General features: G+C 62.7%; 61 protein-coding genes (1 of these 61 cut by a window edge). 32 read left to right on the top strand and 29 right to left on the bottom strand.

Features of this window, described 5'->3' with window-relative positions:
- From BP737_RS07690 to BP737_RS07700, 3 genes are all read left to right on the top strand, one after another.
- The coding region (locus BP737_RS07690) for a hypothetical protein (RefSeq protein ID WP_342686090.1) at positions 1–512 on the top strand (512 nt) is incomplete at its 5' end.
- 184 nt (positions 513–696) lie between these two features.
- On the top strand, positions 697–2,223 hold the full coding sequence (lysS, locus tag BP737_RS07695) for a lysine--tRNA ligase (protein ID WP_292404987.1): 1,527 nt from the start codon (positions 697–699) through the stop codon (positions 2,221–2,223).
- A 12-nt stretch (positions 2,224–2,235) separates the two neighbouring features.
- Positions 2,236–2,430, top strand: a complete 195-nt coding sequence (locus BP737_RS07700; RefSeq protein WP_292404990.1) for a YwbE family protein — start codon at positions 2,236–2,238, stop codon at positions 2,428–2,430.
- A gap of 13 nt (positions 2,431–2,443) precedes the next feature.
- Here BP737_RS07700 and BP737_RS07705 read toward each other — a convergent pair whose 3' ends face one another.
- The 5 genes from BP737_RS07705 to BP737_RS07725 form a co-directional block, all read right to left on the bottom strand.
- A complete protein-coding gene (locus tag BP737_RS07705; RefSeq protein ID WP_292404993.1) occupies positions 2,444–4,321 on the bottom strand; it encodes a sensor histidine kinase in 1,878 nt (625 codons plus the stop codon).
- Positions 4,322–4,512: 191 nt separating this feature from the next.
- Complete coding sequence (locus BP737_RS07710) at positions 4,513–6,351, bottom strand: sensor histidine kinase (protein WP_292404996.1); 1,839 nt, start codon at positions 6,349–6,351, stop codon at positions 4,513–4,515.
- A 50-nt stretch (positions 6,352–6,401) separates the two neighbouring features.
- A complete protein-coding gene (locus tag BP737_RS07715; RefSeq protein ID WP_292404999.1) occupies positions 6,402–8,300 on the bottom strand; it encodes a sensor histidine kinase in 1,899 nt (632 codons plus the stop codon).
- A gap of 463 nt (positions 8,301–8,763) precedes the next feature.
- On the bottom strand, positions 8,764–10,428 hold the full coding sequence (gene thsA / locus BP737_RS07720) for a thermosome subunit alpha (protein WP_292405001.1): 1,665 nt from the start codon (positions 10,426–10,428) through the stop codon (positions 8,764–8,766).
- Between the two features lie 57 nt (positions 10,429–10,485).
- Positions 10,486–11,406 (bottom strand): transcriptional regulator, encoded by a 921-nt coding sequence (locus BP737_RS07725; protein ID WP_292405005.1) that lies wholly within the window; start codon positions 11,404–11,406, stop codon positions 10,486–10,488.
- Between the two features lie 47 nt (positions 11,407–11,453).
- On the opposite strand from BP737_RS07725, the gene BP737_RS07730 reads away from it, so the two are divergent.
- The 5 genes from BP737_RS07730 to BP737_RS07750 all read left to right on the top strand — a co-directional run bounded on the left by BP737_RS07730 (position 11,454) and on the right by BP737_RS07750 (position 16,205).
- Entirely contained in the window at positions 11,454–12,707 is a 1,254-nt protein-coding gene (locus tag BP737_RS07730) for a tRNA(Ile)(2)-agmatinylcytidine synthase (protein WP_292405008.1), read from the top strand.
- 557 nt (positions 12,708–13,264) lie between these two features.
- Positions 13,265–14,200 (top strand): deoxyhypusine synthase, encoded by a 936-nt coding sequence (locus BP737_RS07735; RefSeq protein WP_292405010.1) that lies wholly within the window; start codon positions 13,265–13,267, stop codon positions 14,198–14,200.
- Entirely contained in the window at positions 14,197–14,832 is a 636-nt protein-coding gene (pyrF, locus tag BP737_RS07740; RefSeq protein WP_292405013.1) for an orotidine-5'-phosphate decarboxylase, read from the top strand. Before BP737_RS07735 ends, pyrF begins: the two co-directional genes overlap by 4 nt.
- A gap of 117 nt (positions 14,833–14,949) precedes the next feature.
- On the top strand, positions 14,950–15,312 hold the full coding sequence (gene nrdD / locus BP737_RS07745) for an anaerobic ribonucleoside-triphosphate reductase (protein WP_292405016.1): 363 nt from the start codon (positions 14,950–14,952) through the stop codon (positions 15,310–15,312).
- Positions 15,309–16,205 carry an adenosylcobinamide amidohydrolase gene (locus BP737_RS07750; protein ID WP_292405019.1) on the top strand — a complete coding sequence of 299 codons (897 nt, stop codon included), beginning with the start codon at positions 15,309–15,311 and terminating at the stop codon, positions 16,203–16,205. Before nrdD ends, BP737_RS07750 begins: the two co-directional genes overlap by 4 nt.
- A gap of 7 nt (positions 16,206–16,212) precedes the next feature.
- Here the strand turns inward: BP737_RS07750 and BP737_RS07755 are convergent, their stop codons facing one another.
- Complete coding sequence (locus BP737_RS07755) at positions 16,213–16,407, bottom strand: DUF1858 domain-containing protein (protein WP_292405021.1); 195 nt, start codon at positions 16,405–16,407, stop codon at positions 16,213–16,215.
- Positions 16,408–16,680: 273 nt separating this feature from the next.
- On the opposite strand from BP737_RS07755, the gene BP737_RS07760 reads away from it, so the two are divergent.
- The 4 genes from BP737_RS07760 to BP737_RS07775 all read left to right on the top strand — a co-directional run bounded on the left by BP737_RS07760 (position 16,681) and on the right by BP737_RS07775 (position 20,958).
- A complete protein-coding gene (locus BP737_RS07760) occupies positions 16,681–17,907 on the top strand; it encodes a nucleotide-binding protein (RefSeq protein WP_292405023.1) in 1,227 nt (408 codons plus the stop codon).
- The gene (locus BP737_RS07765; protein ID WP_292405026.1) at positions 17,904–18,470 is read left to right on the top strand and encodes an RPA family protein; all 567 of its coding nucleotides are present in this window, start codon (positions 17,904–17,906) and stop codon (positions 18,468–18,470) included. Before BP737_RS07760 ends, BP737_RS07765 begins: the two co-directional genes overlap by 4 nt.
- 39 nt (positions 18,471–18,509) lie before the next feature.
- Positions 18,510–19,817 carry an erythromycin esterase family protein gene (locus BP737_RS07770; RefSeq protein ID WP_292405030.1) on the top strand — a complete coding sequence of 436 codons (1,308 nt, stop codon included), beginning with the start codon at positions 18,510–18,512 and terminating at the stop codon, positions 19,815–19,817.
- A gap of 160 nt (positions 19,818–19,977) precedes the next feature.
- Positions 19,978–20,958 carry an arsenic resistance protein gene (locus BP737_RS07775; RefSeq protein ID WP_292405033.1) on the top strand — a complete coding sequence of 327 codons (981 nt, stop codon included), beginning with the start codon at positions 19,978–19,980 and terminating at the stop codon, positions 20,956–20,958.
- A gap of 28 nt (positions 20,959–20,986) precedes the next feature.
- Here BP737_RS07775 and BP737_RS07780 read toward each other — a convergent pair whose 3' ends face one another.
- The 3 genes from BP737_RS07780 to BP737_RS07790 all read right to left on the bottom strand — a co-directional run bounded on the left by BP737_RS07780 (position 20,987) and on the right by BP737_RS07790 (position 23,135).
- Entirely contained in the window at positions 20,987–21,625 is a 639-nt protein-coding gene (locus tag BP737_RS07780) for a recombinase family protein (protein ID WP_292405035.1), read from the bottom strand.
- 174 nt (positions 21,626–21,799) lie between these two features.
- Positions 21,800–22,474, bottom strand: a complete 675-nt coding sequence (ribB, locus tag BP737_RS07785; RefSeq protein ID WP_292405037.1) for a 3,4-dihydroxy-2-butanone-4-phosphate synthase — start codon at positions 22,472–22,474, stop codon at positions 21,800–21,802.
- On the bottom strand, positions 22,467–23,135 hold the full coding sequence (locus BP737_RS07790; RefSeq protein ID WP_292405038.1) for a DUF120 domain-containing protein: 669 nt from the start codon (positions 23,133–23,135) through the stop codon (positions 22,467–22,469). The genes ribB and BP737_RS07790 overlap by 8 nt, the downstream gene beginning before the upstream one ends.
- A 122-nt stretch (positions 23,136–23,257) precedes the next feature.
- Here BP737_RS07790 and BP737_RS07795 point away from each other — a divergent pair, with 122 nt between their 5' ends.
- The 4 genes from BP737_RS07795 to BP737_RS07810 are packed head-to-tail and all read left to right on the top strand — an operon-like array spanning position 23,258 to position 26,566.
- Positions 23,258–23,968, top strand: coding sequence for a helix-turn-helix domain-containing protein (locus BP737_RS07795; RefSeq protein WP_292405040.1), 711 nt, complete (start codon positions 23,258–23,260; stop codon positions 23,966–23,968).
- Positions 23,962–25,014: a hydroxymethylglutaryl-CoA synthase gene (locus BP737_RS07800; protein WP_292405042.1), complete on the top strand. Its 1,053-nt coding sequence runs from the start codon at positions 23,962–23,964 to the stop codon at positions 25,012–25,014. Before BP737_RS07795 ends, BP737_RS07800 begins: the two co-directional genes overlap by 7 nt.
- The gene (locus tag BP737_RS07805; protein ID WP_292405044.1) at positions 25,011–26,171 is read left to right on the top strand and encodes a thiolase domain-containing protein; all 1,161 of its coding nucleotides are present in this window, start codon (positions 25,011–25,013) and stop codon (positions 26,169–26,171) included. The genes BP737_RS07800 and BP737_RS07805 overlap by 4 nt, the downstream gene beginning before the upstream one ends.
- A gap of 2 nt (positions 26,172–26,173) precedes the next feature.
- Positions 26,174–26,566: a Zn-ribbon domain-containing OB-fold protein gene (locus BP737_RS07810; RefSeq protein WP_292405047.1), complete on the top strand. Its 393-nt coding sequence runs from the start codon at positions 26,174–26,176 to the stop codon at positions 26,564–26,566.
- Positions 26,567–26,843: 277 nt separating this feature from the next.
- Here BP737_RS07810 and BP737_RS07815 read toward each other — a convergent pair whose 3' ends face one another.
- Complete coding sequence (locus BP737_RS07815) at positions 26,844–27,782, bottom strand: class I SAM-dependent methyltransferase (RefSeq protein ID WP_292384182.1); 939 nt, start codon at positions 27,780–27,782, stop codon at positions 26,844–26,846.
- A gap of 43 nt (positions 27,783–27,825) precedes the next feature.
- Between BP737_RS07815 and hmgA the strand changes: the two genes are divergently transcribed.
- Entirely contained in the window at positions 27,826–29,034 is a 1,209-nt protein-coding gene (gene hmgA, locus BP737_RS07820; protein ID WP_292384180.1) for a hydroxymethylglutaryl-CoA reductase (NADPH), read from the top strand.
- A 10-nt stretch (positions 29,035–29,044) separates the two neighbouring features.
- On the opposite strand, the gene rimI is transcribed toward hmgA, so the two are convergent.
- Positions 29,045–29,509 carry a ribosomal protein S18-alanine N-acetyltransferase gene (gene rimI, locus BP737_RS07825; protein ID WP_342686091.1) on the bottom strand — a complete coding sequence of 155 codons (465 nt, stop codon included), beginning with the start codon at positions 29,507–29,509 and terminating at the stop codon, positions 29,045–29,047.
- A gap of 85 nt (positions 29,510–29,594) precedes the next feature.
- On the opposite strand from rimI, the gene BP737_RS07830 reads away from it, so the two are divergent.
- Complete coding sequence (locus BP737_RS07830) at positions 29,595–30,857, top strand: DUF1015 domain-containing protein (RefSeq protein WP_292405049.1); 1,263 nt, start codon at positions 29,595–29,597, stop codon at positions 30,855–30,857.
- Between the two features lie 99 nt (positions 30,858–30,956).
- On the opposite strand, the gene BP737_RS07835 is transcribed toward BP737_RS07830, so the two are convergent.
- Positions 30,957–31,598 (bottom strand): FmdE family protein, encoded by a 642-nt coding sequence (locus BP737_RS07835; RefSeq protein ID WP_292405052.1) that lies wholly within the window; start codon positions 31,596–31,598, stop codon positions 30,957–30,959.
- A 258-nt stretch (positions 31,599–31,856) separates the two neighbouring features.
- Here BP737_RS07835 and BP737_RS07840 point away from each other — a divergent pair, with 258 nt between their 5' ends.
- Genes BP737_RS07840 through BP737_RS07865 form a run of 6 tightly spaced genes read left to right on the top strand, consistent with a single transcriptional unit; the run spans position 31,857 to position 35,526 of the window.
- On the top strand, positions 31,857–32,420 hold the full coding sequence (locus tag BP737_RS07840; RefSeq protein ID WP_292405055.1) for a hypothetical protein: 564 nt from the start codon (positions 31,857–31,859) through the stop codon (positions 32,418–32,420).
- The gene (locus BP737_RS07845) at positions 32,417–33,460 is read left to right on the top strand and encodes a hypothetical protein (protein ID WP_292405058.1); all 1,044 of its coding nucleotides are present in this window, start codon (positions 32,417–32,419) and stop codon (positions 33,458–33,460) included. The genes BP737_RS07840 and BP737_RS07845 overlap by 4 nt, the downstream gene beginning before the upstream one ends.
- Positions 33,454–33,957 carry a DUF7288 family protein gene (locus BP737_RS07850; protein WP_292405060.1) on the top strand — a complete coding sequence of 168 codons (504 nt, stop codon included), beginning with the start codon at positions 33,454–33,456 and terminating at the stop codon, positions 33,955–33,957. Before BP737_RS07845 ends, BP737_RS07850 begins: the two co-directional genes overlap by 7 nt.
- Positions 33,945–34,325, top strand: coding sequence for a hypothetical protein (locus BP737_RS07855; RefSeq protein WP_292405063.1), 381 nt, complete (start codon positions 33,945–33,947; stop codon positions 34,323–34,325). The genes BP737_RS07850 and BP737_RS07855 overlap by 13 nt, the downstream gene beginning before the upstream one ends.
- Positions 34,306–34,758, top strand: a complete 453-nt coding sequence (locus BP737_RS07860; protein WP_292405066.1) for a hypothetical protein — start codon at positions 34,306–34,308, stop codon at positions 34,756–34,758. The genes BP737_RS07855 and BP737_RS07860 overlap by 20 nt, the downstream gene beginning before the upstream one ends.
- Positions 34,759–34,773: 15 nt before the next feature.
- Entirely contained in the window at positions 34,774–35,526 is a 753-nt protein-coding gene (locus tag BP737_RS07865; protein ID WP_292405067.1) for a DUF7289 family protein, read from the top strand.
- A gap of 73 nt (positions 35,527–35,599) precedes the next feature.
- On the opposite strand, the gene eif1A is transcribed toward BP737_RS07865, so the two are convergent.
- A complete protein-coding gene (gene eif1A / locus BP737_RS07870) occupies positions 35,600–35,971 on the bottom strand; it encodes a translation initiation factor eIF-1A (RefSeq protein WP_394339242.1) in 372 nt (123 codons plus the stop codon).
- Positions 35,972–36,140: 169 nt separating this feature from the next.
- On the opposite strand from eif1A, the gene BP737_RS07875 reads away from it, so the two are divergent.
- Complete coding sequence (locus tag BP737_RS07875) at positions 36,141–36,806, top strand: hypothetical protein (protein ID WP_292405068.1); 666 nt, start codon at positions 36,141–36,143, stop codon at positions 36,804–36,806.
- Positions 36,807–36,864: 58 nt separating this feature from the next.
- Positions 36,865–37,803: a metallophosphoesterase gene (locus BP737_RS07880; protein WP_292405071.1), complete on the top strand. Its 939-nt coding sequence runs from the start codon at positions 36,865–36,867 to the stop codon at positions 37,801–37,803.
- 6 nt (positions 37,804–37,809) lie between these two features.
- On the opposite strand, the gene BP737_RS07885 is transcribed toward BP737_RS07880, so the two are convergent.
- Positions 37,810–38,640: a restriction endonuclease gene (locus BP737_RS07885; RefSeq protein ID WP_292405074.1), complete on the bottom strand. Its 831-nt coding sequence runs from the start codon at positions 38,638–38,640 to the stop codon at positions 37,810–37,812.
- Positions 38,641–38,737: 97 nt separating this feature from the next.
- On the opposite strand from BP737_RS07885, the gene BP737_RS07890 reads away from it, so the two are divergent.
- Positions 38,738–39,673: a ketopantoate reductase family protein gene (locus tag BP737_RS07890; RefSeq protein WP_292405075.1), complete on the top strand. Its 936-nt coding sequence runs from the start codon at positions 38,738–38,740 to the stop codon at positions 39,671–39,673.
- Between the two features lie 6 nt (positions 39,674–39,679).
- Here the strand turns inward: BP737_RS07890 and BP737_RS07895 are convergent, their stop codons facing one another.
- From BP737_RS07895 to BP737_RS07905, 3 genes are read right to left on the bottom strand one after another with little or no spacing between them, the layout of a single operon-like run.
- Positions 39,680–39,859 carry a hypothetical protein gene (locus tag BP737_RS07895; RefSeq protein ID WP_292405077.1) on the bottom strand — a complete coding sequence of 60 codons (180 nt, stop codon included), beginning with the start codon at positions 39,857–39,859 and terminating at the stop codon, positions 39,680–39,682.
- Between the two features lie 54 nt (positions 39,860–39,913).
- Positions 39,914–40,189, bottom strand: coding sequence for a pro-sigmaK processing inhibitor BofA family protein (locus BP737_RS07900; protein ID WP_292405079.1), 276 nt, complete (start codon positions 40,187–40,189; stop codon positions 39,914–39,916).
- A gap of 34 nt (positions 40,190–40,223) precedes the next feature.
- Positions 40,224–41,435 (bottom strand): NAD(P)/FAD-dependent oxidoreductase, encoded by a 1,212-nt coding sequence (locus BP737_RS07905; RefSeq protein ID WP_342686092.1) that lies wholly within the window; start codon positions 41,433–41,435, stop codon positions 40,224–40,226.
- A gap of 110 nt (positions 41,436–41,545) precedes the next feature.
- On the opposite strand from BP737_RS07905, the gene BP737_RS07910 reads away from it, so the two are divergent.
- Together BP737_RS07910 and BP737_RS07915 are read left to right on the top strand one after the other, a co-directional pair.
- Positions 41,546–42,766 carry a DUF2341 domain-containing protein gene (locus BP737_RS07910; RefSeq protein ID WP_342686093.1) on the top strand — a complete coding sequence of 407 codons (1,221 nt, stop codon included), beginning with the start codon at positions 41,546–41,548 and terminating at the stop codon, positions 42,764–42,766.
- Positions 42,767–42,781: 15 nt separating this feature from the next.
- Positions 42,782–43,042 carry a hypothetical protein gene (locus BP737_RS07915; RefSeq protein WP_342686094.1) on the top strand — a complete coding sequence of 87 codons (261 nt, stop codon included), beginning with the start codon at positions 42,782–42,784 and terminating at the stop codon, positions 43,040–43,042.
- Here the strand turns inward: BP737_RS07915 and BP737_RS07920 are convergent.
- From BP737_RS07920 to BP737_RS07930, 3 genes are all read right to left on the bottom strand, one after another.
- A complete protein-coding gene (locus BP737_RS07920; protein WP_342686095.1) occupies positions 43,020–43,943 on the bottom strand; it encodes a prenyltransferase in 924 nt (307 codons plus the stop codon). The genes BP737_RS07915 and BP737_RS07920 overlap by 23 nt on opposite strands.
- 216 nt (positions 43,944–44,159) lie before the next feature.
- Positions 44,160–44,432, bottom strand: coding sequence for a DUF1294 domain-containing protein (locus BP737_RS07925; protein ID WP_342686096.1), 273 nt, complete (start codon positions 44,430–44,432; stop codon positions 44,160–44,162).
- Positions 44,433–44,437: 5 nt separating this feature from the next.
- Entirely contained in the window at positions 44,438–44,863 is a 426-nt protein-coding gene (locus BP737_RS07930) for a metal-dependent transcriptional regulator (protein ID WP_394339977.1), read from the bottom strand.
- A gap of 16 nt (positions 44,864–44,879) precedes the next feature.
- Here BP737_RS07930 and BP737_RS07935 point away from each other — a divergent pair, with 16 nt between their 5' ends.
- Positions 44,880–45,089 carry a hypothetical protein gene (locus BP737_RS07935; protein WP_342686098.1) on the top strand — a complete coding sequence of 70 codons (210 nt, stop codon included), beginning with the start codon at positions 44,880–44,882 and terminating at the stop codon, positions 45,087–45,089.
- 329 nt (positions 45,090–45,418) lie between these two features.
- Here BP737_RS07935 and BP737_RS07940 read toward each other — a convergent pair whose 3' ends face one another.
- From BP737_RS07940 to BP737_RS07960, 5 genes are all read right to left on the bottom strand, one after another.
- Positions 45,419–45,622: a hypothetical protein gene (locus BP737_RS07940; RefSeq protein ID WP_292406299.1), complete on the bottom strand. Its 204-nt coding sequence runs from the start codon at positions 45,620–45,622 to the stop codon at positions 45,419–45,421.
- A 504-nt stretch (positions 45,623–46,126) separates the two neighbouring features.
- Entirely contained in the window at positions 46,127–46,306 is a 180-nt protein-coding gene (locus BP737_RS07945) for a rubredoxin (RefSeq protein ID WP_292406302.1), read from the bottom strand.
- A 66-nt stretch (positions 46,307–46,372) separates the two neighbouring features.
- A complete protein-coding gene (locus tag BP737_RS07950; RefSeq protein WP_292406296.1) occupies positions 46,373–46,708 on the bottom strand; it encodes a cupredoxin domain-containing protein in 336 nt (111 codons plus the stop codon).
- 177 nt (positions 46,709–46,885) lie between these two features.
- Positions 46,886–48,805 (bottom strand): PQQ-dependent sugar dehydrogenase, encoded by a 1,920-nt coding sequence (locus BP737_RS07955; protein WP_292406293.1) that lies wholly within the window; start codon positions 48,803–48,805, stop codon positions 46,886–46,888.
- A 23-nt stretch (positions 48,806–48,828) separates the two neighbouring features.
- Entirely contained in the window at positions 48,829–50,844 is a 2,016-nt protein-coding gene (locus BP737_RS07960) for a DUF2298 domain-containing protein (protein ID WP_292406290.1), read from the bottom strand.
- A gap of 344 nt (positions 50,845–51,188) precedes the next feature.
- Between BP737_RS07960 and BP737_RS07965 the strand changes: the two genes are divergently transcribed.
- Positions 51,189–51,383, top strand: a complete 195-nt coding sequence (locus BP737_RS07965) for a CxxC-x17-CxxC domain-containing protein (RefSeq protein ID WP_054847721.1) — start codon at positions 51,189–51,191, stop codon at positions 51,381–51,383.
- A 72-nt stretch (positions 51,384–51,455) separates the two neighbouring features.
- On the opposite strand, the gene BP737_RS07970 is transcribed toward BP737_RS07965, so the two are convergent.
- The 4 genes from BP737_RS07970 to BP737_RS07985 form a co-directional block, all read right to left on the bottom strand.
- Complete coding sequence (locus tag BP737_RS07970) at positions 51,456–52,325, bottom strand: ATP-binding protein (protein ID WP_292406288.1); 870 nt, start codon at positions 52,323–52,325, stop codon at positions 51,456–51,458.
- Positions 52,322–53,173 (bottom strand): ATP-binding protein, encoded by an 852-nt coding sequence (locus BP737_RS07975; RefSeq protein WP_292406285.1) that lies wholly within the window; start codon positions 53,171–53,173, stop codon positions 52,322–52,324. Before BP737_RS07975 ends, BP737_RS07970 begins: the two co-directional genes overlap by 4 nt.
- Before the next feature lie 13 nt (positions 53,174–53,186).
- Complete coding sequence (locus BP737_RS07980; RefSeq protein WP_292406282.1) at positions 53,187–53,528, bottom strand: NifB/NifX family molybdenum-iron cluster-binding protein; 342 nt, start codon at positions 53,526–53,528, stop codon at positions 53,187–53,189.
- A 77-nt stretch (positions 53,529–53,605) separates the two neighbouring features.
- Complete coding sequence (locus BP737_RS07985; protein ID WP_292406279.1) at positions 53,606–53,965, bottom strand: NifB/NifX family molybdenum-iron cluster-binding protein; 360 nt, start codon at positions 53,963–53,965, stop codon at positions 53,606–53,608.
- A 170-nt stretch (positions 53,966–54,135) separates the two neighbouring features.
- On the opposite strand from BP737_RS07985, the gene BP737_RS07990 reads away from it, so the two are divergent.
- Positions 54,136–55,651, top strand: the 5' portion of a protein-coding gene (locus BP737_RS07990) for a Lon protease family protein (RefSeq protein ID WP_292406276.1). Its footprint extends 881 nt past the window's final position; the window shows 1,516 of its 2,397 coding nt (coding positions 1–1,516); its start codon is at positions 54,136–54,138; its stop codon lies beyond the right edge, outside the window.

The following is a 55,651-nucleotide window of genomic DNA, read 5'->3' on the forward strand; positions in this document are numbered from 1 at the left end:
GCACGGCGGACACCGGTATGCCGAAAAACGTCACCCCCACCCCGGTGATCCTCCACTATGAGCGGGGGGACGTCGCGATCCCGATCAACGCTTCCGAGCTCCCGGTAAGGGGTTTCGACGTCAACGTCACGGAGGTGATCGCGATCGTCCTCACCGACCGGCGGGCCGAGGTCCTGCTTGAAAACGGCTGGAACATCACCTCGGTCAGGACGGGCTTTGGTATGTACTCGGTCGACCCGGCCAGGACCTATGTCGACGTGGAGTTCCGGAGCGATGAAGAGTCGCCGTCGTTCTTCATCGAAGTGGACGAAGGGGAGAAGCAGACCGGCAAAGGGCGCTGCAACGTTCCGTTCTGGTGGGATGGACGAGGCCCCTATCCTGAGGACTACCACCAGAACCAGAACATGAGCACGAACCAGTATTATGTCTTTGATCACCGCAACGAGAGAGTGACGATGGTCTACAACGAAACGGCAATCATCTACCTCTACCCCTCATACGGGGTGGAGTGATACCATAGAAGGGTCGGGCGACTTGAACCCCGCCGCCGGACCCGGACTCAACCATTAATAGCACCGGAGGGGAACACTATATAGAATTTCCCGAGGAATATGCAGCCGGGCCTCGACGGAACGGCGGCGAACCCTGGATTGGGGCTCGATTAAAGGCTGCAGGACAAAAGGAGCGGTTTACACAATGAGCGATACGGATAATCTCTGTTTTGACGCAACAAAGATCGATAAACTGCAAGAATTGCGTGAGCACGGGGTGACGGCGTACCCCTATACGTTCGAACGCAAGGATACCGTCAGGGAGATCCGGGAGCGGTTCGCCGGGATCGGGCACGAGAAGAGCGCCGAAGAGGTCAGCACAGCGGGTCGCATCTACGTCGTCCGCCAGCACGGCAAGACGATCTTTGCGGACATGGGAGACTCGGACGGCAAGATCCAGCTCTACCTCCGGAAGAACGACCTCGGCGAGGAACAGTTCGACCTCTTCCGCCAGTACATCGACGCCGGGGACATCGTCGGCGTCGTCGGCCACGTCTTCCGGACGAAGATGGGGGAGATCACGATCTGGGTCGACCGGTTCGAGCTCCTCACGAAGTCGATCTGCCCCCTTCCCGAGAAGTTTCACGGGCTCAAGAACGTCGAGGCGCGCTACCGGCAGCGCTACCTCGATCTTATTATGAATGAGGATAGCCGCGAGACGTTCCGGACCCGGAGCAGGATCATATCGCTCCTGCGCCAGTTCCTCTTCGAACGGGACTACCTGGAGTTCGAGACCCCCACCCTGCAGCCGATCTACGGCGGCGCAAACGCCCGGCCGTTCACCACCCACCATCACGCCCTCGACCAGAAACTCTACCTCCGGATCGCGCCGGAACTCTACCTCAAGCGTCTTGTCGTCGGCGGCTTCGACAAAGTCTTTGAGATCGCGAAAAACTTCAGGAACGAGGACATCGACACCAACCACAACCCCGAGTTCTCGATGGTGGAGATCTACGAGGCCTACCGCGACTACAACGACATGATGGACCTCACCGAGGGCATCTTCTCCTACCTCGTAGAGGAGGTGCACGGGAAGATTACGTGCTCGTTTGCCGGGCACGACCTGGACTTCGCCCGTCCCTGGCGCCGGCTCACCATGGAGGAAGCGGTGCGGGAGTACGCCGGGATCGACATCCACGCTCACAGCGTCGAAGAACTCCGTGCGTTCGGTCTCGCGCACTGCGTCGAAGGCTCTGAGAGCGCCGCGACCCGGGGCGAATTCCTGGCGCTCTTCTTCGATCATTTCGGCGAGAAGCACCTTATCCAGCCGACGTTCGTCTACGACTTCCCGATCGAGAACTCGCCGCTTGCAAAGAAGCACCGGGAGAAAGAGGGGCTGACGGAGCGGTTCGAACTCTTCATCGCCGGGATGGAGATGGCGAACGGCTTCTCGGAGTTGAACGACCCCCTCGACCAGAAGGCCCGGCTCGAAGCGCAGGACGCCAAACGCCGCCGGGGCGACCTTGAAGCGCAGATGATCGACTACGACTTCATCAACGCGCTCGGCTACGGGATGCCCCCCACCGGCGGCGTCGGGATCGGCATCGACCGCCTGGTAATGCTTCTCACCGGCAAAGAATCCATCAAAGAAATCCTCCTCTTCCCCCAGATGAAGACCGCCTCCCCGGGCCAGAACGAGCCGGAACCCGGGCAGAACAACGGGGAAGAGTGACCGCTCACGGCAATGAACGGACAGAACCGGGCCGCCATTCATCCCGGTATGACGGTTGATATCGTGCTCAAACGCGACCAGCGGACCGGGAAACGCACCCGGGGCGTTGTCGCCGAGATCCTGACGAACTCCTCCTTTCACCCGCACGGGATCAAGGTGCGGCTCCAGGACGGGAGGGTCGGGCGGGTGCAGGAGATCGTCGGGTGAGGCACGCCGGCCCTCAATCGGCCTTCCGGAGCGTAAACCGGATCGCCGCGCCGCACCCCGGGCGGCCGGGAACCCGATCGTCCGCCCGGACCCTACCACCGTAACGTTCAACGAGCATCCGGCAGATGTAGAGCCCGAGGCCCCGACCACTCTTCTCGCCGCCCCCGCCGCTGAATCGATTGAAAAGGTCCGGTTTCATCGCGTCGGGGATGCCCGGACCGTTATCCTCGACCGAGACCTCGACCTCCGTCCCCCGCTCCTCGACCCGGACGGCGATCCGCCCCCGGGGTCCGGCAAACTTCTCCGCGTTGCCGATGAGGTTGGTGAAGATCTCACAGAGGAGGTCGTCCCCCATCACCCGGGCGTCCGTTCCTGCGTAGGTGATCCGCACATCCGGATAGTGCTCGATCTCCGCCCGGATAACGGGGTCGAGAGCGACCGGTTCAAGAACGGCGGCCTCTTCCCGGATCTGCCTGATGGTATTGACGTTCCGGATGATCTCGACGCTCTTTTCGAGGCTGTTGTGCACCTTCTCGATATAACTCCGGGGTTCCCCCTCGAGTTCCTCCATGAGGAGGTCCGTATAAAGACCGGCAGTGTTGGTGGCGTTCTTGATATCGTGTGTCATGATATCCAGATAGAGGTTTGCCTTCTCGGTCGAGTTCTGCAGTTCCGCCGTACGCGCGTCGACCTGCTCCTCCAGGTTCTCGCTGTACTCGCGGATCGTCTCTTCCGACTCCTTGAGCCTTTCAATTCCTGCTTTAAGGCCCGCAACCATCGTGTTGATGCTCCGTTCGAGTTGCATCACCTCGCGTGTCGCCGAGACCCGGATCGTATGGTCGAGGTCCCCCTGTGCAATAGCATCGACGTCGTCGACGATCTCCTCCAGGGGACGGGTGAGGCGGCGGGCCGCGAAGAAGATGATCCCGCTGCAAAAAACAATGGCAAGGACGGCAACGGCAGCACGGTAATAGAGCACCCGGTCAAGCTGACTCTGTATGAGGTCCATATTGTAGGTGAGTTCAACAACGACGCTCGGGTCCGATGGATAATCCGGGTCTTTCAGGTCGACGAAGAGGTAGCGGATCTGTCTCCCGTTCTCCCGGTCCTGCACCTCGTAATCTTTCCGGCCGGGGACGATTGTCCCGGTGACGAGGTCCCGTGTTTCGGGACCGGGAGGCTCGCCAGTCTCCCCAACAGCATTTCCGAAGATGTCATAAACACGGATCGATTCGAGGTATGGGTTTAAGGCAATATACTCCTGCATGCTCTCCTGTGAACGCAGCCGGTCCCGCTCCGCCGCGAACGCATCCGGCACGAACCCGAGTTCAAGGAGATAACGGTGATCCGGGGTGGGCATATAAGCGTACTTCCGGACCAGCCCGGTTGCGGGCTCATAGACCACACGGTCGGGAGAGAAGTCGTCCCCGAGGCGCATCCGGGTGATCTCGGCATGGAAGCCCGGAACATTCCTGAAATCGAGACCGCGGTCGGGGGAATAGGTGGTGTACTCGATCACCCCCGACTCGTTGATGACGTAGAGGTCCATCTCGCCCCTGAGTTGCCCTTTAAGTGCGGTCAGATCCATCCTCGACGGGTCCCTTCCCGCCCGCTCGTACTCCCGCAGAAAAAGTGAAAACCCATCCTGCAGCCTTTCGTTGAGGGAATCGTCAAAGAGTTTGAGACCGGTGTCTATGTCCGTAACCGATTCCCGAATGCTCTTTTCGGTGACGATCTGCAGGGTGTTGAGATCGGAGGTCATCCTCTCCTCGGCCTGAATATAGTCGTAAGCCGAGAGAAGGCTGATGGCGGGGATGACGATGAGGAGGATAGCTACGATAAGGGTGGATGTAAACGGCCGTTCGTCCCGATCGGGTCTGCGATCACTCATCATAAGCACGCGGTCATGCGAGAGAGGAGGGGACATGCGGCCGACCGACCGGCGGAGTTGCGCAAGGTCGGGCCGCTACCCCGGATTGTGTTCATCCCCATTAAATGGGGTACCCTGACAGAGGTCATTTAGGGAGATGTCACCCAATCTTAAATCTTCGCGATCAGGAGGGCAAACGGATCGAGCGGCCGCTACTCCGCCGGCGCCTTCACAAGCGAGAAGCGAATGACTGTACCCAGTTCAGGGCTGCCGGGGACACGGTCGTCCACCCGGATCGTTCCGCCGTAACGCTCAACGAGCATCCGACAGATGTAGAGCCCGAGCCCGGCTCCGGCAAGCGCCCCCTCTCCCTTCCGGAAGCGCCCGAAAAGCGACGCCTTCACCGCATCAGCGATCCCAGGTCCGGTATCCTCGACCGAGACCAGGACCCCCTCTCCGCGCTCCTCGACCCGGACGGTAATCTCGACCTCAGGACCGCCGAATTTCACGGCGTTTCCGAAAAGATTTGCAAAGACTTCGGAGAGGAGGTCGTCAGCGAGGACGGTGACCGGACGGCCCTCGTATCGGATCCGGACCGCAGGGTGGTCTTCCATCTGTGTCCGGATCACCCGGTCGAGGTCTACCCGGGTCAGGGCTGCCCGGCTCTCCCTCGCTCTCTGGAGCGTCGCCACGCTCCCGATGATCCCGGAACCCCGTTCAAGCCGGGAGAGCATCTTCTTAGCCATCTCCTGCCGCTCCCCCGTGAGTGCATCGACGAGGAGGCGTGTATACCCTATAGCGATGGTGTTTGCGTTGTTGATGTCGTGGACCATGATGTCCAGAAAGAGGGTTGCCGCCTGGTTGGACTCCTCAAGCGCGGCCGTCCGTTCCCGGACCAGATCCTCAAGGTGGGTGCCGTACTGCCGTAACGCCTCCTCCGACGCACGGAGACGCCGGATATGCTCTTTCAGGGAATCGACCAGGGTCTCGATGCTCTCTGAGAGGTGGACAAATTCGGTCCCGACGGATACCCGGATCCGGTGATCGAGGTCTCCGCGGGCGATGATGTTGACGTCGTCGACGATCAATTGTACGGAACGGGTGATCTGCCGTGAGACCTGATACGCAATGCAGCAGGCGGCGAGGCCAGCGATGACCGCGAGAAGGGCGTGGTTAAACCGCATCTCCGCAAGCCGGGCATCAAGAGGAGCGGTAGTATAGGAGAGCTCGACGACCCGGCTCACGTCCGAGAGGCTGTCGGGAGTGGAGAGATCGACGAGGATGTAGCGGGTGAACCGCCCTTTCGCTGTATCGGCCAACGTTCGCTCCCGTTTTTCTTCATAGACCGCCAGGGCAATGGCGTTTATTGCGACAGGGTCCGTCGGGCTCTCCGAGTCGGTCACGTTGACGGGCCTCCCGTAGCAGTCAAAGATCCGGATCTCTGCAAGCGACGGGTTCAACCGCATCAGGTTCTCTTTGAGGGTCTGATACTTGGGATCGAACCGATCGGCCCCGGTCGAACTACAGACGAGCCCGAGCTCGAAGAGGTAGCGGTGATCGGGGGAGGGCATGTATGCGTACTTCCGCAACACGCCGCCCGCCGGCTCTACCACGACCCGATCCGCCGCAAACGCATCGCCGAGCCGGACATCCGTAATCCGGTTGTAGAAGTAGGGTATCTTCCGAAAATCAAGACCAAGGTCCGGAAGGTAGGTGGTGTACTCGATGACACCCGAGTCATTGATGACGTAAACATCCATATCCCCCCCGAGCTCCTCCTTGACCCGGGAAAGGTCCATTGCCGCCGGGTCTCTTCCCGCCCGTTCGTACTCGGCAAGGACCGGACTGAACCCCTCCTCCATCCGCCGGTCCAGCGTATCGTCGAAGAGTTTCAACCCCGCATCAACATACGTTATCGATTGAACGACACCCTTCTCCGTCTGCTCCCGAAGCAGGCCTTCTTCGGCGATCAACGCGTCTGTAACCTGCTGATAGTCCTGGATCGAGGTAAGCCCGATAACCGGGAGCACGATCAGGATCATGGTGAGCATGAGATGTATGCTGAAACGGTGGGGCCTCCCACCGTTGCCGCCCGCCGCCGTTATCCATCGCCCCCCGATTTGACCTGCCTGAGCGTAAAGCGGATGGCTGCACCCAGCTCAGGACTGCCAGGGACCCGGTCGTCAGCCCGGATCGCCCCGTCGTAACGTGATACAAGCATCCGGCAGATGTAGAGGCCGAGCCCGGTTCCAGCCATTCCATGCGTTCCCCGGTGCAGCCGCTCAAAAAGTTGCGGCTTTACGGCATCAGGGATCCCGGGCCCGGTATCTTCGACCGAAACCAGGACATCTTCCCCGTGCTCCTCAACCCGGACGGTAATCTCGACCTCAGGGCCGCCGAACTTCACGGCGTTTCCGAAAAGGTTCGCAAAGACTTCGGAGAGGAGGTCGTCGGCGAAGATGACGGCCGTAGTTCCGCTATAGGTTATCCGGGAACCGGGAGACCGCTCGATCTCGCGCCTGATGAGCGGATCGAGGTCGATCGGCCTGAGCGACCGTGCACCTCCCTGGATATACTGAATGGTGTTGACGTTGCGTACGATCTCGATGCTCTTTGTAAGCCCCATTCTCGCTTTCCTGAGCAACTCAGCCTCAGGCTCTCCCGCAAGGTCGGCCTCCAGCATTTCCGCGTAGAGGCTTGCAGTGTTGTTGGCGTTGTTGATGTCATGCCCTATGATGTCCAGATAGAGGGTGGTCAGCCGGTTGGACTCCGCAAGATCGGCTGTCCGCTCCCGGACCAGTTCTTCGAGGGCATGGCTGTGCCGGACGATCTCCCCCTCCGATTCCCGGAGTTTCCGGAGGGTCTCCTTTAAGGATGCAACCATCGCCGATATGCTCTCTCCGAGGAGCACGAACTCCTCAGCGCCGCCCACCCGAATCGGGTGATCCAGGTTGACGCGGGCGACAGCATCAACGTCCTCGACGAGGGTGTGGAGCGGCCGCGTCAGGTGGTGCGTGGCAAGGACCGAGAAGCAGCCGATACAGAGGATCGCGATGAACAGGGCGCTCATATGCTGCCCGAATATTTCGACAAGTTTTGCCTCGGTGGCCCTCGTGTTGTAGGTCAGTTCAACAACCAGACTCGGGTCCGACGGATAATCGATGTCCATCAGATCGACGAAGACGTACCGGGTCAGCTCGCCTGCGGTAGCGTTCTCCACCTCGAACGTGCCCCTCTCCCGGTACGCCCGCTGGACCATAGCCAGGCTGTAGTCATCATCGGGGTGCGCTTCACCGACGATCCGTGTCCCCAGACAGTTAAAGATCCGGATCTCCTGGATCCCCGGGTCCAGGTTCACCAGTTCCCGGACTGCGTCCCCGTAATTCAGCGCCGTGCGGTACTCCCGAAATTTCGACTCTGCAAGGCCGATCTCGAAGAGGTAACGGTGGTCGGGAGAGGGCATATAGGCATACTTCCGGAGTTCGCCGGTGGAGATGGTGGAGACGACTCGATCCGCCACAAACGCATCGCCAAGCCGAATTTCCGTGATCCGGTCGTAGAAATAGGGAATTTTACTGAAATCGAGGCCGAGGTCCGGAGGGTAGGTGGTGTACTCGACGACGCCTCGGGCGTTGATGACGTAGACGTCCATCTCACCCCCGAGTTCCCCCTTGACCCGGGAAAGGTCCATCGCCGCCGGGTCTCCTCCCGCCCGTTCGTATTCGGCAAGGACCAGGTCGAACCCTGTCTTCATTCGTTGATTTAACGTATCGTCGAAGAGCTTCAACCCTGCGTCAACAAGAGTCACCGAGAGGACAACGCCGGACTCGGTCTGGTCCTGGAACTCCCCGGCATTCTCCTTGAGTTCCTGCGTGATCCCCCGGAAATCGACTACCGAGATCAGGCAGATGACGGTCCCCATCGTGAGCAGCATGGCAAGCAACAGGTAGACCTCGAGCGAGAGTGCCGGAGACGGCCGAGCCTGTTTGCCTGCTGTCACTCAGACATCCCCGTTTCCATATGTGGTCAATCTCCCGGCCAGAATAACTTCCCAAAGGTGAGTCGGCTTGGGGTTATTTAACATGACCGATTTTAACAGGGATGTCCCAAAACAATCCAGGTCCAAAAAAGCCACAAAACCAGGAATAAACAGGTTTTTAGGCCAAAAATCCATCTCCGGCAAATGGATGCCGGGACCACCGCCACCGTGCCCTGCGGGAGGCCGGGAACGGCTTTGAAACATGAACGATAGCGAGCGGGGGCAATATACTGCTGCAGTCTGACGCTCGCTCCCGACAGAGAAGTTACAGGACAACCGAAACGGAAGGGCAGAAATCTGCCATAATTATGCCTCCCGGGAAACCGAATGCCAGGGATACCGAAGTCCCGCGAGATGACGAAAAACAGAGAATGGCGGGGCCGTAGGTCGGCCCCGGACGTATCGTTCGGATGACACGGTGATTTTACATCGGGGGCATGCCGCCCATACCGCCCATGCCACCCATACCGCCCATCTCTTCGGCGCCCGGGCCACCCGCAGGTACGGCGGCCTTGGATGCGGCGATAACGTCGTCAATCCGCAGGATCATGACGGCGGCCTCGGCAGCGCTGGAGACAGCCTGAGTCTTGACCCGCAGGGGTTCGACGACACCGGCTTCGAGCATGTTTCCAGAGACGGCGTTGAAGACGTCAAGTCCCATGTATTTCGCGTTCGCGCCACCCTTCTCGTGGGATGCGCGGAGGGCGACAAGCATGTCGATCGGGTCGAGGCCGGCGTTCTCGGCAAGCGTTCTCGGGATGATCTCAAGCGCGTTCGCAAACGCCTCGATGGCGAGCTGAGCGCGTCCGCCGACGGTGGCGGCGTAGTCGCGGAGCCGGAGCGAGAGCTCGATCTCAGGTGCACCGCCGCCGGCAACGAATTTCCGGTCCTCGACGGCAACACTGACGACCCTGAGAGCATCCTCAATAGCACGGTCGAGCTCGTCGACGACGTGCTCGGTGCCGCCGCGGATGATGATCGAGACCGCCTTCGGATTCTCGCATCCGGTGACGAAGATCATCTCTTCTCCGGAGACCTTCTTCTCCTCGACGTTGCCCGCTTTACCGAGTTCTTCGGAGGCGATGGCATCGATGGAGCTGACGATCGCGCCCCCGGTGGCGCGGGCGAGTTTCTCCATGTCGCTCTTCTTGACACGCCGCACGGCAAGAATGCCTGCCTTCGCGAGGTAATGCTGGGCGATGTCGTCGATACCCTTCTGACAGAAGAGGACGTTTGCACCGCTGGCGACGATCTTGTCGACGATGCCCTTGATCATCCGCTCTTCTTCGTCAAGGAACATCTGGAGCTGGTCGGGACTCGTTATGCTGATCTCGGCGTCAACCTCGGTCTTCTTGAACTCGACGGCGGCGTTCAGAAGCAGGATCTTTGCGTCCTTGACGACGCGGGGCATGGCGGGGTGAACGCGCTCCTTGTCGATGATCATGCCTTCGACGATCTCGGACTCCTCGATAGACCCGCCGACCTTCTTCTCGACCTTCACGAAGTCGGTGTCGACGGTGCCGTCGGGATCAGCGACCATCGTGATTGCCTTGACGACAAGCTCGGTGAGTTTCTCCTTCGCTGCCTCGGCGCCCTTGCCGGTCATGGCGGTGTCGGCAAGTTTCTGGAGCATCACCATGTCGTCGGGTTTGACGTCGACGGCGATATTGTCGAGGATCTCCTGGGCCTTATCGGCGGCGACGCGGTAACCGTGGGCGATGACCGTGGGGTGCACGTCCTGGTCGAGGAGTTCCTCAGCCCGCTTCAGGAGCTCGCCTGCGATCACCACTGCCGTCGTGGTCCCGTCGCCGACCTCATCATCCTGGGTCTTGGCGATCTCGACCATCATCTTCGCGGCCGGGTGCTCGATATCCATCTCTTTCAGGATGGTCACGCCATCGTTCGTGATAACGACGTCGCCGATGGTATCGACGAGCATCTTGTCCATGCCCTTAGGGCCGAGCGTTGTCCGTACAGCGCTGGCGACGGCCTTTGCGGCGGCAATGTTGCCTGACTGTGCGTCACGACCACGGGTACGCTGGCTACCCTCTTTCAGAATAAGGATTGGTTGTCCTCCAAGACTAGACATAGGTATCACCGTTCTTAAGCGATAGAAAGGTAGGTTTGTAGTTCTATATAAAACTACTCACTCATTAATCATATCTATGAGTTCTGAGCCGTCTTCCATGGTGTGAAGATGCTCTTCGCCGATAAGAAGGGTTTTGCCGATTTTTTTCTGTTTTTTGTAATCCGTGACGACGCACATTGCAAATGTCTTCGTGAGATGCGAGATGTTGCCGATGAGGGAAGCGCGCTTTGCAATCTTCTGGGAGGTGCCGTATGCCGTCAGGATTGTATGTTTGTCAAAGAGCGCCAGCGCCTGGAACGGAGCCTGCCGCATCGCGTGGATCTCCATTCCCATACGTTCGAGGTCGACGAGGACGTCGCCGGTCGCAGACTCCGGGGGCACCTCAGGCCCGGGCTCGGGCGAACGATAGCCGACGAGCTCTATCATCTCGACGAGCTGGGCGCCGAAGAGTTCCTCAAGTCGTATCGCGACATCGAGCGTGGTCCCCATCCCGCTTTCGTATTTGCTGATGGCCCGGCGGGAGACCCCGAGGTGCGACGCGAGGTCCCCGAGCGACATCCGGGAACGCTCCCGCACCTCCCGCAGGAGGTCGCCCTTGATCTTCACGTAGAGGCCGCCGGGAGAGGCATAAACCATCGGCGAAAGCCCTTCCGCGAAGTAATCGTAGAGCGATTCCGGGCTGAGGGCAAAGAGCCCGTAGCGGATGTAGACAACGCCCCGCTCAAGGTCCGCGCCGCGTGCCCGTTCACCGACGATGAGAGGAGTGGCCTGAAGGTAGCGGGCGATCTGGTTGAGGTCCCAGGCGATATCGGCGCTCACACTGTCGATGTGGGAAGCAACTTTGATTATGACGAGGATGTCGCCTTTCTTCGCGAGGAGGTCGAAACTCCGCGGACGGATATTGCACCGCTCCGAGACATCGAAACCGGCGAGGAGCATGATGCTGATGACCATCTGAGGAAGGCGATCCTGTGACATATTCCTAAGAACCGATATAGCCGGAGAACGATATAAATGATAGGGTTATGTGGATCGGGATCGACGATACGGATTCCCCTGCAGGGATGTGCACCACCTATATCGGGGCAATTCTGGTGCAGCAACTCGAACACGCAGGGATGCGCATTCTCGATACCCGGCTGGTCAGGCTGAACCCGAACGTCATTCACAAGACCCGGGGGAACGCAGCGATCGCCATCGAAGCCGAGGGGGACACGGAGGCGGCGTTTGCACTTGCCTGCACCTGTGTGGAAGCACTCGCGGAGTTCGGCGCCGCCGGAACCAACCCGGGCGTGGTGGTCTCCCGCATCCGGCCGCCTCAGGATTTCTATTACGCGGCGCTCCGGGACTTCTGCACCGTGGACGAGGCCATAGGGGTGCTCGACTCGGTCGGGGCCCGCTACCGGGGCTACAAGAACCGGCGCGGCCTTATCGGTGCAACGGCGGCGATTGCGAGCGAATTTCCCGACCGGACCTACGAACTGCTCGTCTACCGGAAGCGGGAGAGATGGGGCACCCTCCGGCAGGTTGACGCGAGGAGCCTCTTTTGCGCCGAGGAGGAGACCTACCCCCATACCTGGGACACCGTGGACCGGGAGAACAACGTGGTGGTCTGCGCGCCCCACACGCCCGACCCGGTCCTCTTCGGCATCCGGGGGGAGAGTCCGGCCGCTGTCCGGGAAGCACGCTCCCATGTGCGCTCCGAGGAACCGGCCTGCGAACAGGTCTATACCACCAACCAGGGGACGGACGCCCACCTTGTCCCGGGGACGGCCGGAAAACTCCGCGAGGGGCGGTCGTATCTGGTGCGCGGCACGGTCGCGAAACCCCCGGTCACCGGGCCAGGCGGCCACGTCTCGCTCCTCCTTGCCGACGATGGAGAGGAGGTTCGCTGTATGGCCTACGAACCGACCAAGGGGTTCCGGGATGTTGTCAGGGAACTCGTCCCGGGCGATATGGTGGCCGTAACCGGGAGTTACAAAGGCGGGAGCCTCAACCTCGAGAAACTCGGAATCTCCCGCCTTGCGGACGCTCTCCGCATCCGCCCACCGATCTGCCCCGCCTGCGCAAAAAGGATGACGAGCGCGGGAACCCGAAAAGGCTACAAATGCCGGGTCTGCGGAGCTCGCAGCCGGGAGCCGGAGGTCGAGCGGGTGGAGCGACTGCTCCGGCCCGGATGGTATGAGGTCCCGCCGACCGCTCGCCGGCACCTTGCCCGGCCGCTGGTACGTGGTGTCCCCGTGTGGGAGGAGAGCATGCGCCAATCGAACCGGGAATGATTCCGTCGTCAATTAAACGGACTTTACAAAAAAAGATTTATAATGTTTGTGTGTTAACAAATCACTGGTGATCCCGTGCCGACTATCAGCGGCGAAGGCAGCCATGCTTCGACCCGTCCGCCCGCGGACGGTGCCGGCCCCGGGCAAACGGAGTGGAGCGGCGGTCTGTAACGATTCGCGGCCGAGCATGCACGGAGCGAAACGAAGATAACCCCGGGATGTTCTCTTCGTTTTCGGCCCGGAAGTCCGCTCTATAAAGAGATGGTCCGGTTCTCCGGACCCCCGACACGGCGGGACGAGCGGGATCATCCCGTGTCGGACAACCAGTCATCCCCTGTCTGGCAGCGGGGACCCGACAACCGGGTCTCCGCAACAATTCTTTTTTTCGTGGTCTCCGGTTTTCGGACGACGATCTTTCAGGGGAGATGCGAGAGTGCAGGCAAAGGTGCACCCCGGGGAGACGGCCAGGCGGCCCATCAAGAGGACCTATATGAAAAAGACGATCTATTATCGTGCATGAATACCAACGTTCTCCCAAGAACTGGTGTAACACAATCATGACCTTCAAATATGGGGATGCAGTAAAACAGGCACAGGTGCGCCCCGGGATGACGGTCGGCGAACTCGTCGACGAACTCGGGAAAGCCGGAGCCTACAACGGAGGATCGCTGTGGCAGGCGGTCAACATTTACGAGCGGATGCTCCGCGACGAGCAGGCCCTGAAGTTCTTCGGCCTCTCGGGGGCCATGGTGCCCGGCGGCATGGGAGGCATCGTCGCCGACCTCATTCGCCGGGGGCACATCGACATCCTCGTCTCGACGGGCGCAAACCTCACCCATGATGTCATCGAAGCGATAGGCTGCCACCACTACCACGGGACCGCGCAGGTCTCAGATACCGAACTCTGTGAGGAGGGAGTCAACCGGATCTACGACATATTCCTTCCGAACGAGGCGTTCATCAGATTCGAAGAGTTCATGCAGGAGACCTATTCGTCCATCCCGGAGGGCTCGACGGTCTCGATCTCCGGTCTCCTTAACCAGATCGGCGGCCGGCTTGAGACCGGGATCCTTGCGGCGGCGGCAAAGGCCGGGGTGCCGGTCTACTGTCCCGCCATCCAGGACTCCATGATCGGGCTGCAGTACTGGCTCTTTTCCCAGACGCATAAGGTCACGGTCAGCGCGTTCGACGACATGCACGGGCTCCTCGACCGGTGCTTCGAGGCAAAGCGGGCCGGGGCCCTCCTCGTCGGCGGCGGTGTCCCGAAGAACTACATCCTGCAGAGCAAACTGATGACCGAGAGCGGGTTCGACTATGCGGTGCAGCTCACCGGCGACCGGCCGGACCTCGGCGGCCTCTCGGGCGCGACGCTCGAAGAAGCCCGGTCGTGGGGCAAACTCACCGGAGAAGCCACCGCCGTGACGGTCTACGGCGATGCGACCATCAACCTGCCGCTCCTCGTGGCCGCAACCCTTGAGAGGCTGGAAGGGTGACCGAACTCATCCTCTCTCTCGATCTCTGCGACCGCCGGCAGGCGGCGAGCATTGCGGAGTCCTGTGCACCGTATATCGACGCGGTCAAGGTCGGCTACCCGCTCGTCCTCTCGGCCGGCCTCGGGATCGTACAGGACCTTGCCGGCCTCGGGCTGCCGCTCATCGCCGACTTCAAGGTTGCGGATATCCCGAACACCAACCGCCTCATCTGCGACGCGGTCTTCTCCGCAGGGTTTGACGCCGTGATCGCACACGGGTTCGTGGGACCCGACGCCGTGCGGACCTGCGTCGAGGTGGCGCACGACCGGGGCGGGGCCGTTTACGTCGTCGCCGAGATGAGCCATCCCGGGGCGGTCGAGTTCTTCCACGGCGGTGTGGCCGAGCGAATCGCAACGCTCGCCGTCAACTGCCGGGCCGACGGGATCATCGCTCCCGCCACCCGCCCGGACCGGATCGGCCGGCTCCGCGAGATCGTCGGCAGGAGGACGATCTATTCCCCGGGCGTGGGAACCCAGGGCGGCGACATCGATACGGTGGCCGGGCTCGTCGACGGGGTTATCGTAGGGAGGAGCATCTACGAGGCGGAAGACCCCGCGGCCGAAGCCAAACTTCTCTCCCGCATCCGCCGGTGATGAGTTCTCCGTTCCGATCCCCGCGCAAGGGAGATGACGAGCCCTATGAGTGATCTGAGGCGGATGCGGCTCACCCATTTCTAAGGGTTAATATATTTCCCTGCAGATACTGGTATCATGAACTGGAGCCCTGAACAGCTGGAACTGGCAGCGAAGTACCACAGCCTCGACGAAATACCCAAAGAAAAGCGGCGGTACAAGTGTCACACCTGCCACTGCGTCGTGGACGAGACCCCCTGCCCTAACTGCGGCGAGACCTCGCTCGAGATCATGTGCCCGCTCGACCATTGCGACTGTCACCACTCCATCGTCGAGAAAATCGAGTACTGCCCGCTCTGCGGCCATGCCATCTGTCCGGAGTGCGGGAGTCACGACGTCGTGCAGATCAGCAGGGTCACCGGATACCTCCAAGACGTCGCGGGCTGGAATGCAGGCAAGCAGCAGGAATTGAAAGACCGGGTCCGCTATTCCATCGTATGAGATACTTTGTCCGGGACGGAACTCTTTTTCTTCGCGGCCGGTTACGGGCGGCGAGCACCGGCGTCAACGGCGGCATCGCCGACGTCACGACGATGTTAAGCCACACCGTACCGCACGATTTCGAGGGCGACCCGGTACGCCATCTCTACCTCGTCGCCGCCAGGCACGGTCTCTTCCGTGAGTTTTTCGGACTCATGACCGCCGTTAGCATGCGGCATCTCTGCGTGCTCCAGTACGACTTCATCACGGTCTTCATCACCGCCGGGATAACGAACCCGACGGCCGCGTCCGCCGCTCCGCACACCATCAACATCATCGTCCACAGCCGGGAGGGGATGAGCGATGCGGCGCTCCTCGAGGCGATCATCACCGCGACCGGGGCGAAGGCCCAGGCGCTCCACGATCTCGGCTACGATGTTGACGCCACGACGGATGCTGTCGCCGTCGCCTGCGAGCGCGACGCCGTTCCCTCAGGACAGCGTTCGGTGCACACCTCCGCCGGGACGCTGACCGAGGTCGGCAGACGGGTCCACGCGGCCGTCCTGCACGGCGTCCCGGAGGCCCTCGCGCGGTGGCAGGGGGAGGTCCGGCGGAGCGAGCCGTCGTTCTTCATCTACAGCCGTTACGGCGGGGAGCACTGGGTGGAATGGCGGAAGGAGGGCTGCCCTTACTACCCCTGTCATTTTCCGGGACAGCGGTGCGACTACTGCTACTGCCCCTGCTACCCCTGCGCCGATGAGGAACTCGGAGAGTGGGTCGAGAGTTCGAGCGGCGGCAAGATCTGGGCGTGCACCGGCTGTACACTCCTGCACGTCCCCGGGATCGCGGATTACATTAAAAGAAATCCCGAGGCCACTCTTGCCGAGCTCAAGCGCCTTCGGGATAGGTTATAACCCGGGTTTACGCCTCGGCGATGCCGAGGGCGGAGAGCATCTCTTCGAGCGGGACGCCATGCGCCTGGGCGGCTTCCCGGATCGTCTCGTTGTTCGCGATGGCGCAGCCAAGGCAACCCATTCCGAACCGGAAGAGTACCTGTGCCGATTCGGGTTTCTCCCGGAGGAGGTCCGCGATTGTAGTGTCCGCATTCAATGCCATACAGCTGATGTTGTACCTGCCCCTATTTATACATCAAGGATGAGGTACGGAGACGCTCCGATTCGGTTGCGGACCCGTAAAACAGTGTCATCCGGCTGTCCCTGCAGACGGCGGACGGCCCCATGGAGACTGCAGATACGAACCGCTGATGCCGTGCCCTTTGCCGATCGGCTGCACCGCCGGGCTTTTATACGATGGCTCGCGGTTCATTTTCACACCGCGCACGGCATCTTTAATTTCTGATGAGTCGTCAGTACAGACTGGAGATGTAAAATGCACCTATCCGAGGTAACAGAGAGAATCTCCCGGAAACTCGAAGCAAAAGGCGCGCAGCCCGATCGACAGAAGATCGAATCGCGCCTTCACCGCCTCGTTGAAGAATTCGGCGTCAATATCGAAGAGGCCGAACGAACGGTAACCGCGGACCTCGCCCGCGAATATAACCTCACCGGCGTCGGAGCCGCCTCCACGGATCTCCGCCCGATAAGCGAGATCATTCCCGGCGACTGGGTGACGATCGAGGGAAAAGTCGTTGCCCTGACCCCGGCGCTCTCGCCCTCGATCGCTCAGACGGGGATCATTGCCGACTCGAGCGGCGCCATACGCTTTGTCACCTGGACCCGGGCGAACGCTCCCGCGATGGAGTACGGCCAATGGTACCGGATCGAGTCCGCGGTCGTCGACGAGTACAAAGGCGCACCGAACCTGAAGATCCACTCGGGCACCACGATCTCCCGGATGGAGAAGGATATACCGCTCCTCCCCTCGATCACGCCGATCACCGAGCTGAAACCCGGTGTCGGGAGCGTGCGGGCCAAGGTCGTCCAGGACTGGGAAGTGACCCACGACCGGATGCTCCAGACGGGGCTCCTCGGCGACGAGACGGGCACCATCAAGTTCGTCATATGGAAAGAAGAGGGCAAAGATAAACTGGACCTCAATGCTGTCTACAACATCTACTACGCCACCGTCGACGAGTACAACGGCAGGCTCTCCCTCTCCCTGAACACCGCGATGTACATCTCGGACGAAGGGGATATCGAGGTCGGGCGGAACGAGACCGAGATCCAGGGCGCTCTCGTTCACGTCGCTCCCGGCTCGGGCCTGATCAAGCGCTGCCCCGTCGAGGGGTGCAACCGGACGCTCTCCCGACAGAACTACTGTCCGGTGCACGAGATCCAGCCGGAGTTCCGCTACGACCTCCGCCTGAAAGCGGTCCTGGACGACGGGATGCGCGCCCATAACATCCTGATACAGCGCGACCTCGTCGAAAAACTCACGGGGCTCACCCTCGATGAGGCCGTCGGGATCGCGGAGTCGAACCCGCTCGGCATGGACGAGACCTTCTACCGCATCAGGGACGCGGTGCTCGGGCGCTACTATACCTGCAGCGGGAGCGAGTTCGGCGGCAGGCTGCTCGTCAACTCCTGTACTCCGGTCACGTTCAAGCCCGAGGAACTGGCTGCACTGCTGAACCGTGCCGGAGGTGAGCCGGCATGAAGCCCCAGGTCGCGTTCGAGCGCGAACCGGCACGCAGGGTCTTTGCATCCGAACTCCGGGAGACCCGCTACCAATTCAAGGACGGCGACGACGAGAAGAGCCCGACCTACGTCATCCTCCCGAGCGGCATCCGGAGCAACCGCATCTTCATCGTGGGGACCCTCACGGAGAAGCAGCGGCAGGGCGACCAGAACATCTTCTACCGCGGCCGGGTGGTCGACCCGACGGGCACCTTCTTCATCATGGCGGGGTCCTACCAGCCCGAAGCGATGCAGCAGCTTGCCCGGATCGAGCCGCCGGCGTTCGTCGCCGTCGTCGGGAAACCGAACCTCTACACGACCCCGGACGGAACCTGCCTGGTCTCGGTCCGGGTGGAGTCGATCTCGGTCGTGGACCGCGAGACCCGCGACCTCTGGGTTCTGGACACCGCCCGCGAGACCCTGGACAGGCTCGATGCGTTCGGCACCACCGACGACTCCCGGAAGGCCCAGGAGGAGTACGGGACGCAGCCGGATATCTACCGAAAGATCATCTACGACGCACTCGCCCAGGTGCAGTTGTAGGACCGCGACGCCGACCATAATATTAGACCAGGAGGCCCCATGCCCGATCGCCCATACCGGGCCCTCAACGACTGGATCGCCCGCGAAGCAATCCCGTTCTCTCTCGACTCGCCCAAAGCCTTAAACAACGCCGTCGACTCAATGACGGCCGCGCTCGGCGACTCCGTGGAACTGCTCGGTCTTGGAGAGGCGCTCCACGGCGGTGAGGAGGGCCTCATCCTCCGCAACCGGCTCTTCGAGCGCCTTGCTACGGCGCACGGTTATTCCGCCATCGCCATCGAGAGCAGTTTCCCCCGGGGGTGCCTGGTGGACGGGTACGTGGCCGGCCGGGGCCCGGCCTCGTACGCTGCCGTGCAGGATGCCGGGTTCAGCCACGGCTTCGGCCGGCTCGACGCGAACCGTGAACTCGTGGAGTGGATGCGGGAATACAACGCCGATCCGGCCCACCGCATCAAACTCCGGATCTACGGCTTCGATACGCCGACCGAATTCGGCAGCAGCGACAGCCCGCGCCGGCTCCTGCAGTTCGTTCTCGACTACCTCTCCTCGGTCGACAGTGCCGCAGGCGCGGCGTATCGCGAGCGGATCGAGGCGCTCCTCGGGGATGACGCCGACTGGGAGGACCCCGCGACGGTCTTCGACCCGACGAAGTCGGTCGGCCAATCCCCGGCCGCAACCGCGCTCCGGGTCGAGACCGAAGACCTCATTGCGGAACTGCACGCCCGCCGCCCCGAACTGAGGGTGCTCTCCGGCAACGACCGCTACCGGGAAGCGATGCAGTATGCAGCGGCCGCGCGCCAGCTCCTGAACTACCACGCCGCACTCGCGCGAAATCCGGGCGACCGGGTCTCCCGGCTTCTCGGGATGCGCGACGCGGCGATGGCGGACAACCTGGCGTACATGGTCGCCCGCGAGCGCGACCGGGGAGGAAGGGTCTTCGCTTTCGCACACAACAGCCATCTTCAGCGCGGAAAGATGGAATGGCGGTTCGGCACCGACCTCTACGAATGGCATCCGGCGGGAGCGCACCTTGACGCGATCTTCGGCCCGCGCTACGCCGTCGTCGGGTCGGCGGTAGGCGTTTCGGACGAAAACGGCATCGGCCGGCCGGAACCCGGCACCCTCGAGGCCCTCCTCACCGCCGGCCCGGGTCCGGTGCGGCTCATCCCGACGCACAGAGGAGAACGGCTGTCCGGTTCGGCAACCGCAACTCTCCCGACCCGTCGGGGTAGTACGAAGAACCCGGGCTACTTCCCGCTCACCCCCCGGAGCCTCACCGACTTCGACTGGCTGGCGGTCCTGGACGCAACGGGATACGCCCGCGGCGGGCCGCCGCTGCAGCAGTGAGACGCCGGACAACAGGGGCGTTCGCCCCGGGCGGCACTGTGCCAATCGGGAAGAAGTTGTTCGCCGATCTCGCAGGATACGCCTGCAGGCGAAACTTCGGTCCCGACGAGAGGGTTGTTACGGACGAGGGGCTCGTTCGAGAGAGGAGTCAGGAGAACGCATGAGCGCCGAAAGCATCAAAGAAGCACTGGAAACCCGGCAGGTCGGGATCTACTTCGGCGCCGTTCTGACGGCCGGGGTCGCGGCTTTGCTGGCGCCCGAGATCGCCGCCGTCAGGACCGGCATCAATCCGGCGCTCGCACTGATGCTCTTTTCGACCTTCCTGCAGGTCCCCCTCGCCGATCTCGGGAAAGCCGTAGTACACGTCCGTTTCATAGCGGCCCTACTCACCGCGAACTTCATCGCCATTCCGCTTCTTGTGACGGCGCTCGTGCAGTTCCTGCCCGACGACCCATCGGTGCGGTTCGGCGTGCTCCTGGTTCTGCTTGCACCCTGCATCGACTACGTCGTGACCTTCTCCCATCTCGGCCGTGCCGACGCCCGCCTTCTGCTCGCGGCAACTCCAGCCCTCCTCATTACGCAGATGCTGCTCCTGCCGGTCTACCTCGGCGCCTTCCTCGGGACCGACGCAGCCGGTCTTGTTCAGGCCGGGCCGTTCGTTCAGGCATTCGTATGGGTGATCGCCGTCCCGCTTCTCTTCGCCGCCTTGGTACAGTTGTGGACGGCGCGGAGCCGAACCGGCGAGCGGGTGTCGACGGCGTTCGGATTGCTTCCGGTGCCGGCAACCGCGCTTGTGCTCTTCGTCGTCGTCTCGGCTGTGGTGCCGCAGCTCGGGCCGGCGAAGCAGACGGCCCTATGCGTCGTGCCGATCTACCTAGCCTTTGCCGTACTCGCCCCGCTGATCGGGTGGTCCGTTGCACGCCTGTTTCGGCTCGACGCGCCTACGGGACGGGCCGTCGCATTCAGTGCGGCCACGCGAAACTCGCTTGTCGTACTGCCGCTTGCTTTTGCCGTGCCGGGAGCGGGCCCGGTTCTGCCGGCGATCATCGTCACACAGACGCTCGTCGAACTGACGGGCGAACTGGTCTACATTCGGCTGATCCCACGGCTGGGAAACCGCAACTCCGTAACCGCGATTTAACCTGCAGTCTTACCCGGAGGATACCGGTTTACTCCGCCGGTTCCTGCCGCGCTCCCTTCCATTCCCCCTTCAGTTCGGGGTAGTCGGCGAGGATCTTGCTGACCGTACTCCTGCTGATGTCGAACATCCTGCAGATCTGGCTGATGCTCGTTCCTGCCTGCCGTATCGTGAGAAGAGCCTCGACCTGACCCTCGTTGAGCGCCCTCGGCCTCCCGATAGGCCTCCCGTCCCCTCTCTTTGTCTTCTTCGAGGCTGGGGGTGCCGCCTTCCGGGTACTCTCCCGGTACCGGTCCATGTATGCGATGAAGTTGCCGACGGCCTCCCTCCGGAGTTCCGGGTCGTCCCGGTGCCCGAAGAAATCGTTGTTCACGCAGTAAACCGTGCAGCGATCGTTTAACGTTTTGAGGGCTGCAAGCCCGCTGTCCATATCCTTGGCAAGATCGGCAAGATCATAAATGATGATCTCAGAGCAGTTATTGACGGTGCAGTATTCCAGCATCGCCGCAAAACCCTTCCGTTTCTCCGGAGGCGTTGCGTTCGCCCGGTGGTCGCGGAAGATTTCAACAATACGAAATCGATATTTACAATAGTTCTCGACTTCACCCTGTTGTGCTGCGAAATCTCCTTTCTTTCTTGTATTCAGGTATGCCACAGCATCTTTTTTCATCCGTTTATGGTGCCGTATAATCGTATATATTATTTTTGAAGGTGCACGAACGACGCCGGTTTACGGCACGGCACAGGACCCCGTGCAAATATCTGCTCTTCGCCGGAGAATGTAAAAAAAGGTCCTTCCGAAGAGGTTCGTCGGATCGGGCGCGGGGCCCGAAAAAAAGCACGGTTACGCCGGTCGCCGCGACTCCCACCGGTCCAAGACCTCCCTCCCCTCGACGAAGACAAGCCCGTGCTCCCGCGCGTAGGCCATCGCGCCCTCCTTCGAGAGGGCAAGCCCCGTCCTGTCGTCCAGCATCTCGCAGATCGTGACCGCCGGGGTGATATTTGCCATACCGGCAAGCGCGATCGAAAGTTCGGTCTGCCCGTGCCGCTCGTCGAGCAGCCGGTCGGCAGCCCGGAGGAGAGCAACGTGGCCGGGCGTCCGGAAATGTGCGGCAAAATCGTGCCCGCCGCCGTTGAGCGACTGCTTCACCTCGTCCGCCACGGCGGTGACGGTCAGGGCGCGGTCGCGGTCCGTGATCCCGGTATAGGTATCCCGGTGATTCACCCAGAGCGAGAACGACGAGTGGTTCTTTGGATCGTAGGGGACCTCGCCGTCCTTCTCGACGAGGCTGCAGCCCCGGAGGACCTCGTGGGCAAACGGCAGACCGAGCCGTTTTGCGGCCTCAGGATGCACCGCCGTGCAGATCAGTCCGCCGCCGTCTTTGCGCATCTGCCGGATGTGAGCGGGCGTAACCGCATCAGACCGGATTGCAAAGTCGGTCTCGCGCTCGCGGTTGTCAAAATCGTAGAGCAGGATGAATTCGCCCTTCGCCAGGGCCTCTATAGCTGCATCAATCATGGGCAATCTCCACCTCAATCATATCGTTATCGTTTAAGTCCAAGACCTTGCGAAGCTCGCACCCGGCGATAACCTCGACGATATCCTCCGGGTAATGGGTCCGGGAAGGCTCGACAATGGCGCATTTCTGACCCCCGATACGGCAGGGGAGCACTCGGGCGCCGCCGAACGTCCGCTCGTCGGCAGTAAACCCCGGAACCTCGATCCAGCCCGCGTGATCAAGGTGTTTGCGGACCTCGATGCTCGCGGTATCCAGTCTGATATTCAGGGTGCCGGGGAAGGGTTCAAACCCGAGATACTCGCCGAACCGCTCCTTGTAATGGGGGAGGCTCATGTAGTAGCGCCCCTCGCCAAGCCCGCTGATCACGGTCCCGGCGAGGACGTATCGCCGCTGTTCCGGGTTGAATATCCTGACGTAGTCCGCATACTCACGCTTCAACGCCTGCTCGCCCCCCCTGGAGACCGCGACATACTGGCCGTCGGGTTTCATCGACCGGACGATAAACTGCTGCCGCTCAAGCGCGATCAGCCGCCGTGAAGCCGTCTGGGGGCTGATACCCAGTTCCTTCCCGAGCGACTGTGAGGAGAGCCGGATCGGGCCCCGGCACCCCCCGAGCAGGGCGATCGTCTTTAAGGACTGCAGGTCTTCCGATTCAACCATCGTACCATTATTGAGATGCATACTATATACGGGTTACGCAACGATCTCAGGCACGGCCGACTTCGTGAAATGTCGAAGTGGGATACGCTAATTATTTAAGTGGCGGTGCTGAGAGTACTTGCATGAAATCCGGAGTGCGGCATCAACTTGCCGAGAAAATGGCAGGAGAGATCACACTTTCGGACTCACCGGGTCAGGCTCTCAAGAAATGGCGGCAGAGTTTCGACATTCCGCAGGGACTTCTTGCCGAGCGCCTTGAGGTCTCGCCCTCTGTTATCAGCGACTACGAAAGCGGACGAAGAAAGAGTCCGGGAACCGCCATCGTCGGCAAGATTGTCGACGCGATCCTCGCAATCGACGAGGACAACGGCGGTCGGTACATTAACAAATTTGCTAAAATTCTGTACAGTGAGTTCGACGAAGACGTCATCTACGACATTCATGAGTATGCGTCCCCCGTGGGTCTTGCGGAATTCGCCGAAGCCATCGGCGCCGCCACGCTCTGCGGTCCGATGGACCAGACCGTTTATGGGTATACGGTTGTCAACAGTCTCCATGCGATCCTCCAGCTCTCTTCGAGCGAGTTCAACCGCATCTACGGCTGGAGCACGGAGCGTGCCCTCATCTTCACCGAAGTCTCAACCGGGAAGTCGCCCATGGTGGCGATCCGGGTCACGCCGTTCAAACCCCGCTGTGTGGTGCTTCAGGGCATCAGCCCGGAAGCGGTTCATCCGCTGGTCCTGGGTCTCGCGGAGCGCGACCGGATCACCGTACTCTGCACCGAGATGGACGTCCAGACGATCATCAGTTCATTACGAGGAAAGTTATGGTAGGCATCTATTCATACGGCGTCCATATCCCGCGATATCGGATTAAAGTCCCGGAAATCGCCCGGATATGGGGTGCCAACGCAGAGGACATCACCCGGGGTCTCGGGGTCTTTGAGAAGTCCGTTCCCGATCTCGATGAGGATACCACAACGATCGCCGTCGAGGCGGCCCGCGCCGCTCTCCGGCGGAGGACCGTCGACCCGGCGTCTATCGGCGCTATCTACGTAGGGAGCGAATCGCACCCCTACGCGGTCAAGCCCACCGCCTGCACGGTCGGCGAGGCGATCGGGGCGACCCCCAATATGACCGCCGCCGACTACGAGTTTGCGTGCAAGGCGGGGACGGCCGGCATCCAGACCTGCATGGGTCTTGTCAAGAGCGGGATGATCCCGTTCGGGATCGCCGTCGGCGCGGACGTGGCTCAGGGGGCTCCCGGCGACGCGCTCGAGTACACGGCTGCGGCCGGCGGGGCTGCGTTCGTCATCGGCGAAGGGGAGACCATCGCCGATATCAACCGGACCTGCTCCTACACCACCGACACGCCCGATTTCTGGCGTCGGGAAGGGCAGAACTACCCCCGCCACGGCGGGCGGTTCACCGGTGACCCCGGCTACTTCAAGCATGTTCAGGGCGCCGCACGGCTGATGCTCGACACGGTGGGGACGAGCCCGAAGGACTACGACTACGCCGTCTTCCATCAGCCGAATGCGAAGTTCCCGCAACGGGCGGCAAAGATGCTCGGCTTCTCCAATGAGCAGATCCGGCCCGGGCTTGTCGTCCCGAGGCTCGGTAATACCTACTCCGGAGCATCGATGATCGGGCTTGCGGCAACGCTCGACGTGGCGAAACCCGGCGACCGGATCTTCGTCACCTCGTTCGGGTCCGGGGCCGGAAGCGACGCCTTCGACATCACGGTCACCGATGTCATCGAGTCGGAGGAGTTCAACCGGGCGGCGGCGCCGACCGTGGAGCAGGTGCTCGCGAACCCGATCTACCTCGACTATGCACTGTATGCCAAACACAAGGGAAAGATCGTGATGCAGAAATGAGAGATGTAGCAGTGATCGGAATCGGGTGCACGGAGTTCGGGGAGCACTGGAGCACCTCGTTCCGCGACCTCTTCGTCAAGGCGGGGACGCTGGCGCTCGAGGATGCCGGGGTCTCCGGCGAGATGATCGACGCCCTCTATGTGGGGAACATGAGCGCCGGGAGGTTCGTCGAACAGGAGCACATCGGGGCCCTGATCGCGGATTACGCCGGACTCGCGACCAAGAACATCCCGTCGACCAGAGTGGAGGCGGCCTGCGCCTCCGGCGGACTTGCTTTCCGGCAGGCGGCGATTGCGGTCGCAAGCGGCATGGAGGACGTCGTGGTCGCGGCGGGAGTCGAGAAGATGACCGATGTCGGGACCGGGGCGAGCGTGGATATGCTTGCGAGCGCCGCGGACCGTGAGTGGGAGGGGTTCGCCGGAGCGACCTTCCCCGGGCTCTACGCGATGATCGCAACCGACTACATGCACCGCTACCCGCTCACCCGGGAGCAGCTTGCAGAGGTCGCGGTGAAGAACCACGAAAACGGTGCAAGGAACCCGATTGCCCAGTTCCGGAACCGGATCACGGTCGACACGGTCCTCTCCTCCTCGCTGGTCGCCGACCCCCTGCGGCTCTTCGACTGTTCGCCGATCACCGACGGGGCGGCGGCGGTCGTGGTGGTGCCGCTTGAGCGCGCCCATGAGTTCACCGACTCACCGGTACGGGTGCTCGCAAGCGCCCAGGCGAGCGACACCATCGCGCTCCACGACCGGCGGGACATCTCCACCCTGGACGCCACCGTCACAGCAGGGAAGCGGGCGTTTGCCCAGGCGGGCCTCACCCACAAGGACATCGATATGCTCGAAGTTCACGACTGCTTCACCATCGCCGAGATCTGTGCGATTGAGGACCTCGGGTTCTGCAAGAAGGGCGATGCGGGCAGGCTCACCGAGGAGGGAGTCACGGCCCTCAACGGGGACCTCCCGGTGAACACAAGCGGCGGCCTGAAGGCCTGCGGCCATCCTGTCGGCGCGACGGGGATCAAGCAGATCTGCGAGATCGTCACCCAGCTCCGCGGCGAGGCTACGGGCCGGCAGGTGGACGCGGAGATCGGTATGGCCCACAACGTGGGCGGGACCGGCGCGACGGTCGTCGTGCACATCCTGGGGGCGTAAAAATGTCGGTTTCACGATTCTGGAGAAAGATCCCGCAGCGGTACAACCTTGTCGGGACACAGTGCACGACCTGCGGGCGCTACTTCTTCCCGCCCCGGTCGCTCTGCCCCGACTGCCGGAGGAGCGGCCACATCGTCGACCACAAGTTCAACGGTGAGGGGACGGTCGTCACCTACACGGTGATCCGGTCGGCAAGCGATCAGTTCGAGCATACCACCCCCTACGTCCTTGCTATCGTTAAACTCGACGAGGGCCCGAGGCTCACCACCCAGGTCGTCTGCGCGCCCGAGGACGTGAAGATAGGGATGCGGGTGAAAAGCGTCTTCCGCCGGGTGACGGCGGACGGCGAGAGCGGCACCATCCACTACGGCACGAAGTTCGTGCCGGTGGAATAATATTCAAATTTTTGTCTCCGGGGCTTTTTCGGGCTTCGGACTAAAAGGGATCACGCTCGATACTCTTTTTTTTGACGCCCGCACCCACCCTTCCGGCTAGTCGCGCTTCGCATGAGGCTCTAGCGCCCCTTGCATTGAAAACTCACACGAAGTGCGACTGTCCGCAGGGTGCGGTGGTTTATCAAAAAACTGGATGGAACCGAAAGGTTGCGAGCCGCGAAGACCGGTACCTGTCCCCTTCGCGGCTTCGCGTGAGTCATGCCGCGGCCCAATCCACCTACACCGAAGACTCGCCCGAACCTTCTTTCTCAACAGTAATATCGTACACCGCGTGCCACTTCCCCGGCGAGTAGGTCCTGACCACGCGTTCGACGACCTCTCCCCGGGTGACCGCACGGATCAGGGGGAGGTACTCCCCTTCCCGCTCCTCCAGGGCGTAAAGGTGGATGGTCCCGCCGTCCCGGCAGAGCCGGGCGGCTGTCAGGAGGAACTGCGGTGCGGCCAGGGGGAGGTTCATGACGATCCGGTCGAAGGGGGAAAAATCGAGCCGGAGAAGGTGTCCGGCGTCCGCGAGCATCGGGATGACGTTTTCCGCCCGGTTGAGCGCGATGTTATGGATCATCAGGTGGACAGCGGCGGGGTTGAGGTCCGCGGCGACGACGAAAGCGGCCCGGCGGGCCAGGGTGATCGCAAACGGCCCGACGCCGGCGAACATATCGAGCACCCGCTCCCCCTCCTCCATCGCGCGAAGGACCCGCTGCCGTTCGGTCGAGAGCCGGGCCGAGAAGTAGGCGTGGGCGAGGTCCACGTCGAAGCGGAGACCGTACTCGGTCACCCGGGTGCGGGTGGACGGGACCCCTGCAAGGACGGCGAACCGGCGGATGCGGTACTCCCCCTCGACCGGGGTCTCCGGGAAGAGCACCGTCGCGAGGGACGGCCGGGCGGCGAGCAGCCGCCGGGCGCCCCCGGGGTCGTTCTCCTGCATGATGGCTATCCCGCCCACGAGCTCGTGGCGGGGGAGAACGACCTGTTCCGGCACAGCCTCAAACTCGCACCGGAGAGCGCCCGGGACCTCTCTTACGACCGGAAAGAGGACGGCGCCCCCCTCGGGGCGCGGCTTACAGCGCCGGTCAAGGAGCCCCTCGCCAAGCAGCCGGTGCCGTGTCTCTTCAGCCTCCCTCTTCTCCACCGCAAGGCACCACTGTTCCTTTCGCACGCCGACCACCAGCCATCTTTAGGTATGAGTCCTCATACTATTCATGGATGATTACACGAGGAGGCTGAAAGAAGGCTCCCTCAAACTCTACGCGCTCGAAAAGGAACTCCCCCCGGAGGAAGCGGTCCGGGTGCGGCGGACCTTCATTGAGGAAGAGACCGGCACCGCCCTTCCCGCGGTGGGGTCGTTTACCATCGGGATCGACCGGGTGGTGAAACGCAATATCGAGAACATGATCGGCGCGGTGCAGGTGCCGATCGGCGTCGCGGGACCGCTTCCAGTGAAGGGGGAGTACGCCCGCGGGTCCTACTACCTCCCCCTGGCGACGACCGAAGGAGCGCTCGTGGCATCGGTGAACCGCGGGTGCTCCCTGATCACCCGGGCGGGGGGTGCGGACGTGCGGATCATGCGCGACGGGATGACCCGGGCGCCGGTTTTTGCCGCACGCGACGTCGTCCACGCCCGTGAAGTGGTCGCCTGGGTGGACGAACACACCGCCGAAATCCGCGAGACGGCGGAGAGCACCACGAAGCACGGGGAGTTTCTCGAAGCCGTCTCCTACGTTGCGGGGACGAGCGTCTTCGTCCGGCTCGAGTTCGACACCAAGGACGCCATGGGCATGAACATGGTGACGATCGCAAGCCAGAAGGTGGGCGAGCTCATCGAACGGGAGACCGGGGCCCGCCTCGTCTCCACTTCCGGGAACATGTGCACCGACAAGAAGCCGGCGGCGATCAACCTGGTCCGGGGCAGGGGAAAGACCGTGGTCGCGGGCGTGCGACTGACCGACGAGATGGTCGCCGACCTCCTGAAGACCGATTCTGAGACCCTTGTCGCGGCAAACTACCGCAAAAACCTTGTGGGCTCGGCGCGGGCGGCCTCGTTCGGGTTCAACGCCCACGCAGCGAACGTCGTCGCCGCCATGTTCATCGCCTGCGGACAGGACCCCGCCCACGTCGTCGAGGGGAGCACCGCGATCACCACCGCCGACCGGGTAGACGGCGGCGTCTACGTCTCGGTCACCCTCCCCTCGCTCCCGGTGGGAACGGTCGGCGGCGGCACCGGGATTGATACCCAGCACGAGTGCCTCGCGATGCTCGGCGTCGCCGGAGGCGGCGACCCGCCGGGGACCCACGCGAAAGCGCTTGCCGAGATCGTTGCCGCCGGGGTGCTCGCCGGAGAACTCTCCCTCCTCGGCGCCCTCGCGGCCCAGCACCTTGCCAGGGCCCACCAGGACCTCGGCAGGGGATAACATCCCCTTTCTAAAACCGGAACCACTTCATCATGACGAGGGCATCCTCCTCGTTCGCGTAGTAGGAATCTATCTGGAAGACCTCCTGGTAGCCGAGGCGGTGGTAGAACTCCTGAGCGCCGGTATTGGTGATCCGGACCTCGAGCTGGACACCGCTCGCGCCTAAAACGGCATACTCCTGTTCCAGGCGACGGATGAGCTGCCACCCGACTCCCCGGCGCCGGTATCCCGGAGCGACCGCGAGGTTCATAATATGCCCATAAACCTCTTCTCCGGTGTCTTCAACGCCCCCGGCAACGAATCCCGCCAGGTTGCCGTTGTTTTTGGCCACAAAAAATGTCTCGGGGTAGTAGGCGAGCGATTCACGGAGCGTCCTCTCATCCCACGGGTCGACGAACGCCGCTTTCTCGACGGCAACTATCTGCGGGACATCGACGGGTTGTGCCCGGTGAATGGTGAATTGAAGCGGCATCATAGTTACCGGCCTTTCCTTTGCGGAGTGCCTTATCTAATATAATGTCAGGAGACAAAATAATAGCCACATACGAGTGGCGGTTTCCATGGTTCAAATCTATCGGTTCGCAGCGGTTCGCCCTGAACGTCGGTACTCTGAAAAGATACCTTCTGTGCCGTACGATGTGGTGACGGCGGATGAAGCCCGGGAATGTATTGAGAAAAACCCTCTGAGTTTCCTGCGGGTCAGCCGGCCAGACGCCGAACTCCCCGACCTCCCCCCGCACGACGACCGGGTCTACCGGCGGGCGCGGGAGGTCTTCGACGGCATGCTTGCAGACGGTCTTATGCAGCGCGACCCGGACCCCGGGATGTACGTCTACCGGGCCGTCCAGGGCGACGAGGAGTTCGTCGGGCTGGTCTGCTGTGTGGCGACGGAGGACTATGAGAACCGACGGATCCGACGGCACGAACTCACCCGATACGACAAGGAGGAGGACCGAACCCGGCACATCGACGCGGTCGGGGCCAACACCGGCCTTGTCTTCCTGCTCTACCGCGACCCCGGCGAGATCTTCCCCTACGTCCACTCTCTCATCGACGGAACGGGGCCCGTCGGGAGCACCGTAACCGGATCTGGCGCGCTTCACGAGGTCTACCGGGTCACCGACGGGGCGGCCCTTTCGCACCTTGAAGACCTCTTTGCGACGGTGCCGGAGGTCTACATCGCGGACGGACACCACCGGGCCAAATCGGCGGTGAACGTGGCGGAACGGCGACGGAAAGCAGGAAGGTTCACCGAAGAGACCGGGAAGTTCATGGTGGTCCTCTTCGCCCACGACCGGGTCCGTATCCACGGCTACAGCCGGCTTGTTGCGGACCTCGGCGGCTACACCCTCCCGGGATTCATCGACGCGCTCTTCGCGGCAGGCTGGGACGTCCGGCCCTACGGGAAGGTCGACGATACGGGCTACCAGATCCCGCCGCTCGCGACCGGGAACGGGCCGGTGCATGTCATGCACTTCTACCTGCAGGGGACCTGGTACGAGGTCTCCCGGCCGGTCGCCGACCCCGCCGACCTGATCGGGTCCCTGAACGTCTCGGTGTTGCAGAAAAAGATCCTCGAAGGGATGCTCGGCATCGCCGACCCCCGGGGCGACCCCCGGCTCAACTACATGGGCGGGGCAAAACCGCTCTCCGAACTCGAACGGCTCGTCGACTCCGGGAAGTACGCACTCGCAATAGCGATGCAGCCGGTGCGGGTCGAGACGGTGCTTGCGATCGCCGATGCGAACGGCATCATGCCGCCGAAATCCACCTGGTTCGAGCCGAAACTCCTTTCGGGGCTTGTCATCCACACAATCGATTGAGCAACCCGGATCACCGCCCTTACCTTTTTTGTTCCGGCATCCGGGGTGGTGCAGGGAGGGATTCCAATCGCAACAATTGCGCGGGAGAGGGTGATCCCCTCACCAGCGCCGGGAGTACTCCTGCGAACAGGCGTAGCAGACGAACTTCCCGCCCTCGACCCTGACACGGGATTCAGCGGTCATCTCGCCGCACTTTGCGCACGGCACCGACCGAAAGATCCGGGCCCGCTCCGGGATCTTGACGTCGACATCCCGGACGGTGAAGAGTTGTTCGGCGGGCAGGTCCAGGACGGCCTCGACCACCCGGTCCACCCGCTTGCGGTACTCGGCCTGCTCGGCGGCGGAGGCGTCGCCCCGGAACACCCGCGCCCGGAGCGGCGCAAGATCAGGGTCGAGCGAGTCGGTGTCGAACGACGGGTTTGCCGCGATGCGGACTGCATCGCCGGTCCGGCGGTTGATGAAGGTAAAGGCGTGCTTGCCGTAGTCTTTGAAGAGGAGGTTTCCCTTTCCTGCGGTGCAGCCGGTGAGGACCTGGATGGCGTCGACGCCGCAGGCGTCGGTCTCGGCGATGGTAACAATCTCCTCGTCCTCCGATCTGCCGGAACGGAGCCGGTCAAGGGCGATCTCGGCCGCTCGATAGCCCAGCGCAAGGCCGGGGCAGACGTGACCGTGAAAGGCGGCCGCTTCGGCGAACCGGCTGTGTGCTTCCCCCGGACCTCCGGGAGGCGTAGTATTACACATAATCCTACCTTGCGTGAAATATTGTTATCTGCCGATGAATATATGTTACGATGCCGTGCCGCGCCTCTCCGTCCGGCCGCGGGAAGAGACCCCGGCGTATAACGGTCCGGACAACCCGAACCGCGAACCAATCGAACAGGAGAAATATTTTTGCCGTCGGAGACCGGCACGTTTCCAATATCCAGCCAAAAGAGCAGATTTTTGAAGATGCAATAGCGGGGGTTATTTATATACCTTCATGTATAATGACTGCTCTACATGAGAGTCCCCGGAGGAGTCCTGACCCTTCTTGCCGCAATCTGTATCCTCTGCACCGCGTGCGGTTGTCTCGGCGCGTCTCCGCCGCCGTCGGGCGGCGGGATCACCCCTATCGACGTGCCGGAGCCGCCGGGGACATCGACCCTCGCCGGGGCCCTTGCGGAGCTGGACCTCATCCAGGCCGAGGGCGACCTCAACGTCACCGGCACCATGGTGCACCAGGTGCTCGGGACCGGCGTGAACCTCGACGGTCAGGCCGCCGCCTGGGGCCTCGGCCTCCGGGATGGGGAAGAGGTGCGCTGGCTGACCTTCGGTCCCACGGGCTGGAAGGAGGTCTCGCTCCGTGCCCCCCTGCCCGCCGAAGAGGTAAACCTCGACGACGTCCTCTCCCCCGAAGACCTCCTCCGCGGCCACGAGGGGACGCTTTCGCCCGCGATGGAACGCCTCGGTGCGGATACGGTCGATCTCGCGCTCGCGGAGGGAGTCTATACCGTCACCGTCCGGTCGGATGCGGGGATGGAGAACTTCGCGTTCCGGGCGGACACCGGGGAGGCGATTGTATGAGACCGGGTGCCGATGACGGGGTGATGTCGATTGACTTCCTCGCGGGATTCACGATCTTCATGCTTGCCCTGATCGTGGTGGTGGGCATGGTGCCGGGGCTCCTTGCGGGCCTTGCGAGCAGCGGCATCGACTACGACGCGGTCGCCTACAGGACGGGGGTGATCCTCGTCGAGGACCCCGGCTGGCCGGTCTACCCGCCCTGGGAGATGACCGATCCGGCTCATAAGGATGACATCCAGCGAATCGGGCTTGCGGTCTCGAAGGACACCCCGAACATCCTCCTCTCGACGAAGGTCGAGAGGTTCTTTAACGAATCGTTCTTTGACACGGAAGATTACCGCAGCAAGGCGATCTTCGGCGACATTCCGTATTCTTATAACTTTTCACTCAACATCTCTCACCCGGATGGCAATTACGAGCTCAAGCAGGCCGGCGACCCCCTCCCCCCCGGCCACGGCTACATCCGCCGGGCGGTGAAGATCAAGGAGCCGGGGGTGGCAAAGATTGAGTATGACCAATACACTAATTCCACGCTTGATGACTCGACCCCCCGGATGTTCACCATCCGGCTCAACTTCAGTCACCTGCTAAACCAGTCCATCGGCCCGGCCTACCGAATCGACCCGCGGACCGAGCCGGTGAGGGTCAACATCAATATGACCGGATACCTCAACCCCGGCACGAACGCGACGCTTCAGAGCGTGACGTTCTGGAAGATGGACACGACACGATCGAACCCCGGGTTCACCCCGATCCCGTTCTCCTACGACGTGAAAGATTCGGACCTCTACACCCTCACTCTCGACGGGAGTTCAAGCGACCTCCTGCCGGACATACCGGTCAAAACGAACATCTCTTTCGTGCTGAAACCGGCGGCCACCTCCCTCTTTACCTTGGACCAGAACAGCATCCTGGATATCCGGTTCATCTTCGATGACAGTCCTCAGCGGACCACCCTCAACGGCACCTACCTCTACGACTATGATAGCGTCCCTCCCCCTCCTCTGAAACCCGGCGTCCTGGAGGTGGCGATATGGTGAACGATGCGGGGCAGCTCTACACGATGGAAGGGGTCGCGGCGGGGCTCATCATGCTTCTCACCGCGTACATCGTCGTCAGCACGACGAGCGTCTACACTGCGGGAGATACCCACATCCCGGATATGCAGCTCGAGCAGCTCGGGAGCGACGTCCTCGCGATGATGGATACGCCGGATGCCGCGGGAGGCGAGAGCCGGCTGGTCGAGTTTGTCAACGAGAATAAGGGCCCTGAATTCAAGAATGCGTTCCTGAACTACTGCAACGCAACAACGAGCGGTACTCTCGATAACCTGCATATGAGTGCGAACGTCACTTACCGGGATGATGACGCGATTAAAGAACATCAGTTCGTTGAGCCAGACGAAACATGGACGGGGCGGGAATCCGCCGTACGGGTGACCCGGTGGGTTCAGTTGGATTATCAGAGCAGTCGAACACACTATGATAAAACAAGGGCCCAGGCCGTCCTCGTGGAGGTGCTGTTATGGCGCGTATGAATGAAGACGGCCAGTGGATCGTGCTGATGGGGCTCCTCGTCGCCCTGGGGCTGTTTTTCCTTGCGCTGATCATCAACCAGTCGGCGCTCGTCGGACAGACGACCGCGGAAGGCGTGCTCGAGTTCCCGAAGAACGATATCCGGGACCTGCGGGAAGCGGTATTCGACTACGTCGATGCTTACGAGAAGCACGATTCCGATCCGAGTAAGATCCGCAACGACATCGTCGCGATATCGCTCGAACGAAAGAACGCCGTGGTGTATTTCGAGAACGAAACGCCGCGGGACGTCTCGGGGCGCATGCTCCACCCGGTGACCATCCACTACAACAACGGGGTGACAGACTACGATGAGACCACATATTACTGAGCCGGTAAACGAGGAGGGCGTCACCCGGCTGATGGAGTACGTCATCATCAGTGGGGTGCTGCTCCTGCTGATGATCGTCATGATGTCCACCGTCAACGCCGTCTTCATGGAGGGGCCGGCGGACAGGCTCCGCTACCACGCCTTCGTGGACATCGGAAACGGGGTCAGCACCAGGATCGTGGACCTTTACGTGATCGCTCCCGACAACGGGACGATTGAGACGAAGTTCGACATCCCCGACGAGGTCGCCGGAAAGGGCTACTTCGTGGACGTGGACATGGAGAAGAAAGACGCGAGACAGGAGATCCTGGTGCAGGGCGGCAGCGTCAAAAGCCGGATCGCCATCGCCGGCATCGGGGCGACGAAAGGCGTCGTCGGCAACACCACCGGGGCGGGGTGGAACAGGATCCAGTATGACTCAAAAGGGTTTTAGGGGAGGCGAATATCCATGAAAATAAATGAACGGGCGGTCTCCGAAGCGATCGGGTTTATCCTGATCCTCGGGATCGTCATCAGCGGCATCGGCCTAGTTACGCTCTACGGCTACCCGGTGCTCGTCAAAGAACAGAGCAACACGGACGTAAAGAACATGGAGCGGGCGATGATCGTCATCCAGAACGATATGAAGAGCCTCTGCTTCAAGAACGTGCCCTACAAGGAGACGGCGCTACAGGTGAGCGGGGGGACGCTCGCGGTGATCGGCGCCGGGGATGGTTATCCGGCGTCCATCGAGGTTTTAGTCGATGGGACCTCCGTCGGATCGTTCTCACCCGGCGCGCTGGTCTACCATTCCGACCGCGGGACGGAGGTGATCACCCTCGAGAACGGGGCGGTGATGACGCGCCAGGAGGACGCGAAGGGCTCGGCGATGCTTGCAGAACCCCGGTGGTTCTATGACAACTCCACGAAGACATTCGTCATCTACGTCATGAACATCACCACCGACGAGCCGATGGCGAAATCCGGGATGGCGACGGTGCGGATGAGTCTGGAGAAAACGAACACGACCGTGCCTGCACCACCTGACGACTCTTTCGATGTCACAGTGATGTATCCCGAAGAGGCTGACAACTCTGTAGCGTGGGAGAACTACCTGACCGGCAGTTCGCTGAAGATGAGCGGTTCCGACGGCACCTACACCCGGTCGGATGTAAAGAAACTCGTCATAAAAGAGTACAATATCAAGATCCACGGGATCTAACCTTTTTTTACCCGTGGGGGCGCCGCTCCCCCCATCGACCTTCCGCCCGGGAAGATCTGCTGCAAAAAGTCTATCAGAGATACCGGTTCTTCCGGAGCCACTCCACCTGGGGTCTCGTGTAGCGGTAGACGATATCGCATTTCTCGTCCTGGAAACTCCAGGGAACGACGACCAGGACGTCTCCCTCCCGTATCCAGACTTTCTTCTTGATCTTGCCCTTGATCCGCCCGGTGCGGGTCACCCCGTCGAAACAGCGGATCTTGATATGGTTTGCCCCGAGCATCAGTTCGGCGCTTGCGAACATCTCCCGGTTCCTCTTATTCGGCAGGCGTACGCGGATAACCTCCTCCCCTGCCCCAACTCCGTTGGATTCAGGTTTGCGCTTAGTAGCGTCTGTCAGATCATCAACCCCATGTTCCGGAGCATCTGCTTCCTGTATGTCCAGTTTATATTACTTCTGCCTTATCAACTATTCTCCCGGGAGCGTGGGGACGATTGCCACGGACGGCGGTCTCCCGGTCGGCCGTGGTGCTCCGGGGACGAACGCCCGGTTTTGCAAAGACCGCCCCCGGAGATAGTTATGTATATTGCCGGGGCGGCCTTCCAGCATACCCATGGCATGCCCGAGCCCATCGCGCGGGATCTACCTCACCTACTTCATCCAGGGGCTCATTCTCCTCGGCGCACTCTCCAGCATCACGGCAGGCGAATACTTCCTCGGACTCTCGGCGGGCGTCGCCTTCCTCCTGACGATGGCACCGTCCCTCATGACGAGAAACCTGCGCCTCTGCCTGCCCTGGGAAGTCAATCTCTTCATCGCCGTCTCCCTGTATCTCCACGTCATGGGACACATCGCGGGCTACTACGTCAGTCTGGCGCCCTACTACGACAAGGTGACGCACCTCGTCTCCTCGATCACCGTCGCGCTTCTCGCCCTCTTCCTCACGGCCCTCGCCGAGCACCGCGGAGACGTCCGGCTGACGACGCCGGCGATCGTCGTCTTCATCCTGGTCTTTACACTGGCAGCGGGAGCGGTCTGGGAGATCTACGAGTTCGCGGTCGATCAGGTCTTCGACATGAATCTCCAGCACGGAAACACCGATACCATGCTGGACCTCATCGTGGACCTTGCCGGGGCGGTGATTGTGGCCTGCTTTACGGCTATCGCTCTTGGAAAAGAAGAGAGACAACGATTTATCCGGTTCTTCGCCGACCCGGCCTCCGGAGCGGAACAGACAGAGGTCACAGACGAACACGTCCAGCAGGCCCGCGGTCGCTGATCCGGCCGGGACCACCCTACCGGTCGATATTAATATTCATTGGATCAAATAAAATGTAGTGAATCTTAAGGTCCCGAAGATACGATATCTGGCGTTATTCATGCTCATCCTGCTTCCTCCCATGACCGGTTACATGGCCTGGGAAGCACAGACCGTCGACGTGACCGTCCTCGAGATGGACGGGGCGCCCGAAGGCATCGTCTACATCACCGATCCCCATATACAGGCATCGAACATCGACCACATCCGGGAGGCTATCGTCGAGATTAACCGTTTAAACCCCTCGCTCGTCCTGATCGGCGGCGACTTCGTTACCGGCGACGAATCGGACTTTGCCTATCAGGAGGTGTGGCGGTCTCTCGACGCACCGACCTATGCCGTTCTCGGGAACCACGACTACCGCGTGGGGACCGACGGTCCGACGGGGCTTGCGCGGACACTCGCCGTCCAGACCTCGGTCAACGTCACCGCCGCCGGATACGACGCCTCCGCCCTGAACGACGGCGCGGCCGATACCGCGTTTGCCGACGAACTCGCCGCGACGCTGGAGGAGAACGGCGTTCATGTCCTCCGGAACGACTACGCCCGGGTCGTCGCCGGAGACGGGGAGATCGTCATCGTCGGAGTCGACGACGGCTGGGCCGGGGCGGCGGACCCGCCCGATGTACCGGCGACGGACGCATTCACCGTCTACCTCATCCACGAACCTTCCTGCCGGGCGGACTGGGATGCCGACCTCATCCTCGCCGGCCACACTCACGGCGGCCAGTTCCTCTTCCCGGTTGTTGCACAATTGAACGACTACGGCGTCGTCGAACTTGCCGGCATGTTCGATGAGGACGGAAAGACGCCGACCTACATCTCCCGCGGGATCGGCAGCTCGAACGTTGCCGGCGTGGACCTCCGGTTCAATTGCCAGCCCGAGATCGTCCTGATTAACCCGACCGAAGAGCAACTCCGGGCCCTCGACGATACCGCGCTCCCCGCGACGGTTTAAATTGTGCTACGGCTCGAGGATCGCCCGCGCCCGCCCGGCGATCAACAGCACCTCCCGGAGGGGGATCCCCGCGTCCCGGGAGATGGTCGTAGCGTCCCCGTAGGCGACCTGTTTTGCCGTGAGGACACCCGCGGCGGCCAGACGGGAGTAGATCGACGGGCCCACGCCGCTGACGATGGTGACCGGGTAGGACTGCGTCTCCTCGATCATCGCCCGGAGGTTCTTCTCCTCCGGGTAATCCCATCCGATATGCCCGATCCCCCGGCAGGTCGCATACCGCTTTGCGTGCTCCGAGAGTTTGGTGTTGCAGACGATCAGGGCGCCGTCAATCGAGACGGCGCACCTCCCGGACCGGAACCCCTCCTGGAGGTCCTCGACGATCGCCCGGGCGATCCGCCCTTCGTCGAGACCGGTCATCCGGTGGGGGCTTGCATGGTGCTTCACCTCGACAAAAATGGTATCGCCGTCTTTGTGAGCGATGGCGTCCACCTCGTGCTCCCCGCACCGCCCGGCAAGGATACACCCGGTCTCCACCTGGTAGCCGTGCTCCCGGAGGAGGACACGCACGAACTCCTCAAAGTCCGGCTTCGGCCGGAGGAGCGCGAGCGCTCTCCGGAGGTTGGTCCGGTGCCGGACGGCGGGGCGGACGGTCCGGGCCCGGGCGTGGATCATCCGGAGGACCGCGGGGGTCGCGATGCCGTCCGGCACCGACTCCTCGATCTCGCCTGAGATCCGGTCGGCATTCTCCGTACTGAGACCCAGGTTCCGAAGCGTCCGCTGGACCTTCCGCCGGTCAAACGGCTGCAGGCCGCCGTCGGCCTTCGTGACATGCTTCATCAGGCATGAGATCTCTGCATCCGGGACGAAAAGCGTTCGCTACCGACCGCGGTGCTGCACCCTTATCCTCTTTCGCGTTCAACAAGAGGTACCACAGATGAAATCGTTACAGCACCCGGTCATCCTGATCCTCGGTGCAGGGGCGGTCGGCCTCTCGCTTGCCGGAAAGTTGACCACAGTGGCAAGGGTCTATGCGGCCTGCCGGGCGGCGCACGCTGCCGCCATCCGGGAGCGGGGCCTCATCATGGAGGGCGTCTGGGGGGACGGCACCGTCGGCGGGATCACCCCGGTAACGGGACCGGACGAAGTCCCGCCAGCGGTCGATGCCGTCGTCATCACCGCAAAGGGCACCGATACCCGGGCTATCTGCGAGGAGTACGCCGGGGTGATCCGGGGCCGGCCGATGGCAAGTCTCCAGAACGGCATCGGGAATGAGGAGATCATCGCGGAGTACACCGACACCGTCATCGGCGGGACCGTGACGACAAACTTCTCGGTTGCAGGCCCGGGGCGGGTCCGGGTCCAGAGCGAGAGCGCCCCGATGCACCTCGGGGCCTGGTCCGGCGACGGCGGCGCCCCCGGCCGCTTGATCGAGATAGTCCGGTCCGCCGGCATCCCGGTCGAGGCGGACGACGACATCCGTTCCGGGAAGTGGACGAAGGCCCTCCTCAACATCGCCGTAAACCCGCTCTGCGCCCTCCTCCTGGCCCCGGTCGGGGTCGCCGCCGACGAAAACATCCGGGAGATCGTCGTCGGGCTCATCCGCGAGACCTACGCCGTTGCCGACGCCGAGGGAGTGCGGCTCCCGTGGGCGACCGCCGACGATTACCTCGCCCACCTCTTTTCGGTGCAGGTGCCCGACTTCGCTGCGGTCTACCCCTCCATGTACTACGACCTCCGCCGCGGCCGCCGGACGGAGATCGACCTCCTCAACGGGTATGTCGCGCGCCTCGGGGAGCGCCACGGCATCCCGACGCCCCACAACCGGTGCATCGCCGGCCTCGTCCGCTACGCGGAGGCGCACCCCCGGTGAGGAGCGCTACTCCCCGGTCATCTTCTTCGCGAGTCGCCGGGCCGCTTCTTTTGCTTTAGCCTCGGTCTTCCAGAGCCCGGTCTTTCCGACGGGAGACCCGTCCCGGTCGTAGAGCTGCACATAGTAGCCGCCGTCCTGGCGAGCGAACAGGACCTCGCCGACGATTCCGGGACCGTATTCCTGCATGCCCAGAGGTGAGAGCGCCGGGGATATGATGGTTCCGTATCCCGGGTAATGCTCCTAGAGGGTCAGCGGTATCCCGAGGAGGTGAAGCACCACCGTGACCAGCACGCCGAAGACCCCGCCGATTGCGCAGATGAGGACGGTGATCAGGTTTATCGGGATGTCGGGCCGGCCGGCAAGGCTCATCAGGCTGAGGAAGTTGATGAGCCAGAGCAGGATCACGCCGACGACGGCATTGATGATGAAGCCTGTTGCGCTCTTGATCACCCGGTAAAGAACAAACATGAGGGCGATCACCAGGACCAGAGCGAGGAGCCCCATGAATAAACTCATACTGCCCGTTTGACGGCGCCGGTATTGAAACATTCTATATGGATGGCCGGGCGATGTGCCGTGCGGCGAGGGCCGCGGTCGAGAACGCGGCCTGCAGGTTGTAACCCCCGGTGTCGCCGTCGATATCGAGCACCTCGCCGATGCAGTAGAGGTTCGGAACGGTCTTCGACGCCATCGTCTTTTGATTGATCCCGTCGAGGGCGACGCCGCCCCGTGTCGCCATCGCCTCATTCCACCCCCCGAGCCGGGCCACGGTGAACGGGAACTCCGCGAGGTATGCGACGAGGGCGTTCCGGGCCGTCTTCGGGAGCCGGGCACAGGTCGCTTCCGCCGGAACCCCGGCGAGGTCGAGGAGCCGCCGGACGAACCGCTCCGGGAGGGGGAGGGCACAGAGGACGGTCTTCACCTGCCGGGAACCCCCCGCCGCAACGGCGTCGACGACCCGTTTACGCACCGCTTCTCTGTTCGCCCCGGGGAGGAACGCGACCCGGAGCACGTCGCCCGGGCGGACGGCGCGAGAGAGATCGAGTATGCCCGGGCCCGAGAGGCCGGTGTGCGTCAGCAGGAGATCCCCGGTATTCCGGGAGACCCGTTTTCGGTCACGGTAGACGCTCAAAGCGAGGTTCTGAAAGGCTATCCCGGCAAGGTCGGCGAACGGGTAGTCCTCGACAAAGACCGGAGTGAGCGCCGGGGCAACCTCCGTGACCGGCTGTCCGAGGGCCCGGGCGAAGGCGTAGCCGTCCCCGGTCGAACCGGTGGCGGGATAGGAGGCGCCGCCGGTGGCGAGGACGAGGACGTCGGCCCGGAGGGTTGCCTTCTTTGTCCGGACGAGGAAAACTCCGCCGTCTCGCTCGACGCCCCGGACGGCCTCGTCGCACCGGACCTCCACACCGCGGGCGGCGCACTCCGAAAGGAGGACCGCAAGGACATCTGCGGATCTCCGGGTCGCCGGAAAGACCTTCCCCCCGGGTTCGGCTGTCATGCCCAGTCCCCGGGCGGCAAAGAAGGCGATAAGGTCGCGGTTCGTGAAGTTCATGAGCGCAGGCCGGAGAAATGCCCCATGTTCGCCGTAACGGGCGAAGAAACCGGAGATCTCCCCGTCGTGGGTGATGTTGCACTGCCCGGACCCCGAGACAAGGAGTTTACGCCCCGGCAAGGGCTTTTTCTCAAGAACGATCACACTCCGTTCTTCCCCGGACGCCTGCAGGGCGCAAAAGAGCCCTGCAGGCCCTCCACCGATGATCACAACGTCGTTCACGGCACTTCCCGGTTATAACGGTAGTCCCCCGCAAAGCATCAGCATTGGGGTGCGGCGAGCCGCTACATGCATATAGAGGGTAATCCACAGGGAGACGGATGACCCTGAAGATCGGCCGGTTTGTTCTCATTGGAAGCGTCCTCACACTGCTTCTCATCGTCCCCGCGGGTGCCGTCCCGGCGCTGACTGCAAACGTAACGTATGCCGGGGTCCCCGCCGCCGTCCTCTTCTCCGACGCATCGGGCATCGCCGACGCGGTCTCGCGGACCTGGTCCTTCGGCGACGGGACGGAAGAGACCGCCGCCGGTCCCGAAGGGAGAGCGGTCGTGCACACCTACCCGGCCCCGGGCTCCTACAACGCGACGCTCTCGATCGCCACCCGGTCGTCCGTCGTCAGCACCACGGCGACCGTCGAGACTTTCGCCCGGCGGCAGGAGATCGCCGTCGCCAACCCCTCCGGGACCGACGGTCTTGAGGTCGCCGCGAACGTCGCCCACCTCCCGGGGATGCGCCCGGACTTCGCCGACATCCGGTTCGTGGACGCAAACGGGACCCCCGTCTCCTACTGGATAGAGAACGCCGTCGAGGGCTCCCACGCCCGCGTCTGGCTTTCCCTCCCGGAGAACGCAACGGCGATCACGATGCTCTACGGGAACCCGGAGGCCCGGGACGCAGGCGACCCGGACGCCGTCTTCCTCTTCTTTGAGGACTACGAGCGCCGCGACCTCTCACGGTGGTCGTTCTGCGGTTCGAACGCGGAAGTTCAGACGGAGGTCGTCCGCGACGGCGCATACGCCGGGGATATCAATGTCTCCGAGCCCGATCTCCGGCGCCTCGCGAACAACCGGATATGCCTGGCAAACATCTCCGCCGGCCAGGTGATCATCGAGGGGGACTTCCGGGTGAGCGAGTTCGGGCGATGGTGCGGTTCGGGCTACCTCCAGGCCTGGAACGAGACCGGCGGCCCGGTGTATGCCCTCCACCTCCGGAACGGTTCCGTGCAGTACTACGACGGCGTCCACCGGAACTTCTCCGCCGACCTCCCGGCGAGGGCGGATACCTGGTACCACATCAAAGTCGTCCTGGATACGCCGAACGCCACCCGGCACGCGTGGATGGACGGCAAATACCTGGGGAGCGCGCCCCTGCGGTTTTCCGACGGCAGACCGGTCCCGAAAGACGTGGTCTTTGACGACTTCGCACTGATCGGGTCCTCCGCGTGGTACTCGGGCGACCCGCACCACTTCTACGCCGACAACATCGTCGTCAGGCGCTACGTCCCCGTAGAGCCGGTGCTCTCCTATGCAGGCGGCCCGTAGGCGGGAGAGCGGAGGTTGCGGCATCTCACCCTCACCCTCTTCGTCGGCGCCGCCCGGAACCGGGTCGCGTTCGACGTCCATTACCTCGACGACGGGCACTGGATCATCCTCGCGCACGGGGGAAAGACCGCCGTCCCGATCCCGGCGACCGTCGAGAACGCGCGGCTCCGCGCAGGCGTTCCCCGGGTTCTGCAGGACGGGACGATCACGCTCCGGGCGAGGGGGCCGCCGGACGATGGAGGTGCGGCCCCGGTCAGACCCAGCCGGCCGCGATGACGAAGTAGAGGACGACGAGGCCCTGGAAGATGAAGTAGCCCATGATGTTCGCGGTAGCGTACCGGAGGGCGGGCGCCCGGTCGGCGCACCGGTGCAGGAACCCCCACAGGGCGATCGAGAGCGGGACCAGGGATGCGAACGCCACCGGCCGGAAGTCCACGGGGGAGAAGGCGCCGGCGAGGGCAAGAGAGACGAGCGTCCCGGTCGCAAGGGTCGCCGCGAGGGCGATGAGCGAGAAACCGTAGATGCGACCTTTCCGCACGACGAGAGTCGGTTTTCCCCCGGCGATATCCCCCTCCATATCCGGGATCTCGACGCTTACGATGAAGACGAGCCCGTAGAGGAAGAGCGGAAGGGAGAAAGCAAAGAAGGCGGGGTCGAGAGTCCCCCTCGCAACGAAGTAGCCCGCGCCCGGCATCAGGAGACCGAAAGTGATCATGTTCGTGACCTCTCCGAGGCCCCGGTAAGCGAGCGCGAGCGGGGGGGCGGTGTAGGACCAGCCGAGGAGGTTGCCGGCGACGCTGAAGGCGAGGAAGATAGGGGGGTAGTCGTAGACGGCCATGAAGGCATACCCGATCAGGACCGAAACCGCCATCAGAACGACGGCTGCAGAGAGCGCCGCCGGCTTGAGGCCCGGGTTCGCGGCGAGGACGCCGCTCCCCCCGGAGATCGCCGTCGTCTCGGCGAACCGGTCCGCGTCGGCATCGAAATAGTCGTTGCTGTAGTGGACCGAGAGGTGCGCCGCCGCCATGACCGCGTAGCCGAGGAAGAACTGCGCCGGGGTGAACTGCGCCCCGAGGAGGAAGGCGAGGAGCGCTCCGCCGGCGAACGGGATGAAGCCCGAGAGGAGGAAGGGAAATCTGCCAAGCCGGATGAATTCGCGGAAGGCGCGGGTGTCCATGGGGGAGTCTGCAGGGGGTCCGATATGTATAGGTTTCCCCGGTACCGCCCTCTCCGGATCGCACTACGGGCGGTCGATACGGCTCTCGCGGGGCCCCGCCTGCCGGAGAGTGGCGCGGTCGCACGCCGTACAGGGCTATGCCGGGACAGGGAACTGCTGTTGCCGTTCCCACCGAGTCGACGAGTATCTACGGCGACCGGCCCTGCCCGGGAGAAGTTACACGAGGCCCAGAACGAACGCGGCGGCGAGCACGATATGCAGGCAGAGGAAGAGAGGGACGAGCCGGAACTTCGCCTTCTGCGTCTTGTGCCGGAAGGCATGCATCGCGGCGACGGCCCCGAACGGCCCGAAAAACGCGAGGAGGAGGAGCCGTTTCTCGGGGGTCCTCCACGCCGTCCGCTCCGCCGACCGTTTATCACGGTAGTAGGCAAGGAACGAAACGACGTTGAGGAGGAGGTAGACCGTTATCGCGGCCACGACGGGCCCCATGCCGCCTAGACCTCCCGGGCGGGAGTGCGCCGCCGGATACACTCGGCTATCCGGGTATCCGACTGAAGCTCCTTCAGCAGCAGCCGGATCTGCCGGATCGTCGCCGGGTGGAGTTCGTGCTCCATCGAACAGGCATCGCAGTCGGCAATCTTCTCCGGGACGTTGATCATCCGCAGGAACTCCCGCAGGGTGTCGTGGCGGGACTTGATGACCTCGGCAACCTCGCGCCCCGCAGGCGCGAGGACCACCCCCTCGTAGCGCCGGTACTCGACAAGACCCATCTTATCGAGTTTCCGGAACATCTCGACGACGCTTGAAGGGCTGAGGTCCAGTTCGCGCGCCACGTCCTTCGTGCGGGCATATCCTTTCTCCAGCGTGACGTTGAGGATGGCCTCAAGGTAGTCTTCGGCCTTCCTGCTGAGGTTCTTCACAATATATCCGTTGTTCATGGCAGTCAAAAGATATTGTTGTTCGGTCGTTCTCTACCAGCCCGGGTTCCGACAGCCCGACAGCGCCACCGCCCCGCTCTCTCCGGTGACGATGCGCTCCTCCGGAAAAACCGCGCAAAACGGGTTTCCGACAGACCTCATACCCTTCCCGGGAAGGGGCAATGTGGACGTGACGAACCCGTATCAACCCGACCGGCATTTTTCGTAAAGCAGGGTATCTAACTCGGTCATAATCAACCAATGCCAAACATTTTTCGGAAAATGTGATATATTCGAAATAGTTTCGGATAGAGATACAAAAACCAAAAGAACGCGGCCGCTCGACCCCGGATCTGTCGATAATCGATCCGGCGAGACCCCGGCGGAGATCAAAAGAGAAAAGAAAAGGCGGCGTAATCGCCTATATCAGCACATAGATCTGGTACGTTTCCGGTAATTCTGTGGCAAGTTATTCGGAGTGAGGCCCCTTACCATGGGTGTTTCCATCCCTCCCGGACATGGCCTTTCCAGGAGAATGCTAGTGACTCCGACGAAAGACTACATCGAATCACCCCCACGGGAACCGTTCCCGCCCGGCACGGCGGGACCCCCCGCATCGGGGACTTCGCCCCGGGGGACGATCACGAAGGCCTTCCGATCCGGGAATTCCGGGAACCCGTCATCCCAATCGATCCGTGCGACCACGCTGAACGGCTGCCGGGGTTCTCCGACACCGCACCGGGCCAACTTATCTGTATCCATATTTTGCTCCTTTCGACCTTCGTCACATACTATGTGTATCGTTCGGGAGTGATGTAACCTCCCCGAATTGCTTTCGGATTTCATCGCAAGTCGAAGAAAGATCGGGTTTTTTTTGAAAAATCAGAGATGTTCCGGGTTCGGTTACTCCTGGCGGCGGGCACCCCGCCGCACCGGAACGCCCGTGAGCACTGGAGAGCAGCCGGACAAACTCCCTGACCGCATCGGGGTCCCGAACGCCGCGGATAGAAACACCGCTGTTCACCCGAAAACCTCCCGTAAGATCCGATCTTCGTTCGTTCTCCAGAGGGGACGTTCCTCCGGACCACTGTTTTCAGTATTTTTCATTAATGTGGTCTCCATTTCCTGCCTATCCGGTAAGGTACTCGGGAGAGATGATACTCGCCCAAAACAGTTTCGGTTTTCGGAAAAAACCCTCAGGAAACCCGCAACACCGGTCGATATGCGAACCCGTGTCTGCACGGATAGAAAAGTTGGCGGGATCGGTCAGAGCCCGAGCCTGTCGAGGGGAGACGCAAACGGGGAAAATTGACTCTTCTTCGCGAGGCAGACCGGACAGACCCAGTCGTCGGGAAGGTCTTCAAACGCGGTTCCCGGCGGAGCACCGGCATCCCCGGTCTTCGGGTCGTAGATATGGCCGCACACCGAGCAGCGGTATTTCTGCATGGACGTCATTGGTGGAGAGTGGTCCGGCTATATATTTAACTTGTGGGGTGAAGGGGGCGGCCCCCTCTATTCCACAATAAAATCGCCGTTCATTGAGGGGTGCACGTCGCATCGGAAGAAGTAGGTTCCCGAAGTTCCGGGTGCCGTGAAGGCGTAGGCGGCCCGCGCCGGGCCGGTGACGATCTCGCCGACATAAATCGGGGTCGTCGCCGAGGAATCGGTATAGACCGAAACGTTGTGCGGGACGCCCTCATCCCGGTTCTCGAAGATTATCGCCACTCTTGCACCCGCCGGGACGGTGATCGTGCCTGCATTGAAAGCCATGTTCTCAGCCGCGATCTCAACGGTCACATCCCGGCCCCCGGCGACGCGGGGCTGAGCGGGGGTCACCTCCGGGGTCACGCCCCCACCCCCGCGACTGAAGCCATGATGGTTACGGTTACTCGTGCCATGAGTCTCACCGGGTAACCGGGCGGCATAAAGGTTACCCCCGGCCACACCTGAGTGTCCGGAGTGAACGGCGTGTTTCTCCTCCTCCACACAAGCGCTGACCGATCTCAAAAAAAGGCGGGGGTTGACCTACGTCACGACGAACTCCCCGTTCATCGAGGGGTGCACGTCGCACCGGAAGTAGTAGGTCCCGGGCTCCGACGGCGCCGTGAAGGTGTAGGCGGTCTCGGCCGGGCCGGTGACGATCTCGCCGACATAGATCGGCGTCGTTGCCGAGGAGTCGGTGTAGACCGCGACGTTGTGCGGGACGCCCTCATCCCGGTTCTCGAAGTTCATCGTCACCGCCGCACCCGCCGGGACGGTGACCGTGCTCGTATCGAAGGCCATGTTGTCGGCCGCGATCTCGACGGTCGCGCCCTGGCCCCCGGCGGCGGGGGCCGTTGCGGTCGGTGTCACGGTTGCCGTCGGGGCCGTTTCGTTCGCCGGGACAAGCCTCCAGACTCTCCCGGTAGTGCTGGACGCATCCGGGCCGCCGTCTTCAGTCGTGAGCGCGTAGACCTCCGAATCTTCATCGACGCCAAACCCGAGGAGGAAGGCATCCACAGTCCCCGCGGGCGTTCCGGTCACGTTGAGCCTCGTCAGGCGCCACATCGCAAGGCTGTCGGGCGTCAGGTTCCCGGCGGAGTCGGGGAAGGCCGATGCGTTCCAGTCCTCCGGGGGCGTCGCGGCAAGCAGGGTCGCGTTCCCGGTTGCAAAATTGCTGCTCCAGTAGCCGAGAATGTAGCGCCCCGCAAGGTCCGGGAGAGCCGTGCCGTTGTAGACGCCGCCGCCGACGAAGACGATGCCCAGGTCATGCCCGCCCTCGATGATGGGGCCGATCAGGGGGTCGCCGGAGGAGCCGTTCTCCGGGCAGGTCGCCGGGGGTGTGCGGGGGTTCTCCGGGTCGAAGCAGTGGGTCCCCTCCATGAGACGCCAGCCGTAGTTGCCGCCCCCCGCGACGATGTCCACCTCCTCAAAGAGGTCCTGGCCAGCGTCGGCCACGTAAGGATTACCGTCGGCGTCAAACGAGAGGTAGGCGGGGTTCCGAAGACCGTAGGCGTAGATCTCGGGCGGGATGCTGCTGTTCTCAACGAACGGGTTATCCTCCGGGACCCCGTAGAGCGTCCCGGCCTGCGTCGTCCAGGTGGCGTTTTCCAGCGGCCCCGTTACGTTCCCGGCGGTGACGTTGTCCACGTCGATCCGGAGCACCTTGCCGTAGACCTTCGTGAGGTCCTGGGCGTTCCCGACGCCGGGGGTGTGGCCGGTCCCGTTGTCGTTGGCTTCGCCGCCGTCCCCGAGCGGCAGGTAGAGGTAGCCGTCACGGGGGCTGAAAGCAATGCTCCCGCCGTTGTGATTGAACTGCGGTTTGTCGATCTCCATCAGGACTTTTTCTGAGGTCATGTTGACCCGGTCGGGGTTCTCGGGGTCAACCTCAAACTCCACAAGGCGGTTCGTGCAATTCCAGTCTTCAGGGGCCCCCTCACGCAGGGGTGCGCTGTAGAACGCAAAAACCCGCCCGTTCTCCCGGAAGTCGGGGTGGAAGGCTATCGAGAGGAGGCCGCGCTCATCGAACGACGGGTTAAGGTCGACCAGGCGGTCCCGGACGTCCAGGAACGGCTCCTCTTTGCGGGTGCCGTTCTCATCGATGATCGAGACCGTCCCCACCTGGTCGACGACAAAGAGCCTGCCTGTTCCGTCGCCGGCGGTCGTGAGCATCACCGGCGAGACAAACCCATCGGCTACGGGCTCAAGGCTCACGTTAATCGTCTCGTTCTCCCCGGCGAGCCGGGTGAAGGAAGCGTTGTTCCGGTACTCCGCCGCATACGGCGACCCCGCGTTCGTCAGGTTCCCTGCGGGGGCGGTTGTGTTCGCCGTCAGGTTCTGCGGCACGACGGGAGTGGCGGTCTCTGCGACATCGGTTCCAGCACCCGGGTAGACCTGGGCCCCGGCGGAGACCGCCAGGGCGAGGATCACAAGGACGGATGTTATGACTACGGCTGCTCGCGTCATGCACCCACCCTGTTGCACGGTGATTATAAATGTAACCCTGCCCGCTCATAGATCCGGACGCCGTCCCGGTCGTAGATCACGACGAGCCCCCGGTCCGGCAGCCGGACGTCATACCGCTCGCGCTCGGGCTCGCCGACGTAAAGGAGCGTCGCGTTGTACTTCTCCATGAGCGCGAGGGCCTCCCGAGGATTCTCATAGATCGCCCGGATGTCCGCCGGGCGCTCGGTGTACCACGCACCGTTCCCCCGCCAGGTCAATTCGTGGCTGATCTGGCCGAGGACCGCCGGGATGCCGGTGAAGGACGAAACCCGCGAGTAGTAGTTATAGTCCCCGTTCTCCGCCTCCACAAGCCGGTGATCGCCGCCAAGTGTCCGGAGATAGTCGATCGCCGCGGCCTCCCCCGGGCGCGCGGCGTCGAGGTATGCGAGCCCGTCCAGGGTGTGGTAACTCTCGGGGGGATACTCGATCCCGAGGAGACCGCGGCCGATGTCGACGTTGAGAACGACCGGGGCGGCGATGAGGGCGGCCGCCGCCCCGATCGCAAGCCATCGGGGGGCCGATACCGGCAACCGGGCGGAAAGCCACCGGCCGGCGATGAGAAGAGAGCCGGTGCCGAGCAGGACCCAGGCGTCGAAGTAGAACTTGAAGATGGTGTTGAACCGGCTGTAGTCCCCGCCGAGCATCTCCCGGAAGAAGAAGACCTCACAGAATGCAAGCACCGAAAGACCGGCGATGCAGAGGAGGTCTCCGAACGAGCGCTCTTTCCGGAGGAGGAGATAGGCGAGCGGCGCCAGGACAATCCCGAGGGCGACGTAGCCGACGAGAAGGAACGGTACGGCGACGGCGACGAGGAACGGGAACCGCCGGATATCCCGGGCGACGGCGGCATAAACGATTGCGAGGAATCCGCCCCAGATCGCGAGGAAGGCGAGCGGGTCGGTGGGAGGGAACCCCGCGCCGATCCCGCCGACCCCCGCAGGTTCAAGGTGCAGGTAGTAGGGAAGGTAGATCGCGAAGGCTATCGCCGGGACGGCCACGGCGGCCGCGAGCGTGGAGGAGTCCCGCTCCCGGGTCCAGAGCAGGAGGAGGAAGATGGCGACGGCCGGCCCGTAGACGAGGGCGTCCCAGGAGTTTAAAGGCGGCATCGAGCCGATGCTCAGTCCGAGGAGGAGGACGAGGACGCCCCGACCCCGGGCGTCGAGCCCGCTCCACCGGCACCACGCAAACCCGAGGAGGAAGAGGAGGAAGACCTGGTTGAAGACGGCCATTTCGAAGGCGTGGACGTTTCCGAGAAAGAGGGAGAAGACCGGGAACTCGAACCGGGCGCCCGGGACAATCCAGTTGGTATCCTGGAATGCGCCGTAGATATCCCCTCCCGCCGCGAGGAACCAGGGGACCGACGGCGGGACAAGGAGGAGGACCGCGAGGGGGAGCCACTTCCACCGCCGGAGGAGGAGGCGACCGAGGGCATAGAGTGTCACGAACGCCGTCCCGTAGACGGTTCCCGGAACCAGGTTGAAGGCCACCTCCGACGGAATGCCGGTGACGACCGCAAGACACCCCATCAGCCAGTGGCCGAGGTAGTAGTAGACGGTGAGACGGCCCCCCGCAAACCAGGGGTCGAGCGGCGGCACCACGGGCTCCCGGATCACGCTCGCAAGGAAGGCGTGGTTCATGTACTGCTCGCTGAAGTAGCCGATGGGCGGGTTCGTGAACCGGACGGCAAGCGCGAATAAGAAGCCGGTCAGGAAGACCGCGTCCCAGGTTAAAAGATTTCGGATCTCACGAATCCGGTAATCGCCCCGCCGGATGCCGTAGACCCCGAGGCCCAGAAAGACGAGGAGGGCAAGGGCGACCGGGACGCGGAGAATGCCGCAGTACCAGGTCGCGAGGGCGAAGAGGAGGAGGGAGGCCGGGTATGCCGCAGGGTAGGCGTAATCCCCGAGGGCCGGGCGGAGGCGGGGCCAGAGGGCGAGCTGGAGACCTTTGAGGAGACCGGACCAGAGGAGGACGGAGAACGCCTGCAGGAGGATGTCCACACCCTGCTATGGGAAGGATGGGTATATGCCCTTTTATATCCGCCCCGCGGCGAGCCGGGGGCATGTATAACGCGACGAGGAGGAGAAGCACAGGAAGCCCGTGGCGCGGTCGGCGTCCTTCTTCCCCGGCGGGAGACCGAACCCGGGTTCTCGGGGTCGGAGACGAGAGGCAGCCCCGGAACACCCCGGAGACTTCAGCAACAGTGCGTCTCCGCTCCTCTCTGTGGACAGGGAGTTGTGCCGTCCATGGACAGATCGGCGGGCAGATTTTGAATACCAATCCCGGCCAGTGAAGTACCTTATATACCATCCACCCGTATTCTTACGTGCAGTGTTCTATCTGCATGAGCAATCCGATGGATTATAACAGAGGTAACAGAAATTTCGGTGGTCCGAGGAACTTCGGCGGCCCCCGTGAAATGACGAAGACTATTTGTTCAGACTGTGGGAAGGAGTGCGAAGTCCCCTTCAAGCCGACCGAAGGCAGGCCCGTGTATTGCCAGGACTGCCTGCCGAAGCACAGAAAACCCCGGTTCTAAACCAACTATAATCTCTTTTTTCGGAATGATGGGTCCACAGAGCGGAGCGGGTCCCAGAAAAAAGGAGCTGGCTCATGAAAGCCCGAGTTCGATGAAGAGATTGTCGCGGAGGGCCCGGAGAGCCTTTGCCGCCGGTGAATCGATCCGGGTCGCCGGCCGGCCGCTCCGCACCGCCGCGACAACTTCCGGGTCGAACGGGATCTTTCCTGTCGTCGGGATGCCCTCCTCCGCACAGTAGTCCTCGATCCTCGTGCAGAACTCGTCCGCAAGGTCGAAACGGTTGATGACGACGAAGATCTGGACGTTGAACCGACGACAGACCGTCACCAGCCGCCGGAGGTCGTGGAGCGCCGAGATTCCCGGCTCCGTAACGATGAGGACCGCATCCATGTCCCCGACCGTCGCGATCAGCGGGCACCCGATCCCCGGCGGGCCGTCGGCGATGAGCAGGTCCGCGCCGCTGGCAAGTTTCAGGGCCCGCTTCTTCACCTCGGTGACGAGCAGGCCTGAGTTTCCGGAGCCCGGGAAGAGCCGGGCGTGAACGAGGACCCCCCGATCCGTCGTCGAGGTGTAGATCTCGCCGGAGATGCGCGGCTCCATCCGGACTGCCCCCATGGGGCAGACGTAGGTGCAGAGACCGCAGCCTTCGCAGTGCAGGGCGTCCACCGTCCAGGCATCGTCCCGGCGGACGAACGCCTCGAACCGGCAGCGGTCCGCGCAAATCCCGCAGTCATGGCACCGTTCGAGGTCGATCCGGGCTGTCGCGAGCCCCCGGAACTCCGTCGTGGTGAGCCGCCGGGGCGAGAACAGAAATTCCAGGTTCGCGGCGTCCACGTCGCAGTCGGCGAGGACCTGCGGCACTCCACTCAGGTCCGCGAGCGCCGCCGTCACCATCGTCTTCCCCGTCCCCCCCTTGCCGCTCGCGACCGCGAGCCGGATCATGAGTCCATCTCCGCAATCCTCGCGATCCCGGCGAAGAGACCGGCGAACCGCTCTTCCCACCTGGGAAGGTCGCGGCAGATGAGCCCGCCCCTGTTCTGGACGGCGGCGATCTCCCGGGAGAACGGAATGGTCATGAGGACGGGGAGCCCGCGCTCCCGGCAGAACGCGATGGTCGCCCTATCCTCCCCGTCGCTCCGGTTGATTACGACACCGGCGGGGATGCCGACCCCCTCCGCCACCTCGGCCGCGAGACGGAGGTCGTGCAGCCCGAATGGCGTTGATTCCGTGACCAGGACACAGACATCGCTCCCTTCGAGGGTCGTGATCACCGGGCAGGCGATTCCCGGGGCGGCGTCGTAGAGAACGAGCGGGTGTCCCCCGGCAAGCGCCTTTGCCGACCGGACGACCGCCGGGGCCTGCACCTCCCCCTCGTCTAAGATCCCGCTGATCAGGACGAGCCGGGGCAGCGGGGACGAGCACGCGACCTTCCCGACGGCGCGCCGGACTTCCCGGACGGCCCCCTCGCGGCAGACGAGGACACAGCCGCCGCAGGAGTGACAGAGTTCCGGAAAGACGAGGACACGGTCCTTGAGGACGGCAAGCGCCCCGAAGCGGCAGAACGTTCCGCACTCACCGCAGAGTGTGCAGCGGTCGGGGTCGATCTCCGGGACCGGCGTCGTCACCGGCACGTCCTCGGCGGGGGCGGGAAAGAAGAGGCGGAGGTTCGGCTCCTCGACGTCGCAGTCGACGAGCGCCACCTCGCGGGAACGGGAGAGCACGCAGGCGAGGTTCGCCGCAACCGTGCTCTTCCCGGTTCCGCCTTTGCCGCTTGCAATCGCTATCTTCATGCTCAAGCCCGCTTCAGGAGAGGGAGAGCGGCTGCAGGTTCCCGGCGGTGTAGTCCGCAAGGGCATCGGCCACGCTGCCGCTCCCACGGTAGGCATAGGCTTTGATTCCACCCGCTTCGAGCGCCCTGGCCGCGTTCCCGCCGATCTGACCGGTGATGAGGGCGGCCGCATCGTGTTCCGCCAGCACCTGAACCGCCCGGGGTCCGACCCCACCGGTAGCGTCGATGAGGGGGTTCTCGACCGATTTCGACTTCCCCGTCTCCGTATCGACGAAGACGAAGTAAGGGGCCCGGCCGAACCGCTGCTCGACCGGGGCATCCGTGCCCGCAGCGCGGGCTGTGATACAGACAATCATGTTGGTGCCTCACGAGAATTATTACTCATATGAGCATAATACTATGGGTGATATTACTCCTTCCCCACCAATAGTTCTCAGTGCGCTTCGTCGCACTCGCCGCCGTCTTCGTGGTGGCAGGTGCTCTCCCCGGGAGAAAGGCGGCCGGCGATGTAGTCCTGCGCGACGTAATCGACGTTCCCGCTGATACCGAGAAGCACCTCGATGCTGTTCTCCCGGAAGAGAGCGATGGCCTGCGGCCCCATCCCGCCGGCGATGATCAGGTCGACCCCGTGCTCCGCGAGGAACGCCGGGAGCCGCCCGGGTTCGTGGCCGGGGTTCGGGAGATCGTCCCTCCGGTAGATGATCGACCCGTCAACGTCGAAGATCGCATACCCTTCACAGTGTCCGAAGTGTGCGGACACCATATTTCCGTCCTGCGCAACTGCAATCCGCATACGTGTCACCTGTTCCCGCGATCCCGTCGGGGATCGTATGAAACAAATTACACATATGCGCGAAATAAATTAAAACCACCCATCGTACCATCCGTCACCGGACCGGGGAATCTTTTTTAAGGCGGGCGACACCCTGCGGTATACCTGCTAACCAAGACTTGGTGAGACTGATGGTTCAACCCCTGAATATCGAAGAATACCGGAGCGTTTACGAGCCGGGAAAGGTAGAGTGCGCCAGCACCGGAGAGATGCGGCCGCTGGAGGAGATCATCGGCCAGGAACGGGCGCTCCGGGCGCTGCAGTTCGGTCTCGAGATCCGGGAACCCGGGTTCAACGTCTACACCGCGGGCGCCCAGGGCACCGGACGGAGGACTGCCGTCAGAAGTTTCCTCGACCAGCTCGCGAAAGGTAAACCCCGGGCGCGCGACTGGGTCTACGTCCATAACTTCCAGAACCAGTACGAGCCCAACGCCATCGCCCTCCCGGCGGGAAGGGGGCCCCGGTTCAAGGAAGAGATGAAACGGTTCATCGAGGAGGCCCGGCGGGCCCTCCCCCGGGCGTTCGAGAGCGAAGAGTATACCAAACGGAGGGACGAGACCCTCCAGTCCCTCCAGGGGAAGAGGACTGACCTCATCGCCCGGATCAATCAGGACGCCCAGGCCGCGGGGTTCGTTATCCAGATGAGCCCTATCGGCCTCCTGACCATCCCGGTCATCAACGGGAAGCCGGTTCCCGATGAGGAGTTCATCAACCTCCCCGACGACGTGCGGGCGGATGTCCAGCGGCGGCGCGACGCCCTCAACACCGAACTCCAGAGCACGCTCCGGCAGGTGCAGGAGATCGAACGGCAGGGGGCCGAAGCGGTTACGAATTTAAACCGCGACATCGCCCTCTACGCGGTCGGAAACCTCGTCACCGAACTCAAGGAGCATTACGCCGACGTCCCGGAGGTCCCCGCCTACATCGACGCCGTCCAGAACGACATCCTCGAGAACCTCCAGGCCTTCCTCGGAGTTCCCGAGCAGCCGGGAGCCCCGCCCCAGTTCCAGGCCTTCGTCCGGGAACTCCCGTTTCGGAAGTACGAGGTGAACGTCGTCGTAGACAACGACGGTGCTGAAGGCGCACCGGTGGTCGTCGAGCAGAACCCCACCTTCCAGAACCTCATCGGGAAGATCGAGAAGGAGGTTCAGTTCGGGATCTTTACGACCGACTTCACGATGATCCGGCCGGGCTCGCTTCACCGGGCTAACGGCGGTTACCTCGTCCTTGACGTTGAGGACCTCCTGCGCGCCCCGCTCTCCTGGGAAGGGCTCAAGACTGCCCTGAAGACCGGGGAAGTCCTCATCGAGGAGCCGGGCGAACGGATGGGGTTCATCACGGCAAAGACAATCAAGCCCGAGGCGATCCCACTCGACATCAAGGTGACCCTCATCGGGACCCCGATGCTCTACCAGCTCCTCTACCAGATGGACCCCGACTTCAAGGAGCTCTTCAAGGTCAAGGCCGACTTCGATACCGTGATGGAGCGAAACGACGAGAACGCCGGAAAGTACGCCGACTTCATGTGCAACCTCGTCCGGGAGGAGAAACTCCGGCACCTGGACCGGGAGGCGATTGCCCGGGTGATCGAGTACGGCTCGCGCCTCGCCGAAGACCAGCAGAAACTCTCGACCCGGTTCGCGGCCG

Origin of the sequence: Methanoculleus sp. UBA291 (genome assembly GCF_002499755.1) — an archaeon.
In the GTDB taxonomy this organism is placed as follows: Archaea; Halobacteriota; Methanomicrobia; order Methanomicrobiales; family Methanoculleaceae; genus Methanoculleus; species Methanoculleus palmolei.

Bases quoted from the DNA above. Each gene is read 5' to 3' on its own strand.
- lysS (WP_292404987.1), top strand. From the start codon at position 697: ATGAGCGATACGGATAATCTCTGTTTTGACGCAACAAAGATCGATAAA.
- BP737_RS07700 (WP_292404990.1), top strand. From the start codon at position 2,236: ATGAACGGACAGAACCGGGCCGCCATTCATCCCGGTATGACGGTTGAT.
- BP737_RS07705 (WP_292404993.1), bottom strand. From the start codon at position 4,321: ATGAGTGATCGCAGACCCGATCGGGACGAACGGCCGTTTACATCCACC.
- BP737_RS07710 (WP_292404996.1), bottom strand. From the start codon at position 6,351: ATGCTCACCATGATCCTGATCGTGCTCCCGGTTATCGGGCTTACCTCG.
- thsA (WP_292405001.1), bottom strand. From the start codon at position 10,428: ATGTCTAGTCTTGGAGGACAACCAATCCTTATTCTGAAAGAGGGTAGC.
- BP737_RS07725 (WP_292405005.1), bottom strand. From the start codon at position 11,406: ATGTCACAGGATCGCCTTCCTCAGATGGTCATCAGCATCATGCTCCTC.
- BP737_RS07730 (WP_292405008.1), top strand. From the start codon at position 11,454: ATGTGGATCGGGATCGACGATACGGATTCCCCTGCAGGGATGTGCACC.
- BP737_RS07735 (WP_292405010.1), top strand. From the start codon at position 13,265: ATGACCTTCAAATATGGGGATGCAGTAAAACAGGCACAGGTGCGCCCC.
- nrdD (WP_292405016.1), top strand. From the start codon at position 14,950: ATGAACTGGAGCCCTGAACAGCTGGAACTGGCAGCGAAGTACCACAGC.
- BP737_RS07750 (WP_292405019.1), top strand. From the start codon at position 15,309: ATGAGATACTTTGTCCGGGACGGAACTCTTTTTCTTCGCGGCCGGTTA.
- BP737_RS07755 (WP_292405021.1), bottom strand. From the start codon at position 16,407: ATGGCATTGAATGCGGACACTACAATCGCGGACCTCCTCCGGGAGAAA.
- BP737_RS07760 (WP_292405023.1), top strand. From the start codon at position 16,681: ATGCACCTATCCGAGGTAACAGAGAGAATCTCCCGGAAACTCGAAGCA.
- BP737_RS07765 (WP_292405026.1), top strand. From the start codon at position 17,904: ATGAAGCCCCAGGTCGCGTTCGAGCGCGAACCGGCACGCAGGGTCTTT.
- BP737_RS07770 (WP_292405030.1), top strand. From the start codon at position 18,510: ATGCCCGATCGCCCATACCGGGCCCTCAACGACTGGATCGCCCGCGAA.
- BP737_RS07775 (WP_292405033.1), top strand. From the start codon at position 19,978: ATGAGCGCCGAAAGCATCAAAGAAGCACTGGAAACCCGGCAGGTCGGG.
- BP737_RS07780 (WP_292405035.1), bottom strand. From the start codon at position 21,625: ATGAAAAAAGATGCTGTGGCATACCTGAATACAAGAAAGAAAGGAGAT.
- ribB (WP_292405037.1), bottom strand. From the start codon at position 22,474: ATGATTGATGCAGCTATAGAGGCCCTGGCGAAGGGCGAATTCATCCTG.
- BP737_RS07790 (WP_292405038.1), bottom strand. From the start codon at position 23,135: ATGGTTGAATCGGAAGACCTGCAGTCCTTAAAGACGATCGCCCTGCTC.
- BP737_RS07795 (WP_292405040.1), top strand. From the start codon at position 23,258: ATGAAATCCGGAGTGCGGCATCAACTTGCCGAGAAAATGGCAGGAGAG.
- BP737_RS07800 (WP_292405042.1), top strand. From the start codon at position 23,962: ATGGTAGGCATCTATTCATACGGCGTCCATATCCCGCGATATCGGATT.
- BP737_RS07805 (WP_292405044.1), top strand. From the start codon at position 25,011: ATGAGAGATGTAGCAGTGATCGGAATCGGGTGCACGGAGTTCGGGGAG.
- BP737_RS07810 (WP_292405047.1), top strand. From the start codon at position 26,174: ATGTCGGTTTCACGATTCTGGAGAAAGATCCCGCAGCGGTACAACCTT.
- hmgA (WP_292384180.1), top strand. From the start codon at position 27,826: ATGGATGATTACACGAGGAGGCTGAAAGAAGGCTCCCTCAAACTCTAC.
- rimI (WP_342686091.1), bottom strand. From the start codon at position 29,509: ATGATGCCGCTTCAATTCACCATTCACCGGGCACAACCCGTCGATGTC.
- BP737_RS07830 (WP_292405049.1), top strand. From the start codon at position 29,595: ATGGTTCAAATCTATCGGTTCGCAGCGGTTCGCCCTGAACGTCGGTAC.
- BP737_RS07835 (WP_292405052.1), bottom strand. From the start codon at position 31,598: ATGTGTAATACTACGCCTCCCGGAGGTCCGGGGGAAGCACACAGCCGG.
- BP737_RS07840 (WP_292405055.1), top strand. From the start codon at position 31,857: ATGAGAGTCCCCGGAGGAGTCCTGACCCTTCTTGCCGCAATCTGTATC.
- BP737_RS07845 (WP_292405058.1), top strand. From the start codon at position 32,417: ATGAGACCGGGTGCCGATGACGGGGTGATGTCGATTGACTTCCTCGCG.
- BP737_RS07850 (WP_292405060.1), top strand. From the start codon at position 33,454: ATGGTGAACGATGCGGGGCAGCTCTACACGATGGAAGGGGTCGCGGCG.
- BP737_RS07855 (WP_292405063.1), top strand. From the start codon at position 33,945: ATGGCGCGTATGAATGAAGACGGCCAGTGGATCGTGCTGATGGGGCTC.
- BP737_RS07860 (WP_292405066.1), top strand. From the start codon at position 34,306: ATGAGACCACATATTACTGAGCCGGTAAACGAGGAGGGCGTCACCCGG.
- BP737_RS07865 (WP_292405067.1), top strand. From the start codon at position 34,774: ATGAAAATAAATGAACGGGCGGTCTCCGAAGCGATCGGGTTTATCCTG.
- BP737_RS07875 (WP_292405068.1), top strand. From the start codon at position 36,141: ATGGCATGCCCGAGCCCATCGCGCGGGATCTACCTCACCTACTTCATC.
- BP737_RS07885 (WP_292405074.1), bottom strand. From the start codon at position 38,640: ATGAAGCATGTCACGAAGGCCGACGGCGGCCTGCAGCCGTTTGACCGG.
- BP737_RS07890 (WP_292405075.1), top strand. From the start codon at position 38,738: ATGAAATCGTTACAGCACCCGGTCATCCTGATCCTCGGTGCAGGGGCG.
- BP737_RS07895 (WP_292405077.1), bottom strand. From the start codon at position 39,859: ATGCAGGAATACGGTCCCGGAATCGTCGGCGAGGTCCTGTTCGCTCGC.
- BP737_RS07900 (WP_292405079.1), bottom strand. From the start codon at position 40,189: ATGAGTTTATTCATGGGGCTCCTCGCTCTGGTCCTGGTGATCGCCCTC.
- BP737_RS07910 (WP_342686093.1), top strand. From the start codon at position 41,546: ATGACCCTGAAGATCGGCCGGTTTGTTCTCATTGGAAGCGTCCTCACA.
- BP737_RS07920 (WP_342686095.1), bottom strand. From the start codon at position 43,943: ATGGACACCCGCGCCTTCCGCGAATTCATCCGGCTTGGCAGATTTCCC.
- BP737_RS07925 (WP_342686096.1), bottom strand. From the start codon at position 44,432: ATGGGGCCCGTCGTGGCCGCGATAACGGTCTACCTCCTCCTCAACGTC.
- BP737_RS07935 (WP_342686098.1), top strand. From the start codon at position 44,880: ATGGCAGTCAAAAGATATTGTTGTTCGGTCGTTCTCTACCAGCCCGGG.
- BP737_RS07940 (WP_292406299.1), bottom strand. From the start codon at position 45,622: ATGGATACAGATAAGTTGGCCCGGTGCGGTGTCGGAGAACCCCGGCAG.
- BP737_RS07945 (WP_292406302.1), bottom strand. From the start codon at position 46,306: ATGCAGAAATACCGCTGCTCGGTGTGCGGCCATATCTACGACCCGAAG.
- BP737_RS07955 (WP_292406293.1), bottom strand. From the start codon at position 48,805: ATGACGCGAGCAGCCGTAGTCATAACATCCGTCCTTGTGATCCTCGCC.
- BP737_RS07965 (WP_054847721.1), top strand. From the start codon at position 51,189: ATGAGCAATCCGATGGATTATAACAGAGGTAACAGAAATTTCGGTGGT.
- BP737_RS07970 (WP_292406288.1), bottom strand. From the start codon at position 52,325: ATGATCCGGCTCGCGGTCGCGAGCGGCAAGGGGGGGACGGGGAAGACG.
- BP737_RS07975 (WP_292406285.1), bottom strand. From the start codon at position 53,173: ATGAAGATAGCGATTGCAAGCGGCAAAGGCGGAACCGGGAAGAGCACG.
- BP737_RS07980 (WP_292406282.1), bottom strand. From the start codon at position 53,528: ATGATTGTCTGTATCACAGCCCGCGCTGCGGGCACGGATGCCCCGGTC.
- BP737_RS07985 (WP_292406279.1), bottom strand. From the start codon at position 53,965: ATGCGGATTGCAGTTGCGCAGGACGGAAATATGGTGTCCGCACACTTC.